This window comes from Legionella nigrisilvae (genome assembly GCF_977063395.2).
This window is the reverse complement of record NZ_CDRUGZ020000020.1, coordinates 346,029-403,699: the sequence shown is the minus strand read 5'-3', so window position 1 is coordinate 403,699 and position 57,671 is coordinate 346,029. Positions and strand designations below refer to the sequence as shown.

Sequence of the window (57,671 nt, the reverse complement as noted above, 5' to 3'; positions counted from 1 at the left end):
AAGAAGAAGACCCCAATGCAGCGCTTAAAGTATTAGAACAAAAATATCAAAGGCTTCCGGAAAAAGAGCAAAAACATTACGCGCCTCAATTGCAAGACTCCACAGCGCTTGCTTTTAAGACGTACCTTGAAAAAATCAATTCAGCCCAAAAGATTACAGAGAAAAGAAGAAACTTTGTATTCTTAAAGCAATTAATTGAAAAATTACCACCCGACCCGTTTCAAGATGAATATAAAATAAAACAAACAGAGGATAGTTTGTATCAATTATATTTTGAGCTAAGGAAAGCAACTTCTGTAGATGCTAAAAAACGTATATTTGACAATCCATCATTTTCCATAATCATAGAAAATTTTGAGCAATTAGATCCTGAATTGACTGCTGAATGTGCCAAAAAAATTCATAAGAAATTAGTACGGACCAAATACATATATGAACAGCTACTTGAGGTCAAAGTTATTTCACCTGAATCTCCAACACAACTGGTAGATCCGCTTCTATACCGGCTTGAACCAATCCTTAATGGCATTAAAGAGCCGCTCCAAATTCAATTAATGAAGGCACTTTTACAAGATAAACTTCTTAAGCAAGTAATTCTAAGGCAAAAATCATATGAAAAATTCACTCCAGTTTTGCTTCAGGATCTATTAACTCTAAAAGAGTTCCGAGATCAAAAAATTGCTCTTAGTAAAGAGAAGAAATATGAAAGCGAATACGAACAATCAATTGATCAATTTTATAGAAAGGCCTTGGATATCCGATTGTCAGACCTTCCCCTAAAAAAGCAAGCTGAGAATATAATTAATGCCGCCCACTCTGAATTTAAACATCGCCACGATGGACGCCGTCTAATAGCTGATATCGCGATGATTGTGAGTGTCACTTTTTTTGGCTTAGGGATTTTTATAGGACTCGGGCGTTTAGCTGCAGGAAAAACCTTATTTTTCAGTAGTTTCCTTAACCAGGTAGAAACGGATAGAGAGGTAGATTTAAAAGATCATTGGCTTACTAAGCAATTACCGGAAGAAGGAAGCGAAGCTCGCTTATTGACCGCTCCTGCTGCGTAAGAAGCGGTCAACGACAGCTTTATAAATAGCAATTAAGTGCAAGAGCACCAGTTACGAATTTAGCTGCATGAGGTCCAGTTACAGAAAACCAAACTCCACCAATAAGACCGAGATTGGAGGTAAAATTATACTCAATAGCAGGAGCGAGTGACACTTGTTCATTCGCTTTTCCTCCAATACCTGCCACAGTCCCCCCCGGCGTGAATCCGGGATTACCTTCAAAATTACTGCTGGGGTTGTGGACAAACAAAACTTCAAAAACCGGAACCCAATTTTGGGTTAGCGTATACTCAAAGGCTAAGTCAGCAGAATAACTATTATCCAGTTTTACCCTCCCTTCGGTGGTAGCGCTACCACCAAAAACATTCACTCCTTGCACTTCGACATCAGAAAATTTTGCTCCGACCAAGCTCAAACGCGTACGTAAATAATGGTCATTTTTCAACTGAAACAATCTTTGAAAATTAAAACCAAGATAGGTTTGATAGGATCCTAAACCGGTTTGATCAGTACCCAATCTTTTAGGGTCTAAATTGTCAAAGCGTCCTGTAGGAAAAACCTCTTGTACTACTATGCGAAGATCGGGAAGCCAAGAACCTTCTTGTTGTCGCAAAGCTTGAAATCCCAGTGCCAAGCTGTAATCTCCAACACCATCTCCATGCTGTCCATTATCCCAACTGTAATCCCATGGTATCGATGTTTGTAAATCTACAAAACTAAAAACTCCCACGCTGAGAATAGGAACAACTTCAAAGTTTCTGAACCCTTGTGGATAGCCGCTATAAAATGCATAGGGTTCAAAATTTAGATGGCCTCTGGGGATTGTTTTTCCAGCCGGAGCAAGTAATGGTCCTGTAAACCATGGACTTGCCATTGCAGCATTAACAAAAAAAATAAATAAAAAAAGGAGTCTTAAGCGCATGGTAAACTTGTTCTTAGTATTAGTAGGCGTTGATAGAATTTAAAACTTTTTTCGTATTAATGGAATCTATTTTTACGTGCTTCTCCAACTTTTTGTGAAAAAGTATGCTCGCCGCGGATTAATCTTCAAATATTTTCCAAAATCTTATTGTGAGTCTAATGCTTAGTGCAGAAAATGACGAGTAAGAGGAAGAAGTAGTACATTTATGAGCCCTACTAAAATCATCACTAAGCCAGCAATCGCTCCCTCGGGAGGCCCTATTTTATGAGCTTGTGCAGCACCTGCTGCGTGTGCTCCAGCACCGAAAAGAGACCCACGAGCTAGGGTTGAATGAAATGAAAAACGTTTGAGAAGGAGCTCACCAATAACCGCTCCCGATATCCCTGTAATAATCACAAATATCGCTGTTAATTCTGGGCTGCCGCCTATGCTATGTGATGCTTCAAGCGCGAAGGGCGTGCTGAGAGAACGAGGCAATAGGCTTAAGCTTATATTTTTATCAAGTCCTACCAACTTAGCTAATCCCCAGCTTGTTAATACTGAGGTAAAACTTCCGACACATACCCCAATTAAAAGTACAAGCCAATGTTGACGTATAAGGGCACGTTTCTCATAAATAGGAATGGCGAAGGCAACAGTCATCGGTCCAATTAATTGGACTATCCATCGGGTGCCCCGAAAATAGTCTTGATAGTTTTGATGGAGCAAAAGAATAATGCCTGCAATAATTGCAGGTGTTAGTATCAGGGGCATTAACCACCAAAATGACCAGCGTATATATAATTTTTTGGCTATAAAATACATGCCAATGGTTATAAAGGACCAGAAGATGGTTTGCGCTATGGGTTCAGAGCGAATGTGACTTAACACGGTTAGTCCTCCAATGATAACAATAATCCACAACAGTCCCAGTAACTAACATGACACATAAAGTACTTAGCAAAATAACAAAGAGAATTTTAAGGCCCAAAAGACCAATAAACTCGTGATGCTCAAGTATCGCAAGTATTGCTGGAATAAAAAAAAGCAGCATATCTGCAAGGATTAATTCCGCTCCATGTTTTATGAGATTGAGGGTTAAACGTTTTGTAGCTAAAAGCAGTAAAACCATCCCCAAACCAAAAATTCCTCCTGAAAAGGGAAGCTTTAAAAAGTGAACTATCAGTTCGCTTGATAACCAGAAAAGACATACTAATCCAACTTGAAGTATTGCATTGTGCTGAATTTTAGATGTTATATATTTTTTCATTTTGATTATTCCAATTTCAATTAAGTTTACACTTTTTTATATTATGAATAAAATGAATTTATAGACTAATAATGATTCTAAAATGGAATAATTATGGAATTAAAACTTCTCCGTGCTTTTATTGAGGTTGTTCGGCAAGGTGGTTTTTCTAAGGCAGCAGAAACTCTTTTTGCGACTCAGTCTACCGTGAGTAAAGCAATAAAACAGCTTGAGGAAGAACTAGGTATTCCTCTGGTTGAGCGATTTAAAAAGCGTAGTGTTCCTACCGCTGCGGGTGAAATTGTTTATCGTCGAGGTATTAAATTGCTTGCAGAGTGCGATGATCTTCTAAAAGAACTTGATGAACTTCGTGGTTTGAAGCAAGGAAAATTACGTCTTGGTATTGCTCCAGTGGGTAGCAGTACTCTATTTGCGCCTCTTTTTGCACGTTATAATCAACGTTATCCTGGTATTGAAGTAGAACTGATCGAACATGGAAGTGTAAAGCTTGCCGAATGTTTACGAGCAGGAGAAATCGATTTTGCAGGAACATTATTAACAACTTCCGATGAGTTCGATAGTCAATTAATCCGTAGTGAGCCCTTAGTTGCTCTTTTGGCGTCGAGCCATCCTTTGGCAAGTCGGCATGCAATTGGTTTATCCGAGCTTAAAGATACGCCGTTTATCTTATTTGGTAGTGGTTTTGCCTTACATCGAATCATACTGAATGCAAGCCATAAGGCGGGTTTCGAGCCTAAAGTAGTTTCCCAAAGCAGTCAGATTGATTTTATGTTGGAGCTGGTTGCTGCAGGTCTTGGTGTGGCGTTTTTACCAAGAATGATCGCTCTTGAAAAGTCAAATCCCCAAGTTTCCTATCCATTACTGAAAGGAGATGAGTTTCAATGGAATATGGCAATGACCTGGAGACGTGGTGCGTATCTTTCTGAGGCAGCAAAAGCATGGTTAGCTCTAGTACGCGAAGTATATGTTGATACGTAATCTTTATCCAATGTGACAACCTAAAGGCAGCTTTCTCCAAATTCCTTTCGAAATAATTCACATTGGTCAGGCTGACCTGAGGTAATGGCATTCTGAGGTTTGTAATATTCGGCAGGTGAGAAGCTATCCATTCAATTTAATACTTTACTAAGTTGTGGGATATTCCCGCCTGCGCGGGAATGACCACTGAGAATGACCAACCTCTTTGGTAGTTTATTACGGAGTATAAGCGTGGGTCAGTTCTGCTAAAGATTGATCGAGTGTTTCAAGTATGAAGTTGACCTGCTCTCGGTTAATTGTTAAAGGGGGTGCAATTCGGAAAACATTACCAAACTGTCCTCCTTTTCCAACTAAGAGTCCTTTATCCTTGCAAAGATCCATTAATTGAAATGCTTCATCAGATGCAGGTACTTTTGTTTGAGGATCTTTAACTAATTCAATTCCCAACATTAATCCCCGACCACGAACATCGCCAATGAGAGGATACTTCTTTTGTAACTGACAAAAACCATCTTTTAATAAATCTCCCATGGCACGTGCATTTTCAATGAGTTGTTCTTCTTTAATAATTTCCAAAGTGAGCTTGGTTTGGATCATTTGTAGTGGGTCACCTCCAAACGTATTAAAATATGTTTTGCCAGTCATTGTTTCCGCGACGTCACTTTTCATAAGCACAGCGCCAACGGGAGCGCCATTACCTAAGCCTTTAGCCATAGTCACCATATCTGCATCGATATCTAAAGTTTTGGTGAGAAAGAGATCACCGCCACCACGACCGGCCCCGGTCTGAACTTCATCACTGATGTATTTGCCACCGTAATTATGCACAATACGGGCAACTTCACTAAAATATTCATCTGGAGGTGTAATAAAGCCACCAACACCCATCACGGGTTCAAGAATAAAAGCTGCGATTTTTCCATGCGTTGAATTCTGAATGGTTGTTTCAACATTTTTTGCGCAGGATAGATCACAACTATCTGGTTTTTGTTTAAAAGGACAGCGGTAACAGTAGGGTTCAACTGCAGAGGTTACGCCTGTAACAGGCTGCGCTTTAAATCGCCATATTGAATGGCCACAAGAGGCAAGTGCAGCAGAGGTTCCACCATGATAAGAATGACGCACATTCACGACCATTGTTTCTCCCGTCGCATGGCGTGCTGCCATGATGGCCAATTCATTGGCTTCTGAACCGGAATTAGTAAAAGATACTCTGTCCATACCATAAGGTGCTTCTTCAAGCAAACGTTCGGCAGCTTCAATAGGTGCCTGATTTAAATAAAGAAGACTTGTGTGTTGAATGGTATCATTTTCAAGTGCTTCAATGAGTGCTTTTTTAATTTTAGGATGATTATGTCCGGCTGAGATACAAACAATTCCACCAATAGCATCTAGATAACGTTTTCCTTCTGAGTCCCATACATACGTGTCTTGTGCTTTGACGAGCTGGATTGGCTCTTTGTGGTAAAATCCTGCGGTAGGCAAAAAATGTTTTTTTCTGAAATTGGTTAATTCTTCGTTTGAGCGTAACTGTACTGAATCATTATTTTCATTCATGAGGGTTGCTTCCTTTTATGTTTATAAAGACTTGAACTTGTAAATAAAGAGCTTTTACAGAGCCTTTTTACCTCAAATTCTTGTGGCATTATTTTGAGATTTACATCTTTTCCCTGGTTTTTTTGAACACTATATTCTTCGAAATTCATATCTTTATCCTTCTCCTGTGTGTATTTCCGCTTTAAAATTTCATATCAATGGACTCGACTTCATCTAAAAATGGAGCAGGGTCCCAAATATTTAATGTGTATAAGACTTCTATTAGTTTGTAGAGTTTAATATTATTTGGCTAGATGCATAGATGCCATATTTTTTGGAGAATTAAAAGGGTTCTTTCAATTTAATTTTGATAATTGAATAAGTAAGTAACTTACTAAAAATATTGGATAACTTTTAAATTTAAGTCCAGAAAAATCATACAACTAGCACTTTATTTACAGTCACAAAATGCTAGATTGACCATTATTCTGCAGCTGCTTTGAGTGTGGCTATATTCAGTTTTTTCATGTTCAATAAAGCCTTCATCACTTTTCCTGATGTAGCTGTATTTTTCATTAATTGATCTAAAACAGTCGGAACGATTTGCCAGGAAATACCGAACTTATCTTTGAGCCAACCGCAAGGTCCTTCCTCTCCACCGCTAGAAAGATGTTCCCAAAAGTAATCAATTTCTTCCTGAGTATCACAATTGATTATAAATGAGATGGCCTCATTGAATTTAAATTGAGGACCACCATTAAGAGCCATATATTGTTGACCATTGATCTTAAAAATTACGGTCATAACACTGCCGATAGGTCTCTGGTGTATTTTAAAACCTTCTTCTCCGTAATAAGAAGTTTGTTCAATACTCCCATTTTTAAAAACAGAAATATAAAAATTAGCCGCTTCTTCAGCTTGACCATCAAACCATAGACAAGGTGTTATTTTTTGCATTAGCTTATATCCTTATGAACTAATAAATAAAATAGTATAGTAATTTACGAAATCATGACAAGGGTACACTCGAATAAAATGATTTAAGAGTTTTTGTATCTTACCTAACTTTTGAATTATTAGCAGGACGTAATACCTCATTGGCAGTGAAAACCTCATTTTTTGTATCAAAAAAAGTATGCTTGAAGAACGAAAGTATCGTGTTTGATGTTGTTTTTGTTGTCGAGAGCCGCTCAGGTGATCTATCTGGATCGAATTGATGATGGGTTCTTGAACTATAAAAGGCTATTGCATCCAGTGCTGTTTGGTTATCGTGATTTTCTGCGATCTCATAAGCGGTTTCTCCCTTCTGGTTCGTGAGCGTGAGATCGGCGCCAGCGTCTAAAAGCAATTTAAATAATGCATGATTTTTTTTGGTATAAGCTGATTTACAGGCCAGCATTAAAGGGGTCATTTCTTTGGAGTTCTTGATATTAACGTTAATGTCGCCATTGCGAAGCAATAATTGCACCACACTTTCATTTCCATACGTACAGGCAACGCAAAGGGCCGAGGCACCATCATTGTCACAAGGACTATTTATATCTATCTTGGGAATACCCATCAGTTGATGCATCATGTGAGGACGATTGCAGGCTGCAGCATAAAAGAATGCATGTTCTAATTCGGATTGGCTGATTACAGGCGATTTATTATGTAATTTCAGTATCTTCCAGACTGTATGGCGATCGTCATTTTGAACCCCGATGGCTAATGGACCATAGCCACGACAATTACTGATTTTGGTGTCCTCAAAATTGACTGGATACAATGCATCGAGAGATTGTATTTGTTGGGTTAAATTTCGTTGGCCGGTTTTTGCAATGAAAGAGCAGTGAAATACTAATTGTTTACTAGTCTCAAAAAGGGACTGATATAGGGTTGGGGAAAGTTCTTCGCTCGTTAAAAGTTGATAAGGATACTCTTCGCTTTGTTCATATAAGTGATTGATATCCATGAATAACCATACATTATTTTTGTACTTTTTAAAACCTACTGTGTGCTCTTCACTGCTACATACCACTACGACATTATTTTTAATAAAAAGGATTTCACTGAGTTTTTGTAAAAATTTATTGAGGTCTGTAGGACATGTAAAACTCATTGTTTTACCAAATAAGTTTTTAACCGTACTTTGAGATCTACACAGATGAAGCTGGATCATTTTGTAGATGGTATCAATATTCGATTGCTGGAGTGCTTGAGAATAGAATTCGTAATAATTATCAGGAGACTGAGCCAGACATATGGCTTCCAGAAAAGGCCTTATTTCAATCCGTTTTTGTTCTTTTTTAGATAAAGTTTGGCTTGATTTTATTTTTTCTGTTATAGCGTATAAGCTATTGGGTAAAGTTTGTTTTTCTCGTTTGATTAGATTAAGACGGCTATAAAATTGATAATCTAGTCCTAATGCTGCTTCTTGAGCCCAGGTTAAAGTAAAACCATGACACACCCCATCATCGTGTTGATAATTAAATTTATCAAACAGAGTTAACAAATCTTCATGCTCTAAAGCATTATCGTTGGAGGCCTCAGAGGATAAAGCGGGGATTATTCGATTAGATGCAATAAAATGCTTTTGCATTACAATTAGTAGAAAGATTAGGAGAAGCACGAAGAGGGCGTATATCATTTTACTAATTAGTTAATTCCTTTACCAAATCAAATCACAATCTGTAAATGAAAGCAACTGTATAAAAAATATAAAATATGGACAAAATGAAACATAGATCTACACTTAATGTATCTAAAGTCTCCTATTTTAAATAGCAGAATAATGATGGGATTAGTTTCTCTCTATATAAGAATAATTCCAAATAAGCATAGAAGTCACGGAGGATATATGAGAATTTGGCAATCACGTGGAGTGGGAATTTTACTGTTGCTTTTCTTGGGTCAGGCCAATGCGCAAACCATCGTCACGCCGCTCACTCCTACTAACAATATCACTAATTATCTGCAATTAGTGGCAGCGGTTGAGAGTGGGAATGATGTCCGAGCAATTATTCATTTTGATAACTGTGAAGTAAAAGGTCCGGAACTTCAGACACAAATAAGAAAACAATTAGAGGGTGCCACGACTCGATTTAATTTTACTCAGTTTTTTCATGGGAAAGAGAATGTTAATGATCATTTAATGGATGCTGTAACTACGTCTATGAAAATTTTTATAGAGAGTTCTTCGGGAGAGTTTTTAACGCTTTCTGGCCGCTTAAGTATTTTTGAGGATAATACTGCAACACTACATGTGGATTTCTTCGATCCCATTCGCCATAAACAAAAATTAGTTGTCGATTGGTTTTGCGCTATAAGTAATGGCGAAGACAATAATGGCTTGGTGTTATTTAATTTTTCTTAGCACACGCAAAGTCTAAGGTCATATTCTGATGTCCTGCGGCTTATCCCTATTTTTTTTAAAAAACTTTTCTATGTTAATCAATCCTTAAGCTTAATTGTTTTACACTGATGAAAAGGCAAGAGGAGATTAACATGTCAAACAAAAAACTCACTGAACGTTTGAACTATGAGCTTGATGAACTAGGTGTTCCAGCCTTAATGACAGAGCGGGTTCAAGTATGTACTAAATTGTTTGAATTACCTAAATATAAAATAGAAGCGCTGTTATATGGAGTTGTTGCTCTAGATACTCCTTCTATGCATAAAATTGCCGATGAGCTTGAGGTAAGTTTTGATTGGCTGTTCGGTCAAGCAAAGGAAAAAACACGACACTGATTAATGAAATCCCGTATACAAACATATACGGGATTTCATTTCACCTTTCTCCAACATCTTGTCAGACAGTTCTGGTTTGACCGCTATGTTTTGTTATACTAATCTGTAATTAACTAAGGTATTCAAGGTATACCATGACATGGAGTCGTTTCTTTAGTAGAGCACTTTACCCGCTCAATGAATCATTCAGAACTAAATTTATTTTGATTATTTTGATTGGGCTTATGTTATCCTATGCTACTACAGTCAGGGCTTTGAATGTAGAACTGAGAGAAACAAGTCCAGTATCACCTGCACTATTACATCAAGACGAAGCGCTGTATATTCTAATTCATTATCAAAGTGAACAGCCGTTACGTTTCCAGGCTATGGGAATATATAACGGACAGGAAATAAAGGCCAATATCCGTATGAATCCGTCACCAGCCTATCCTGCAGGTGAAGATCAAGCTATTGCCTGGGTGTCTTATTACAAAGAAACCCAGATCGATTCCGTAAAGGTCTCGGTTTATGATGCAAATTGGCAGCTGTTAAAAACCCAATCCATACCACTTTCAGCAACCTGGCAAAAGGATAATAATAGTTTATCGAATCCAAAGGCTTCATGGGTAAACGAGCTGAATCGGCAGCAGCAAGCCAGAGTGAAACCTAAACAATCCCTTTCAACTTGGGATATTTTATTCGTACAACTACTCTGTTTTTCGATACCCATATACTGGATTTTGCAGCTCAGATTGTTATGGAAATGGACTGGTAGATGGCGAAGATTTGCTTGCATTCCTTTGTTCATTAGTCTGCCTTTACTTGTTTATACAGTTTTTGCATTATTTTTAGGCTCCAATCTGTGGCCTTTGTTGATGATTTTTATCACACCTTTTACTTTATTAATGCTCTTAATCATTATGGGTTTTAAAGGAATGAGCTCAAATAGATGATCCCGGCTCCTATTTTCTCATTCCAGAAATTGCTCTAAATTATCAGTTTCCGATCAGATAGGTTAATTTAGCGACCCTAACAGCTAGGAAAGCGGTACTGCCCATTTACCTTAACTTCTAGGTAAAACCCACCATTGTATAAAAGTACCTAGATTTTAAAATGAATCATCCTGGGGGCATCTTCTTTTGCATGTGCTTAAAACATAGTTTTCATTAAAATTTTTTCCAACAAAAGACACTGCTTTGAACTCACAGCATTAAGGAATATCACAAGGTCAGAAAAAATAAAGAACTGTAAAATGGTTTAATGAACGCAAGGTCTTGGATTTATTCAATGCGAAGAACAGGAGTATTTTTTACATTTAGCTCCATTCAAGAAACTGTTTTTAAGACACTTCGACGAGACGCGGTAGTCTTTAAACAAGGAGAGGACAGAAGGGGCTTTTAGCGGATGAAGTATAAGTTGTTTAGTTTTATTTGTCCTACCCTATATTCGTTGGCCGCTGTAGAAAAAACGTTGTAAGATTAGATAAGTTAATGAAACCCACATAGAAATTCCGCGGGCCAGAGGTCTGCGGAACTTCTTGTTCAATCCACATTCCTTTTATTTGATGTTATTAAACAGAACAGTGGCTCATATGACCCGTCGGTCTACGCCTCCATTTCTTCGGGCAAATCTGCATCCACTTTTGTTGAAAATTCGTTTTTTATTGCATATTTTTTCAAAAGATAAACCACGATTCCATCAATTTGATTTTCTTTTTCTTCAACCGTTTCTATGTTTTTATTATCCATAATGACTCCATTCTTTAGGTTACTTCGATGCATTAATAGAGATACAGCCAACTAAGCTATTATGAAACATTGTATTATACTGGTATATCAGTAAGTCTGTTTGATTTTCAATAAAAAACGATTTAAAAATCATTCTATCGTTTTTATTTTTTGGAATAAAGTATTATTGAGCTTCTTATCAACAATTGTTGCCATTTTAAGTTCTATCTACTTTTTTTAACATCCTTGATCGTACTGATGAAATTAAGGAAAACACGTATAGTGCAAATTAGAAAAAGAGGACCTAGGTATTAAATTATCAAAATTAAAGATGTTTACAAAGTTCCTCTTCCTAGAGATGCAATTTTTATGATTTAGTAGTTTATTTAAGTTCTTGCAATGGTTGTTTTCATATACATTCCGGCCTCAAAATGACCAGGGATATTACAGGAGAAAACCACTTCATGTTTTGAGTTGGATTGAAACTTCCAAGTCAATTTTTTGGTTTCCCCGGGATTAATTGTAATGGTATTGCCATCTTCATGAACCATTCCTGGCATAGACTGCATCATTTTCTGGTGTTCTTTTTGTTCTGCTTCATCACCTATAGAAAATTCATGAGCTACCTTACCTATATTTGTGACTTCAAATGTGATGATCTCACCCTCATGAAGTTCGGGTTTTTCTGAAAAAGTAAAGCGCATATCATCTGAGGCAGTTACCTTTATTATTTTGGTAGTGTTTGTTGCGGCTACAGGATTACCTATGGAGCTTGTTTCATGATGAGCATGAGCAAAGGAGGTATTTATATAAATTCCCGCGAGAAGACTCGTTAACGTAATGTTTCTTGCCAATGTTGCTCTCATATAAAGGTCCTATTTTAATCAATAAATGTCGAAATAAATCTATTGTGATAATTTAAAGTTGATAGTGTATCATTATTAATCAGCAACAGCATCCCATTACACAAAGAGAATGCTATTTGGGTAACGTAAAAACAAACCAAGCGCCTTTTCCATTATGAGTTTTTAAAGAAAGTTTCCCTTGATGGGCCTCCATGAGGTTTTTGCAAATATTAAGACCTAAGCCGTTCCCTTGATTTTTGGTGGTAAAGAAAGAGTTAAAAATTTTCTCCACATGTTCGGGAATGATACCTTTCCCATTATCACGGAAATGAACTTCAATATGTTTCTCTTCATTTTTTGTATGTATGGTGAGTTCAGGAGTATGGTTTTTGAGTTCTTGCATTGCTTCCATGCTGTTGCGGGTTAAATTTATAATGATTTGCATTATTTGAATTTTATCTATGTGAACTTGAGGGAGATTTTCATCTAATTGTAAATTGATTTTTAATTTTGAATTGCTTAATTCATAATCTAGAAAAATCATTGTGTCCTTAATTAATGAATTCAAATCCGCTAATTCGAGTAAATATACATCTTGATAAATAAAGCTTTTCAAACGTTTCATTACTTCACTAGCATGTTTGGCTTGTGTAATTATTTTATTCATTAAGGCTAATAAATTAGCGTTTAATTTATTCTCTTCGTCTAGTTTTTTAATTTTCAAGAGACACATTTGGCTATACAGAAAAATCGCCGTTAAAGGTTGATTTATTTCATGAGCTAATGCCGATGCCATTCCTTCCATGGTATTTAAGCGAATTGAATCAACTAATTTGGCCTGTTCTTTCATTTTTAATTTTTTTTGTAAAAAAATATCGGTCAAATCTTTAATAAGCAGAATAATTTCGGTTTTTTGAGAAAAGTGGTTATGGATTGGATTAAAATTTAATTCAATACAAAAATTAGTTTCAGGTGTTTCACCCGTATTTTCAATTAAAATACATGTTCCAATCCCTAATAAAGCTTGTTGACAAGCATGAATAAATTGCTGCTTATATTCTGAAAAGGTAGAAATAAGCGTAAAGAAATTCATTCCCCGCTCAATTTCAATTGCAAAAATTTTAGAAAAATATTTAGTAAAACATGGAGTAATTATTTTAAAATAAAATTCATTATCTAAAGTAGCAATTGCATCTGAAACATTTTTCAATAAATTATTAAGTGTCTCTATTGATTGGTTTAATTGAGTTTGTTGTGATTCTAATTGGCGTATATAAGTAATATCTCTCAGGAGCAGTAGGATTAATTTATCCTTGGTAAAGAAACATTCGATATTTATATATTTACGTTTTCCTCCTTTTTGTAATAATTCCAACTCACAAACTTGTTTAACATTGTTTCTAATGAGATCTTTAATGCACTTTTTTAAAGTATCTTCTTGAAGATGATTTACAAAATTTAAAAAATTCTTGTTAATTAATTGGTTACGGTCGTATTCGAGTAAAAGAGCACCTTGAAAATTTACAGCATGAATTAAAAAATTCTCATCGATCGTAAAAAATGCTGAAGAATTAAAATCATAAAATTCAATAATTTGATCTTTTAATTCTTCTATTTCAGAATGGAGAGAACTTATTTCTTGCTCTTTTTCATTTAACTTATTTCTTTTAAATAACAGACGGTCTTGTAAATTTTTAATTTCTTTTTGAATGTGGAATGATGACTCTTCGATAATCTTTGAATCCATTTTATAAGTTCCTTAAACAAATATAGGGTAATCCTTAATTCACCGAATGTATTACTTAATTTTTTTTTTCTTATAAATCCTTTAGTTTTGAATTTGAAAAACAATTTTGCTGCTTATTATATTGTTCTGAATTGTTTTTTCGGATTTAAAGTTTTTTTCCGTTCGTATCCACTCTATAACTAATATAGCGACTTATTTCTCTAAAAGAATGGAACAAGTCGCATATACGATCAAAGTAAATTAAACCTAAGTTTAAAATTCCAATTCATAAATGCTTGATACATTGATCGATCCATTCATCAAAATATTTTAATTTGAATTACAAGATTTTTTTAAGAGCATGAAATAAATCATTAAGTTCAAAAGGTTTGGGTAAAAAAATTTCATACGGCATTTTTTCCATTTTTTCCAAATTGGTTTTAGCGGAAGTTATAATTGTTGGGATATGTCTTATCCGCTGAGATATCTTTTTTTTCTCTCGGAATTCAAAGCCATCGAGAACAGGCATCATCAAATCTAAAAAAATTGCCATGGGCAAAGAACCATTATCCAGTAAATTTAATGCTTCTTGGCCATTTTGCACAGTCACCGTTTCATATCCCGCATATTCCAAAGCCCAAACCAAAGCCTCTCGGACTGCAGTATTATCTTCGACTAATAAAATAAATTGCTCTTTTTTTAGTTGCATAAATTTGATAATTGTAAGTTAAAAAATGCATTGCTGCTCAATCTTTCATACACTGATGTATCTCACAAAAATTATTTATACGTCAATTGATGCAAAGGTTGGGATCGATAATTTTTGCGTGTATCAGATTAATTTTTATAAGCTCTGCTAAAGATTTTACCCCCATTTTTCTCATCACATTTGCACGATGAACTTCTACTGTTGATATGGATATATCAAGTTCATAAGCAATTTGTTTGTTAAGCTTCCCTTCAACAACCAGCTCCATAACTTCTTTTTCACGTTTGGTTAAGCTTTGCATACGCTCATCAATATTAGATTGGGATGGGTTATTGCTTTTAATTTTTTTAAGACATTTTTGGGTGATTTCAAGTAAATGCTGATGATTGACTGGTTTTAGAATGAAGTCTTCTGCCCCTGCTTTCATAGCACGGATCGCCATAGAGATATCCCCATAACCTGTAATGATGATTACTGGTAGCTGAGCATGTGAAGAGTTCAAATGCTCTAGCAATTCTAAACCACTCATTATGGGCATTCGCACATCGATGATTAAACACCCAGGTTGATGGGTATAACTGGAAAGAAAATCTTTAGCATTTTTATAAGTTTGCACGGGAAGGTTGATAGATTCAAATAACCATTGAAATGATTTGCATATCTCAGGATCATCATCTACAACAAAAACTGTCGCATTAGTAGGCATATCCATTTACCCTAATTAACTATTATAAGTTGAAAAACAATACTATCAGCAAATAATTCCGCTGATAAACTGCTCCTTTCCAGATTAAGAAAAGAGCGACAATAAGCAAGGTCACTTTCAAAGTCTTCTTTTCGAATTAAAAAATAACTTTTTATTATGATTTTTGCTGTGTTTTGGTCCTTGATTGTTTGAATTTCTATTTTTGCCTCAGAAATTTTATTTTGTTCTATAGCATAAATACACTTTGTTAATAAACGAAATAAAATCTGTTTAACCTGAAATGGATTAATACGTAAGTTGGGAAAATTTTTTTCGAAATTCAAGATTAAATTTAATTTGTGATGTTCTATTTCATAGGAATAAAGTGAAATAATCTCTAGAATCATGCTCTGCAGATTGACAGGCTCTATTAATTGATCTTGAGCAGATAACTCTTTCATGAATTCAATTTTATTTTTTAATAACTCAGTATGTTCATTAATTTTTTGCAAAACTTCAATCATTTGCTTTGGATGTAAGTCGTTTTTTTGTAGTCTAAGTTCGCAACCGCCGAGATAGGCTTTAATTGCTGTTAGAGGTTGATTTAAATCATGAATTAGGTTTAAAAGCTTTTCCATTTGTGAATTTCTTGAATTGGGGGTTTTCATGTTTTACTCCCAACGAAAAGCAAAATTTTTAGTTTTTTGTTTCGACATGTATTAGGAGAAACCCATCTACCTAATCATTTCTTACACAAAGAAAATTCATATTAATCTATATGGTGGTTGTAGTTTATTCTGGTCAACCATTAGAACATACAGGGTTATCTTAGTTATGAAGTACCATAGATGCAAGCTTGGGATAAAAAAAGGTACGTTTTATTGCTTAGGACTGCATTTGACAAAGCTGGTGGATGTACCACAATTATAGATTATATGGAGGTGTATCATGAGCAAAGTAACCCAATTTAAGAAAGGAACTCCCAGCAAAAGTTCCAGTACCAGTAAAGGATCTTCAATTCAAATTAATCGTTCACAAAATCCATTTTTAAATCTTCAAAATGAAGTGGATCGATTATTTAGCGATTTTAATGAATTTTTTTCTCCATCCCGATTTAATTGGGGGAAATTTGAAAAATTGGATCTTGCCCCTTCAATGGACATTGTGGAAGACAAGGAGCATTTTTGTGTTCAATTAGAAATGCCTGGTATGGATGAAAAAGATATTAAGGTAGCTATTACTGACAACGTGCTTACTATTAGTGGCGAAAAATCCAGTTCGAAAAAAAATGAAGGTAAAAAATATCTTTCCAGAGAAATTAGCTTTGGTCGATATGAACGCTCTATCTCTTTACCTTCAACTGTTGATGTAGCTAAAGCGAAGGCAACTTTTAAAAAGGGAATGCTCTGGGTGGATTTACCTAAAAAAATGGAATCTAGAACAGGTTCCCACGATATAAAAATTGAACAAGCAAAATAGTTTTGTAATTACTATATAGTTAGGCTATTGGGCAACCCCTATTGCTGCGGTTGCTCAGGCTTTTATCCAAAAAATACGAACTAGAACATACAAAATTGTCATGCCGAGAATAGGAATAACAAGAAAGGCAAGAAAGTTGTAAAATCCTATTCTATTTTCAGCTGAGGCATTATAAAACTCTTTGAATTTCTTCCAAACAGACTTCACGCAAAGGCTCCAATTCTTAATTAAGATTATAGATTCTAGTATATACGATTCCTATAGGTCTTATTAGCGACTTGTTATTTCTTCTAGTTCGATAATCTTAAATTTAAAGAAATGAATATTCGATCCTAGCAACTCGTTGAAAAAAGTTTATCTCTCTATTGTTTATAGTTTAATATTCGAATTCAGAAACAAGCATTAGGATGTAAGATGTTACTTTTTAGCACCACGTTATTTAATCATCAATTGAAATTTACTCGATTATCCGAGTGTATGGAGCATTTGTCGTTGGCTGCAGCTTGGGCTGAGGGTGAATGGGGATATATTCGGAATAAAGGTGTTGAATACCGTAAGAATCTTCTTAATGGCTTGAAGGATTATGTGTATGTAGGAACATTGGGCGGTGAGCCTGTCGCGCTTTTTGCTATTTTTCCCAAAGAAATGGCTGCTGAGTTTAGCAATAAAAAATTTAAAGCGCCTGCTGTGAGTGAGTTAATGTATGTTTATGTGGACAAACCCTATCGCGGTCTAGGTTTAGGTAGGCAAATAATTGGGGAAGCGAAGCAAATAGCAAAAGCACAAGAGGCGGAATTCATCATGCTTGATACTTTAAAACCTTCATTAAATCGGTTTTATGGAAATGGTAAGGAACATTCCAAGACTCAAATTATTGCAGAAAATCAATTGTTTTCTCACCCTACCGATGTACTGGTAATTAAATTGTAGTAGCAAAATTTGTTCATTAATCATCCTACATGCTCCATTTCCTGATATACTAATCGCTTTAATTTGAACTATTTACATAGTGAGTATTAATTGATTACCCATCGCATGGAGCTTCGTTCCTATCATACTGAAAGTTGTAGTCATTCTCATGATTTTGCACAATGGATTCTTCCTCTTTCCGGTTCTATGGAGTTAGAAGCTGGTCATTACTCAGGGGTTGTAAAGGAGCATATTGGAGTATTCATCGCACCTAATGAAAGGCATTGTTTTGCTGGGAGTACGGAAAATCTTTTTTTAGTGATTGATGTGCCTACTGAAAATCATCTTTTCGAAGAGGGTAGATCGCATGCCTTTGATTTAACAGCCAATATTAAAAAACTCATCACCTTTACACATCACTACTTGGCAGAGCATGAAGGAGATATTTTTGCTGATTCTTTGATTAATCAATTAATTATTCATTTTGCCACTAAATCGTGTACACCTGAATTGGATCCCGTTGCGATTAAGGCAAAAAACTGGATTGATTTGAATTTTCCCCATGCAGTTAATGTAAGTAAAGTGGCACAATATTGCTATCTCAGCATCAGTCAACTGCAACGGCGATTCAAACTTGCTCTAGGTTGTAGTGTGGCAGAGTACTGGCGCTTTAAAAAATTGCATCATGCTCAGCAATTACTTGCTTCACAAGATCGCTCCATTGAAGCCATCGCTCTTGCAGTAGGTTATGAAAATTTGTCTGCGTTTAGTCGACGCTTCAGTAAAGTATTTGGTGAATCGCCTTCTCAATGGAGAACAAAAGCGTTATCAGCACATAAAATGCGTGAAATGGATAACTCATACTGAGTTCAAACTTGATAAGCTATGAATTCGTTCTCATTTTATTCAATGAAGTAATTTATTATGAACAAATCCAATGCTTCTTTTTTCAAGGGTATGTTTTTCCTTATTTTGGCGCAAATTATGGTGGGTATAAATATTGTTTTTTCCAAGTATGTCCTCTCTTCGATTCCCGTGGTATTTATATTAACACTCCGCTTTACTCTGGCTGCGCTCATTTTATTGCCTTTGCATTGGTTTACAGCCGCTAAAAACAAACCAGTTAGGTTTTATTTTTCTCAGTTGAAGTTAAGAGATTGGTATTTTATTGGGGCTCAGGCAATTTCCGCTGGAATATTGTTTAATTTCCTTATCTTATGGGGATTAAATTATACCGATGCTAATGTGGCAGGTATTATTACCAGTGCCTTGCCAGCCATCATCGCGATCATGTCTTGGCTTATTCTGGGTGAAAAAATTTCAGGGAAAAAAACTATTTGTGTAGGATTTGCCACACTGGGATTAATAATTATTGCTTACAATAAGCTGGCTGGAATTGAAGCGAACCATTCTTTTTTTGGAGATGCACTTGTTTTAATTTCTCTTTTGCCCGAAGCGACCTATTATATTTTAAGCAAAATACATGCTAATTCTCTGCCGGTGTTTCTGATTTCTTCTTTACTCAATGCTATGAATGCCCTTTTATTAATACTTTGTTTAAGTTTTAGTTCTTGGAGTGACTTAACGATCCATCCAATAGATTGGCTTATTCTAATCATTTTAGGTTTAAGCTCTGGCCTTTTTTATGTTTTTTGGAATTTTGGATGTCAGAAAGTAGATGGTGTAATGGCCTCATTATCTACCGCGGTGATGCCCTTGGCTACCGTACTTATTGCCTGGATGTTGCTTGGTGAACGTTTGACTACTGGACAATCTATAGGGATGGGAATGGTAATTCTGTCTATAGCCGTATATGCAAAGCGCTAATGTACATAATAGAGCTCTGCGGTGTTCATTAGACGGTGTTTCCGTAACCGACATGCCTTGCACCAAAATCTGCAGGTTACAGAAGAGTTTCAATGTTGATGCTTTAGGCAAGAAAGTTGATTTACTTTGCAACATCTCCTCAAGCCACGTTATGATTTACTATACCCATTTTAAGTTTAATTATTATGCCTCACTTGATTTTGGAATTAAGCAGTAATATTAAGACTCGGCCTTTAAATCAGTTATTTGATAAGTTACATCATTTGCTTGCAGAAAAACTTCCTACTCAATTATCAAATTGTAGGAGCAGATGTATGGTGCATCCGTTATTTTTTATTGGAGATCAACGAATTGAAAATGCATTTGTACATTTAACTCTGAAAATACTCCCTGGGAGAGAAGATGCTAAGAAAAAAAACCTAGCTAAAGAGATTTTTGATTCATTAAAGGATTTTTTCAGATCGGAAGAAAATCAATTAAATATCATGTTTTCAGTAGAAATATTAGACTTGGATAGCCATTATTTTAAAGGTTAAGGTATTTTTCTCCTGGACTAGGGTTTTACTAATTCAGGTCCTTCTCAAGTTATAAAAACAGGATTCTAATGATTGCGAAAAAAAAATGGGAACATTTTTCTCATGAATCAGATATCGGGGTAAGAGGATATGGTTCTACTTTATCTGCGGCGTTTGCTATGGGAGCTTTAGCTTTGACCAATGTGATTACAAACGCCCAATCGGTCCAACCCAATAAGACATTGCATATAACGTGTGAGGCACCAAGCCAGGAAATTTTATTTGTCGACTGGTTAAATGCCATCATTTATAACATGGCTGTTCATAACATGCTTTTTAGCCAGTTCGATGTCTCCATCAAGGATTTACAGTTAACTGCTATAATTGCAGGAGAATCAGTGGATATCAAGCGACATCAACCCGCAGTAGAAGTCAAGGGTGCTACGTTCACCGAATTAAAAGTGTTTCACGACAATAAGTCTTGGGTCGCACAATGTGTTGTTGATGTATAAGACTTAAATTTATTTCAATAGGCTCTCAATAGGCTCTTAGGAATTAAGGTAGGGAACCAATGGATCTAAATCTGTTAGAAAAAATAAGTGATGTTGAATGGCGAATTCCCAAACATGGGAAGATGCGCGTTCCTGGGATTATTTTTGCTTCAGAAGAGTTGATCCTTAATATGGATATGAAAGTCCATGAACAAGTCAGTAACGTAGCAACTTTGCCAGGCATTGTTCGTGGTTCCTATGCGATGCCTGATGCACATTGGGGGTATGGATTCCCAATTGGAGGTGTTGCTGCATTTGATCCGGATAATGACGGTGTGGTTTCTGCTGGGGGTGTGGGTTTTGATATTTCTTGTGGGGTACGACTTTTATCTACAGGTCTTAAACGGGAAGAATTTGATCCTTATAAGGAACAATTGGCAGATTCACTTTTTGCTCATATCCCGGCAGGCGTAGGAAGTAAAAGCCGGATTAATCTAACGATGAAGCAAATGGATGATATGCTGCGTGGTGGCGCTGTTTGGGCTGTCAAGCAAGGATATGGTGAACGTGAAGATTTGCAACGAATCGAAGATAATGGTCGAGTAGCAGGGGCGTTACCTGAACATGTTTCGGAACAAGCCAAAAAACGACAAAAAAATGAAATGGGTACTTTAGGTTCAGGCAACCATTATTTAGAAATTCAAGAAGTACGAACTGTATATTGTGAAAAAACCGCTGCTGCATTTGGTTTAGCTCAAGGAGACGTAGTAGTGAGTATTCATTGCGGTTCTCGCGGATTAGGTCATCAAATTGGAACCGATTTTCTGCGTTCCATGTTAATTCATGCACAGCAATATGGTATTCAACTTATTGATCGAGAATTAGCCTGCGCGCCTATTCGTTCCCCGATGGGTGAACGTTATTTAGGCGCAATGCGTTCAGCAATTAATTGTGCCCTAGCAAATCGAGAAATTATTACTCATTTTATGCGTGAGGTTTTTCAGAATGAGATACCAGGAACGCAAATCAAACTCATCTATGATGTATCACATAACACCTGTAAGGAGGAAACGCATGAGGTAGATGGTAAGACCATGCGTTTATTTGTCCATCGCAAAGGAGCCACTCGAGCTTTTGGTCCTGGAAATCCTCAATTAACCCAAGCTTTAAGCCATGTAGGCCAACCGGTAATTATTGGGGGCAGCATGGGTACCTCATCGTATGTTCTTGTGGGAACAGCAAGTGCCGAACTTAAATCTTTTGGCTCTGCTTGTCATGGTGCAGGACGTGCCATGAGTCGACATCAAGCCACCAAGCAATGGAGGGGTAGTGAAATCATTGATCGATTAGCACAACAAGGCATTTTAATCCGCAGTAGTTCCTATCGGGGCGTAGCAGAGGAGGCTCCAGAGGCCTACAAGAATGTGGATTTCGTTGTTGATTCGGCCCAAGAATCCGGACTAACCAAAAAGGTCGCCAAGCTTATACCTATTGTTTGTATTAAAGGATAGTCTAACCCTTCATAAGCGTTCACACCCCATCCACTGAAATTATAAAATTTGCTACAAAGTTTTTTGCGCCAGCAAAAGACCAAAGAGACCCTGAATTGGCTTGCCTGATTCATCAAGCTTATGTAGTTTCCCGATGGTTTCTCTATATTCTAAAATGGACCAGCCGCAGTCTTGATAATCATGATAAACTTCTTCGGGTTCGGCCAAGTAAGTAAAGAATGAGGGTAATTCAAATTGCTCTGACCCAATCGGGAAAACCAGAAAATGAAATCCCTGCATTACGGTGGCATCTCGTAATTCATGCAAAAGAGATGGAATGCGTTCCGCATTTAAAAATTGTAGGGATACGGTTGCAATGACTAAATCATAAGCTTCTTTTTCAAGATTTAATGGATGGTGGAGATCATGCAATACAGGATTAAGTGTGGCTATTTTTTCATCATGAGCGATCTGACGAATGTTTTCTATAGCCGCTTCATTATGATCCATTCCAGTTACCGCATGCCCCTTAAGTCCTAAGAAAAGAGGGTTTCTTCCTGAACCACAACCTACATCAAGAATCTTTAATTTGTTTTGGTGCTGGAAGTAGGTGGTATAAACATAATATAAATCAGAATGCACATTACCTAATTTGTATTTTTTATCAAAATAGCGATGGGGTTTACAATAAAAGTCTAAAGAGGCATTAAAAACCGGACTGATGGGTATTATCTTGTGCCAAGAAGCAGGGGGGATTATGATTTGTGCGTTTTTTTCATTTAGGCATTGGCGAGACAATTCGTTTCCATGTCCGTCTAAGAAAACAAAATCAATTTCCCCAGCGTGAACTTGTAGTTTACCCCAGGTTCCTTCTTTGGTACTGTGCTTGTCTAGGAAGAATTTGAGCTTCCCATCATGGGTTATATGGAGTTGTTTATAACAAATAAGATCATCATAAAAAGCAGCCATGCATTCCTCTCTAAAATATGTTGAGTACAGATCCTCTAGTGGAAATTATAGCTTTATTTGCCTAGTGTATTAAAAGAATTAATGAAGATTTTCAACGAAAGAGCAGGTTTGGTCATGAGCATGAGCACCTCTTTGATTTTACATCCTGTTGCGCCATTTAGATTGGATTATACAGTTTTTGCTTTACGCAGAAGAAGTAAAAACAATGTGGATCTCTGGGATGGGCAACATTACACAAGACTATTAGTTATGGACAACATGCCTGTCAAAGTGGTTGTCACACAAGAACTAAATGAGGCGCAACTATTACTCACTATTGAGAGCGAATACCCCGAGTTATTTGTAAACCGCATTGGTAATGAACTGGAGAAGCTTCTGGGGTTAAAATGCAATTTAAATCATTTTTATCAAATCACGCAACAAGATGCTCAATTACAACCTGTTGTTTGCCAATTTAAAGGTCTTAAACCCCCCCGATTTCCCTCCATTTTTGAAGCACTGGTTAATGCGATTTCCTGTCAACAAATATCTCTAGACGCTGGATTGCATATTCAAAATCGATTGACCGAGTTCTTAAGTATAAGACTACAGGAAAAAGAGCGAGTACTTTATGCATTTCCAAGACCGGATGCAGTGGCAAATTGCACCGTTTCTGAACTTAGAAAAATAGGCTATAGCACTCATAAAAGTGAAACTCTAATTCAAATCGCAGCGGCCATTGTGGACGATCAATCAAGTTTTAGTTCTTTGGAAAATAAATCAAATGATGAGGTCCTTAGCTTTTTATGTCGTTTTAAAGGAATAGGACGTTGGACGGCTGAATATGTTTTATTACGCGGTTTGGGACGAACCGATATTTTTCCTGGTGATGATGTGGGTGCACAAAATAATTTATATCAAATGTTACATCTTGATAAGAAGCCAGATTATAAAAAAATAGCGGAAATCACTGCGAAATGGTATCCCTATGCAGGGCTTGTTTATTTTCATTTATTATTAAAAAAACTGGATGAAAAAAGGGTACTAAAATAATCTTCGGTTTAAAAAATCAATCCTATGAAGACTTTGTTTTATGATAAATCTTGTATAAAATTATCAGGTTAGCGGGATAGGCTGTATACTGCTGCTTATTTCGGTTTCTGCGGTGTTCAACTTAGAGGAGCTTCGCTCTTTTAAAACAAAGATGCACTAGAGCAAAACTTTATGGTAGGAAATGAGCTCTATATTCACATAAGGAATGTGTCGAATGGATTATCTATCCTCAAATTCAATCGCTGAGCCCATAAACTCGGATAAAGTCTCAAACGTATTAAAATGGGTTCTTTTAATTACGGCCATTATTTGCTTTATCATATTAATTTGGGGAACCTATAAAACCTATCAACTTGCCCCTCCTTTACCGCAGCAATTTCAATCCCCTTCGGGACAGGTCGTCATGACTGCAGAGGATATAGTCGCGGGTAAAGCAGGTTTTCAACGTGCAGACCTTATGGATTATGGAAGTCTTTATGGAATGGGTTCTTATTTTGGCGAGGATTATACGGCAAAATATTTAGTAAGCCTGGGACGAATTACAGAGGATAAAATAGCACAACAACGTTTTGGCAAACCTTTTATGAATCTGGCTGAAGGGGAACAATACGTCGTTCGCCAAGCAATGCAACGCGATTTACAACAGACAGATTTGAGCAAACCAATCAGTATGTTGTCGCAGCCAGTAGCTGATGCGATAGTGCAATTGCGGAATCAAATTTCACAAACTCTACTTAATCATGATCCAGAAACAGGTTGGACCAAAGCGTACAGCTTGAATGAGCAAACTGCCCTACAGACGGCTGATTTTCTAATTTATTCTTCCCTTACTACAATTGCCCATAGACCAGGACAAAACAGTTCTTATACCAATAATTGGCCCTATGAACCTTCAATGGGTAACACACCCACACCCAATACTTTTTTCTGGACGTGGGTATCATTTTGTTTCGTATTTTTGGGGTTTGGCGCAGTACTTTATATTTATCATCGCTTTTTGAGTGGGCCTGATGACGCATTGAAAACACCTATATTTTGGGGATTTGAGCCCTTAACCCCGAGTCAGCGTAAGGTGGGGCAGTATTTCGTAATTGTGGCACTGGTTTTGCTGATTCAAATCGCTGTAGGTGTAATTATGGCGCACTATTATGCAGAACGTACGGGTTTTTATGGAATAAATATCAATGATTTTTTACCTTTTAATTTCTTGCGTGATGTACACATCCAGACACCGATTGTTTGGATCGCTCTTTCATGGGTGAGCGCGGCAGTTTTTATGGCACCGCTTATCAGTAAGAAAGAGGCGAAAAGACAAGGTCTGCTAGTCGACCTTCTCTTTTGGGTCACTCTTTTTATTGTGGGCGGTGCAATCATCGGTAATTACTTGGGAATTATGGGATATGTGAATGAATCTTGGTTTTGGATAGGTAATCAGGGATTATCCTATCTGCAGCTCGGTCGATTATGGCAAATTGGATTCTGTTTAGGGCTTTTCTTGTGGAGTTTTATCGTGTTCCGAGGTATGTGGCCTACGTGGAATGGCTTAAAAACTGCTACGGTTGAGTTTTGGACCGGTCGTATTCGTTTAGAGCATCTTTTTTGGGCAAGCACGATAAATGTGGCTGTATTGTATTGTTTTGGCATGATTCCTTTAACCGGAATTGAAAAATCGTTCACAATCACGGATTTCTGGCGCTGGTGGGTGGTTCACCTCTGGGTGGAGCAGTCTTTTGAATTTTTTGCAGCATGTGCTACGGCTTATCTTTTAATGGGAACAGGGCTGGTATCGCGTGCTTTAGCGGAACGAACAATGTATTTTGAAACCATTTTAATATTCTTAGGCGGTATTATTGGCACAGGTCATCACTGGTATTGGACTGGCACTCCGGATCTGTGGGTGCCATTAGGAACAATGTTTTCCTTTATTGAAGTATTACCTTTGGTTCTTCTTATCATTGATTCCATTGAACATCGTCAATTAATTAAACGAGAACGTGCGTTTACCTATAATCTGGCTTATGTCTATATCTTGGGGGCCTCTTTTTGGAATTTTGTGGGTGCAGGAGTATTTGGTGGCGGTACGCTGAATGCCCCACTTGTAAATTATTATGAGCATGGAACTTTTCTTACTTTAAACCATGCCCATACCGCATTATTCGGGGCATTTGGTTTGCTGGGTCTTGGTTTAATTTATTTTTGCTTACGTTATGCCGCTGGAGATCGCTACCCATGGAGTGATCGTTTAGGAATCTGGGCTTTTTGGTTATATAACCTGGGGCTTGTTTTATGGATTGTTTTGAATTTCTTTCCTATTGGGTGGGCGCAGTTGATGGATGTGTATGAGCATGGTTTTGCTCATTCACGAAGCCTTGAATTTTATAATACAACCTTATTATGGCAATGGTTACGCTTTCCTGGAGATGTTGTATTTGCTTTAGGCGCATTATTGATGGCCTATGATTTTATCAAAAAGCTGCGTCCATTTTTTCCACGTTGGGTTGGAGCGAAGACTTTAGAACAACAACCTGTTGAGGATATTTGAGAGCAATGTAAATTTAAGGGAGGGATTTATGCCTGAGCTTTTTACGATTGGTCATTCAACACATACTTTGCAGGAGTTTCTTGAAATAATTCAAGCACATCAAATAACTCATGTTGTTGATGTGCGAACAATACCTCGATCGCGCACTGTTCCATGGTTTAATAAAGGAGAATTTGAAAAATCGCTCGCCAAAGAAAAAATTGCGTACACACACATTGCTAAATTAGGTGGTTTGCGTAAGGTTGAAAAAAACTCTATTAATACTGGATGGCGAAATGCGAGTTTTCGTGGATTTGCTGATTATATGCAAACGAAGGATTTTCTTGAAGGAATTGATGCCTTAAATCATTTAATAAAAGACTATAAAGTTGCGATTATGTGTGCCGAAGCAGTCCCTTGGCGGTGTCATCGTTCGCTCATTGGGGATGCTGAAATAATTCGAGATTATACCGTTTGGGATATAATGAACAAAACAACCGCAAAACCCCATCAGTTGACTTCTTTTGCTGTGGTAGATAAAAAGAAGGATCCCGTGCAAATTTATTATCCTCAACAGTAAGTTAATCAAGACGAAGGTTACCACCCTCCCTGATGCGGTCTATGTTTCTTCATTTGGCTTTCATTTTCACCCCGATGATAATGTAACTTCCATACCGATTGATTGGCCTTTTTATCCCAAAACGGATGATAGTCAATGGCAAAACAGCGCTTTAATTTCCCATGTTCCAGTTCCTTATAAATATTAAATCCACCTCCGCCACTTTTCTCATAAAACAAAAAAGCAGCACGGTAATTGCCTTTGCGAAGTAAGGCATACAGTGCTATAGAGGTAGTTAGGATGCCAATGGTGCGGTTCATTATTTTTTGATTTTCAGGGGATATTTTTTCTTCAGTAGGAATTTTTTCGTTTTTATTCATCATTTTCTAGAGTGTCCTTAAATGCGCGTTATAGTGCCGGATTTTATACTATTTTCAAGTCGCTTACGCCAAATTTTAAAGTGCTTATAATCAATAAGTTAGTTTAATATTTCACAAGGCTCATGTTTTGGTATACTTTTGAGTTAACTCTCTTATTCAATTGTGCCGAAATGTACATTCACTCCAATCAATTAGTTTTTTCACCCTCCGATCTCACTCAATTTATGGAGAGTCCTTTTGTATCTTGGATAGAACATCTTGCCGTGGTACATCCTAATTTATTACCGCCGCCTGATGAGAGCGATAAATTAATTGATGTATTGCAACATTTAGGTCATCAGCATGAATTAGAGCTCTTGGCTTTTTTTGAAAAGCAAGGATTATCCGTTGCGAATCTGTTTCAACACCCGAATTCATATGAGGCAACATTAACAGCGATGAAGGATGGAATCGAGGTGATCTATCAGGCTCATTTGCAATTGCTTCCCTTTCAGGGTTATGCAGATTTTCTAATAAAAACTGCAGGAAAAAGTCGATTTGGTGAGTACAATTATGAGGTGTTGGATACCAAACTTGCCCGTTCGGTAAAACCTAGTTTTCTGTTGCAATTATGTTGCTATGCAGAAATGCTTGAAGCCATGCAAGGCTGTAGAACAGAATATCTCACTGTCGTTTTAGGGAATAAGGAACAGAAACGTTTCCGTACGGCAGATTTTTTTTATTATTACCAGAATTTGAAACATCAGTTTTTATTGGCGCAGCAAAATTTTAATCCTACTGCATGTCCTGATCCTGCTGCATCTAAAAGTTGGGGAAGATGGAGCACGTATGCTGAAGAATTATTAATCAATGCTGATCATTTAATTCAAGTTGCCACCATTACGGCAGCACAAATCAAAAAGTTGTATTCGGCGGGTATTAAGACGATGACTGCATTAGCTCATGCAGAGTGCTCCTGGGTCAAAGGAATTAAACCGGATCGTTTTGCACGTTTGCAAGCACAAGCTAAAATCCAAAAGAAAAGTATGGGTAAGGATATTCCTCTATATAAAATACTCCCTCATGTCCCCGGCCACAAACAAGGTTTGGCACTTTTACCTTTTGGATCATCACATGATGTATTTTTTGATATCGAAGGATTTCCTCTCGAAGATGGAGGATTGGAATACCTTTGGGGGGTTGCCTATTTTGATGATCAAGGTCAACGCCAGTACAAGGATTTCTGGGCTCATAATTCGGAACAAGAAAAAGAAAGTTTTCAAGCGTTTATAAAGTGGGTTTTTCAGCGCTGGAAAGAAGATCCGCAAATGCATATTTATCATTATGCCAACTATGAAGTTTCCGCATGTCGTCGTCTCATGGGACGATACGGCGTGTGCGAAGAGGAAGTGGATCAACTTTTACGCAATGAAGTATTTGTTGATTTATATAAAATCGTTAAAGCCTCTCTAATTATCGGTGAGCCGCGTTATTCAATTAAAAATGTAGAGCATTTATACCGAAGCAAACGTGATACGGAAGTGGGATCTGGAGGGGATTCAGTCGTTGTTTACGAACATTGGCGAGAAAATCCCGATGGAGAAAATTGGCAAACTTCAAAAATATTAAATGATATTCGTGATTATAATATTGATGATTGTTATTCCACTTTAGAGTTGGTTGATTGGTTGAGAGCCCGACAACAAGAACAAGGCATAAGTTATTTAGGAAAAACCGAACCTGTTGAACTTGAGGTCAAAAAAGAGTTGGGTGAGCGTATTCAATTACGCGATCGATTACTCGCAAACGCTGAACGCTTAAAGGCAGACGGCAACTTATCCTTAGCCAAAATCCATTTAATTTTAGCCTGGTCAATTGAATTCCATAGACGTGAAGCTAAACCCGTCTTTTGGCGAATGTTTGAACGCCTGGGATTAACTGGAGAAGAACTACTCGATGATATTGATTGTTTGGCCTATTGTCGACGAACCCCTAAACCTCCTTATAAGCCTACACCTAAGTCACGAACTTTAGCTTATGAGTATTTTTTTGATCCAGAACAGGAGTTTAAAGGGGGAGCCCAGCAATATTTTATTTTAGGTAAGGAAACAGAGGAGGGGAAAACCGTCACTGTCAATTATTATGAAAAAGACAGTGATTTGGAGCATGGGATTATTGTCTTGCAAATGAAAAATGAAGTGGATGACCCAATTACTTTGATCCCTAATGAATACGTAGATCCCCATTCGATTCCCGATGCAATTGCCAAACAGGCGGCTTTATTTGAGCAAGGCTTACTTGAACATACTGCGATATTGGATTTTCTGAACAGGTCTTATCCGCGAATTAAAAATCATCCTCAAGGACTTGCTATAGCACCAAGTCATCATCCTGAGGAGCGACTGGAGGAGCTAATTCGGGCCGTTTTAAATTTAAACAATAGTTATTTAACACTTCAAGGTCCTCCAGGAGCTGGAAAAACCTATACCGGAAAACATCTAATCGCCGAGCTTATTCAAAGAGGAAAAAAAGTAGGCATCTCCTCCAATAGCCATAAAGCAATCAATAATTTGTTAGTGAGTACTGCTGATTATTGCCGCAAAAACGGGATAGAAGGGCATTTTGCTTGTACCCGTAATACCGATGGGAACATCAAGGCTTCGGATATTGCAGTCCTGGAGAATAAAGAGGTGGTTCATTTCATTAAACCTGGGTGTGTTGTAGGTACTACAGCGTGGGGGTTTAGCAGAGAAGAGTTAGCTGGTGCTTTTGATTATCTTTTTATTGATGAGGCAGGACAAGTGAGTGTGGCTAATTTGATTGCGATGAGTCGTGCAACCCACAATATTGTATTAATGGGCGACCAAATGCAGTTAGGCCAACCCTCCCAGGGATGTCATCCTGAAGAAAGTGGTTTATCCATATTAGAGTACTTGTTACACACGACCCCAACAATTCCAGATTCTATGGGAGTTTTTCTGGGCACAACTTATAGAATGCATCCTGCAGTAAATCAATTTATCAGCCATGCGATTTATGAAAGCAAACTGGAAACTGCTCCTGGAAATGAGCACCAATTAATAGTAATTCCTCCGGGATATCAGGGCTTGTTAACTAAAGAGGCCGGTATTATTCCGGTACCCGTCATTCATGAAGGAAATACCCAAGCGAGTGATGAAGAAGTCCAACAAATTGTTTTATTAACCAAGGAACTATTAGGCAGAACCTTTCAGGATAAAAATGGCTCACAAAAAGAAATTAGTTGGGAGGATATCCTTTTTGTTGCTCCCTATAATCACCAGGTCAATAAATTGAAGAATGCACTTGGTGAACAGGCTAAAGTAGGAAGCGTTGATAAATTTCAAGGCCAAGAAGCGCCAATCGTTTTTTTAAGTATGTGTGCAAGTAATGCAAATGAATCGCCTCGAGGACTTGGTTTTCTTTTTGATAAAAACAGAATCAACGTTGCCATCTCGCGAGCTCAGTGTTTAGCAATTGTTGTCTATTCGCCTTTCTTGCTTGAAGCGACGCCAACGAATATTGAGCAAATTGCGATGATGAATGTATTTTGTCAATTGGTAAAAAATTAGGAAGCGTTTAGCCTCTATTCCTCAAGATCCAAGCATACTCCTGCACGGATCGAAAAATAGATGGATTTGGAATGAGTGAGCAGTAATGCATCGAGGTCCAATCCTGTTCCCTAATAAACGCGCCGTGGCTTTAATTTATGAGCAATGAGTGCAAGGATACTTACAATAGGTAATATGATTGGGAATATTATGAACTCTATCATTTTCATTAGATATTTTTTTACTCCACTTGCTAAGGCATAGCGCTCGCTAAATTTTTTAACGATAGGCCAATTACTGATTAAAAAGCCCGTTGGCTCTTTAAAACCGAGAAAAAAATATCCTGTAAAATACCCATAAATCTGCAGGATTTTTTTGGGATAAAAAATATAACACGCAGAAGAAGAGGGCTCGAGATATTCAGTATAATGCCAACAATTTCTTGGCATAAATAACATATCGCCTTTTTCAAGAGTAACCCTGTATCCTTCAGCATGTTGTGATCTGGGATATTGCTGATTAATTTCCTCTAAAGGTCGACTAAAATCGATCAAGCTATCGCTCACAAAAGGAAGTTTATAAATCGCTTCACTCTGATCTTGAGTAAAGAGTAAAAATCTCTTTCTCCCACTGAAACATACATGAAGATTGCTGCAATGCTCTCGGTCATAATGCATATAGGTATGAGTATTTTGGCCACCAAAAAAATAGATTACTTTTAAGGTCTTATTAAAGTATCTTGGTCTTAAGGGGATATGTTGCCAAAGGGGTATATGCTTTTCAATCTCGGCCGATTGTTTTTCAGTAAGAATTTGCCCAAAGATTCGATAGGGCATATTTTGTTTGATTTTAGCTATTATTGTTCCAAAATCAGCAGGTTGATGCGCCACACGACGGTTATTTTCAAAAGTAGCATAGGTTGTATCGGCATGAATGTGTTTTTCAAAATAATCTAAATTAAAGTTACCCTTAAAGTTTTTTATTTTTATGAGCAGAGGTTCCCTGGATTTATATAGAATATTCTTGATTTTCTCTTCTTCGCCATAAACATATTCGATGGTCTTAACATTCATGATTTTCATTGATTAACCTTTTGAATCAAGTAATAAAAATAATATTTTTTTCCATAAATAAGCGTTTTTTTTCGTTCTTTTTTTGCAATGTGACGGAGACTTGTTTTTTTAAACAAAAAGAACCACCAAGGAAGAAATGCTAATCCCATGGAACTAACGAAATCTTGAAGTTCTTCATCCTCACTGATCATCGAATTAATATAGGCTAATATTTTTTGTTCATTTACAATCAAGCGATGATAAATAGCCGATTGAACCATCCGCGTTATGTCTACCTTTTGAATTACTCTTAAGGTGGTACTTGTCTCAAGATATTCGTCTAATTTCATTGCTTGTAATTTACCTTTAATATTAAGGTCAGAATAACAAAAAAAACCATTAGGCGACAAAATACGCTCTACTTCTGAAAAAAATAGCTCAATTTGTGGGTAAAGATGTGAGCTTTCAAGATTGGTTATAATATCAAAACTGTTATTTTCAAAAGGCAAATGTTCCGCATCGGATTGAATATAATTAATTGTGTTTTCTTTGTAGAAATTTTGATATGCGTGGTTAACTAATTCTTTCGTTAAATCAACACCTAAAGCATATTTTGTTTTTAGTAATAGAGAACTAACTTTTAAACCAATTCCATTGCCACACCCAATTTCAAGCAGTTTTTTATCAAAAAATTGCATCCTGATTAACGGTCTTATCAGATGATAGAGAAGTAAAGGAGAATAAATATCCTGGATAGTACATATTTTTGAAAAATCAAAGTTTAAGGAAGCGTATTCATTATATATTTTTTTATTCCATAACCCCCAATTCAAAAAGGACTTATCAAAAATAATATGTGCAAAACTTTTATAGCTTTCTTGAATCTGATTTTTAATTAATTTTACTTCTGAGGGATGAGGATTCCCTAGTTTTAATAATGAACGAATTTGCTTTAAAGCCTGGCCATACGTTTTAATGTTATTTTCCGTGATTAAATGTTTCATTAAATAAATAACCTACCATGGAGTGTTGTATTTATCAAATACAACTCCCCGTCAATACTGCGACAAAGAAGATTTTAGCTCTGTTTTTTTGTTCTATTGAATCTTTTGTGCTATTAAATAAGTATGAGTGTCATGATGCTCATTTTCAAGCCACTTTGTGAATAAATTTTGAGCCATGACGTTATGGTTTGCAGATGAAATAAAGGTAGTGGGGATATGTTGTATAAACATATAAAGGAAACTGATATTCAGTAATAAACAAAATCAAGGTGTGTTTATCCTACCACGCAAAAATTCAGTGTCTTGTTATAAGTCCTTATTATTGCTATTTTTTATTTTTATTTTATGTGCTGCCTCTGGTGGTCACCGCCATTAAACTTAATGGCATTGTCTCTGGTGGTATGGGAGTATTTTAAAGTGGTGAAAAAAAACCAGGAACTTGATCTAAAAGACATTCTTAATGAACCTCTTGCCATCATAGGAATGAATTGCCAATTTCCTGGTATTGATTCAGATATAGAAGATGTTGAGACGTTTTATGAGATGTTGCTCAAGGGGCTTTCGCCTATTAAAGAAATGCCAAAAAACCGTTGGGATGTTGATGAATATTATGATCCAGATCGGGAGAAAGCCGATAAAATAATTGGTCGTAAAGGAGGCTTTCTTAATAATCCTCAATTATTTGATGCATCTTTTTTTAAAATATCTGCAGTAGAAGCCAAACAAATGGATCCGCAACATCGTCTTTTTTTAGAGGTGGCAATTCGTGCTTTAAATCATGCCAATATCCCACTAGACTCATTGAATAATTCAAATGCCGGGGTATTTTACGGCGCTTCAACCCAGGATTACAGCCAGCTCAATTATAAAGACAATATCGAATTTAATGCCTATACCCAAATTGGTGCGGCCAGCAGCGCTGCTCCAGGACGATTGTCACATTTTCTCAATTTAAAAGGTCCCAGTATGGCTGTAGATACAGCCTGTTCCTCTTCATTGGCAGCGCTATATGTTGCAGCATCCTCATTGAGAATGAAGCAATGTTCTATGGCTATTGTGGGTGGAGTTCATCTTAGTCTTTGCCCTGAAAGTTTTATCAGTGTAACTAAAGCAAATATGTTATCTGCACAGGATCAATGCAGCAGCTTTGATATCCATGCTGATGGTTATGTGCGAAGCGAAGGGTGTGGGGTAATAATTTTAAAACGCTTAACTGATGCGATTAAAGATCAAGACACCATTCATGCAGTACTCAAAAGTATTGCCATGAATCAGGATGGTGATGATGGGACGATTTTGGTTGCTCCAAATATTAAGTCACAAATTGCCATGCATCATGAAGTGTTGGCGCTGGCTCATTTAACTCCAAGTGACATTGATTATATTGAAGCTCATGGAACAGGTACGGTTGTTGGTGATTCAGTTGAGTTTAATGCAATCCAACAGATCCACAAAGGGTATCATACTCAAGATAAACCTCTAATTATTGGCGCAGTGAAAAGTAATATAGGCCACAGTATTGCCTCATCTGGGGTCGCCTCACTGATTAAAGCAATTGGTGCATTGAAGCATGAAACAATTCCTGCCAATTTACATTATACTCAACCAAATAAAACTATAGATCCAGAAAGCATACCCGCAATTTTACCCGTACAAGCACTTCCTTTTAAGAAACAAAAAAATAAAAAAAGACATGTGCAAATATCTAATTTTGGCTTCAGTGGCACTAATGTAAGTGCCATCATTGAAGAAGCAGACAATGATATCTTAACACCAGAATCATTAGATGATGGACAAGCAACATGTTTTGTTGTTTCAGCAAATAGTGAGTATTCATTAAGGAAGATGTTAGTACGTTTTGCACAATATCTTCGAGGAACGTCGACAAGTTTACATGATATTTGTTGTACCCTTATAAACTGTCGTGATCATTATAAATATCGTTGCGCCATTGTGACTCAGGATAAAGAAACATTGATTCACACGATCGAATCTGAATCTTATGAGATTCAAAAGGTCACTATAAAAAAAGAAATCCAAAAATTATCTCCTGACGCCAAGCTGATACACGAGGCCTATTTTGCGGGATTTAATATAAAAATTGATCCTGAAGATGTGCAATTTAATAAAGCAGATTTACCACTTTATTTTTTTGATAGAAAACCCTATTGGCATGAAACGAGGGAGAAAAATGGGCTAATTACTCTATCTTTGCAACCCAAAGAAGAACAAATAGAATCCATCAAAGAGAAACTGGCTGCTTACATACAATTCCTTTTAAAAATAGAACCCATTGGAGAACATCAGGATTTCGGCTCTTTAGGATTCAACCAGGAGTCATTAACCGCACTGGAGCAGGGTGTTTATGAACTCTTCTCTTATAAGATGTCCATTCCTGCTTTTCTTAGTTTGGACAAGTTGGCCAGACATATACATCAAGTCCAGATGCCAGAACCTGTGTACCGACAACCCACGGTCAATATACTGAGCAATGAACCTATTGCGATCATTGGCATGAGTTGTCGTTTCCCTAAAGCAGAAACCATAGAGGCGTTTTTGTCCTTATTAGAGCGAGGCGAAACCGGTATGGCGGATATTCCTTTGGAGCGATGGGATAATGAGAAATTTTATGATCCGGACGTTAATGCTTTAGGCCGTCTGTATATCAAACAACTTGGCTTAATTGAAAATATAAAAAATTTTGATGCAGATTTTTTTAATATCAGCCCTCGTGAAGCCAAACTCATGTCCCCACAATTACGCGTATTTCTGGAGACGAGCTATCATGCATTGGAAGATGCAAACTTATCTCTTTCTACAATTAAAGACAGTAAAACTGGAGTTTTTGTTGGTTGTGGTACGAATGAATATCCACGTTTATTAGCAGGCCTTGGTGTTGGTTTAGAAGATCTAAACATTTATTTTGCCACAGGAAATGTTTTAAATGCGATACCGGGTCGAGTCGCTTATGCGTTTGATTTCCACGGACCAATACAGGCCATTGATACAGCTTGCTCCTCTTCGATGACCGCCATTCATGATGCATGCTTAAGTTTGCAAAATGGCGATTGTGATATGGCTCTTGCAGGGGGAGTAAATATCCTACTTGCTCCCGATTCAAATATCACGCTCTCAAAAGCCAGGATGTTATCCCCCGAGAGCCGCTGCAAGACATTTAGTGAGGATGCGGATGGTTATGCACGTAGTGAAGGGTGTGGTGTCATCGTTTTAAAACGATTAAGCACGGCGTTAAAAGACAAGGATAACATTCTTGCGGTAATTAAAGGAACTTCCATTAATAGCGATGGTAAGAGTGGCGGATTTACTGTTCCTAATGGTATTGCTCAAGAAGAGGTGATTCGCAGTGCTCTCGCTAAATCACATTTATCACCCAAAGATATTGATTACGTAGAAGCCCATGGTACCGGTACACCATTGGCTGATCCCATTGAAGTGAATGCACTAAGCAAAATTTTTAGTGAATACCATAGTGAGGAAAAACCGCTTTACATCAGCTCGGTAAAAACCAATATAGGCCATTCTGAAAGTGCATCTGGAGTGGCCGGTGTAATTAAGGCTGTTTTAAGTTTACATGCTCGTAAAATATTTAAACACCTTAATTTCAAGAGATTAAATCCTGAAATTGAGTTAAAAAATACAGTTATTCCATTAAAGACTCTGGATTGGGTCAAGGAAGAAGGATTACGATGTGCTGGGGTGAGTTCCTTTGGATTTAGCGGAGCGAATGCACACATCGTACTCCAAGAAGCCCCTGTACGAACCATAGAGAAACGTACACTCCCTCAAGAGTCCTTATTACTTATTTCCGCCAAAAGTAAAAAAGCGCTAGAGTTACTTTTAGCAAGTTATCAAAATTATCTAGAAAATACGCAAGAGGAATTTGCGGATATATGCTATACCGCTGCAACGTGTCGTAGCCATTTCTTATTTCGGGTTGCTATTAAAGCACGTACGGCGAAAGAAGCCGCTGCCGTGATTGAGAACAATGGGTACACCATCACTCAAATCAAAAAGGAAAAAAGGAATCCCGCCTCTTTGCTACAAAGCAAGTCATTGACGGAATTACAGGCAGATTTTCAAGCAGGGTTGATTATAAATTGGGTTGAGTTTTATCAGTCACTCAACACTCAGTTTCTAAAAGTTAAACTTCCTTTATACGAATTTGCTCGCGAAGAACATTGGTTTGAAACAAAAGACAAACTAAAAGATGCCCCTTTACCTCAAGATTGGTGTTTTCAATTGCAATGGCTGCCTCAACTCTGTACTCGCACTAATCGTAAAATGCAAGGAAATAATTGGCTTTTAATTGGCGCACAACAACTTGCTCCCCGCCTTATTGCCCAGGGATTAGATATTCACCTTGAAGAAGAGAGTCCACCCTTAAAGCAATTGGATGGGATTATTTTTGCGGTAGGTTTGGATGCTCCTAAAACTGAAGATATTGGGTCCAGTATCCATTTTCAAAAAAACACCCTTAAAAAGTTACTGGAACTTGTTAAAGAGCTGGATCATAAAGCTATAAAATTGCAACTTATTGTGCTTACATCCAATGCAATAGCAGAACTGGCAGCAGGGGCGCTGAATCTGAATGATAGCCCACTTATTGGGTTTTGCCGCACATTAGTATTAGAGCTGCCGCAATTGAATACTATTTTGATTGATACCGAAAAAACAGAAGACGAAAATTATGCGGGACAAATTGTCGATGAAATTAGGCATAATTTTGAGGAATGTTATGAACACATCGTTGCATATCGAGAAAGCAAACGTTTTATTGCGCGATTGCAAAAAACCAAACTCGTGGATAAGCGAAGATCGCTTTATGGAGAAGGCCGTTATTTAATTACGGGTGGTTGTGGTGGTTTAGGCCTAATCACGGCGCAAGCTTTGCTTTCAGCTGGTGCAAGGGAAGTAATTCTTGGTTCGCGAAATGTGGAGAAACCCGCAGTAAAAGAAGCAATTAAGAAAATTCAATACAGTTATACCGGGCGAATTATTCGTCCTGTAAATTTGGATGTTACTGACAAAGAAAAAGTACATGAGTTACTTCTTGAATTGAATGCAGACGGATTGTTAAAAGGCATTATTCACGCAGCAGGTGTAGCAATTAAAGCCCCATTATTGGAGCATAACAATGAGGATGTCGATTATTTATTTTCTGCCAAGGTGCAAGGCAGTTGGTATTTGCATGAATTAACTAAAAACCTCGACCTGGACTTTTTTGTTATCTATTCTTCGATTTCCTCCGTATTTGGCAGTAATAAAGAGTCAGTTTACAGTGGCACTAATAGTTTCGTAGACGCTTTGATTGCGGAGCGCCGACGTTTGGGATTGGTTGGAACTGCAATTGAATGGGGGCCTTGGGGCGAAGTGGGGATGGCTAAAAAGCGATCTCAAGACCAAGGATTAAAACAGTCTTTGATCAGTAATGAACAAGGTCATACGTTCATTAAAATTCTTATTAATGATCAGTTAAGTCATGCAGTTATTATTTCTCCTGATTATCTCAAATTTATGCTTGATTTTGTTCCGAAACCCGTACCGGGTTTCCATAAATATTTAGCGGATAATCTGCACGTTTCAGAACAATTTGCAAATAAGAATTTATCCTCATGGCTTAATGACTATTTGGAAATTAATCCAGAGAAACGCCTCCAATTTTGTAGGGATTTGGTGTGTTTTATTTGTAAAGAAATTCTTGAGCTTACCCAGGTGGATGAGCTGGATGAAGATGAGGGATTCTTTGAGCTTGGTTTTGATTCATTGATGATTACCGAGTTGGCAACCAAGCTCAAAGAAAAACTAGCACCAACCCTTAAAGTGACTGCGACAATAGGTTTTGATTATCCTTCAATTAATAAATTGACTCAGCATATAGAGTCTGAATTGGGGAAACATTTAGTTATCCAACAAGGTCCCAAACCTGTAGTAGAACAAACCAATGATGCAATTGCAATTATTGGTATGAGTTGCAATTTTCCCAATGCCAGCGATATTGAGGCCTTTGAGATACTACTCGAAGAGGGTAAAAGTGGAATGAAAGATATACCCATTGAGCGCTGGGATAATCGAAAATATTATGATCCCGATATGGATGCGCCAGGGAAATCTTATGTTAATAAACTAGGGTTAATCGAAAAGATTAAATGCTTTGATGCAAACTTCTTTGGGATTAGTCCTCGTGAGGCAAAATTAATGGAGCCTCAACAACGAATCTTTTTAGAATGTTCGTATAAGGCTATTGAAAATGCAAATTATTTACCTGACTCATTACGGGGCAGTTTAACGGGAGTTTTTGCAGGTGTAGGTCCCAATGAATACTACGCACAGCTAGAAAAATCGGGTTTCTCTAACGAAGAACTAAGTGTTTACTCGATAACGGGGAATGTGTCTAATCTGATTCCAGGACGGGTAGCGTATACTTTTGATTTGAAAGGCCCATCAATCAGTGTGGACACAGCCTGTTCCTCATCTTTAGTAGCGATTCATTATGCATGTCAAAGTTTAAAAAACAGAGAAATTGATTATGCGCTTGCGGGTGGGGTCAATGTGCTTTTAATGCCGGAAGCAAATATTACTTTATGCAAAGCTAAAGCGTTAGCTCCTGATGGTCACTGTAAAACTTTTGATGAGCATGCAGATGGATATGCAAGAGGGGAGGGCTGCGGCGTACTGCTATTAAAAAGACTATCCGATGCCTTACGCGACAAGGATACCATTTTAGCCGTTATTAAAGCTTCGGCAGTAAATAATGATGGACGTTCTGCAGGATTGACTGTTCCTAATGGCAAAAGCCAGGAAGAAGTAATGCTAAAAGCTTTAAGTCAAACGGATTTATCCAGTGGTGATATCAGTTATATAGAAGCACATGGAACCGGTACACCCTTAGGCGATCCTATTGAAGTACATGCAATTAATCAGGTTTATGGAAAAGGACACACTCAGAATAATCCTTTATATCTTGGTGCAGTAAAAACTAATATTGGACATCTTGAAAGTGCAGCTGGCGTGGCAAGTGTTATTAAAACAGTGATCAGTCTGCAAAGGAAGAAAATTTATAAATTGCTCCATTTTAAAAAATTAAATCCACACATTCACCTAGGGGATACTCGGCTTCCCTTACAAAACCTAGATTGGGAAACGGATTCAAAATTGAGAAGTGCAGGGGTCAGTGCATTTGGTTTTAGTGGAACGAACGCTCACCTTATTTTACAAGAATTTCCAAACCCTGCGGCCCAGGAACCCGTTAAATCCACTAATGCCCAATTATTAGTCCTGTCTGCGAGCTCACAAACCGCTTTAGAACATTTAGTGCAAAGTTATCAGCAGTATTTAGCAAAAACATCAGAAGCGTTTAGTGATATTTGTTTTACAGCAGCTACCTGCCGCGAACATTATAATTATCGGTTGGCTTTAATTGCCCATACGGCTCAAGAGGCAGGTAGAATCTTGGAGTCAGGTCAGTTTGCTCAATCTAACGGCAAAGGTATCACTCTTGATGTTCAAGATGCTCCTCTCCACTCTATTGTGACAAGTTACATGCAAGGGAAATCGATCGACTGGAATCAATACTATAAAAACAGTAGCCAGGTATTTAACAAAGTTAATTTACCTCATTATGTATTTGATGCGACTGAATTTTGGGTTGAGAAAAAAAGCTCCATAAAGTCACCTACTGATGTAGTGCATCCTCTTTTAGGACAAATGTTGTCGCTGCCTGGCAATGAGTTTTTATTTAGTAACAAGCTGGACTTAGAACATTTAACGTACATTAAGCAGAATTTTATTTTTGACAAAGTTATATTCCCAGCTAGCGCTTTTATTGAGTCGGGTTTGGCAGCCGCTAAATTTGTATTGAAATCCAATACGTTTTCAATTGAAAAATTTCATATTGAGCGTCCATTATATCCAAAGCAGGCCCAAGAGTTTCAGTTGCAAGTCAAACCACAGAGTGTCGAACAATACAAAATCAATATTTTTGCGAAACAAGATGATAATTGGCAATTGTTTTCTGAAATGGAAATCAATTCACGATCGCCGTTGCTTCCTGTGTCAGTCGATATAAATGAATTAAAATCATCTTTTGAGCGCAGCTTGGATGGATCGCAAATATATGAGCATTTTAAAAATCATGCTCTCTTTTATCCAGAGGAACTACAGGTTTTGCAAGAGAGTTATCTTGGAAATGACAGCATTCTTTCCAAAGTAGTACTTACTAAACTCAGCCAAGGGATCAACTATTATTATCCGCCTATTTTGCTTGATGGTGTAATGCAAAGTATTTTATTACTTAAAAAAAATCAGTTTAAGCATTCCACGTATGTACCATATACGTTTGCACGAATGACTACAATTCATGAAGCTCCTCGAAGTGTATGGAGCTGTTTAACCCAGAAAACTTCCGAGCATGATAATGAATTGTGTTTTGATGTCAAATTTTATGATAATGCAGGTTTACTCATTGGTGAAATTGAACAGTTTAAATTAAGAAGGGTAACGCAAAGCCATTTTATTCCTTATGAATCTTATCTTCAAAATTTGTATCAAACTCGATGGAGTCCATTTAAGTACAATGAACTGACACCAATGCAGCTTCCCCAGTTATTTGTGATATCCAAAGAACCGGATCGGGCAAACAAACTATTCGGTGATTTGGATTATCAATTCATATCTAGTCTGGATGAATTGGGACCTATTGAGAATAAAAATATAGTATTCTTATACAATCAAAGCCATTTCAATGACTTATTTCATTGCTGTCAAAAAATGTTTAAGTCACGACCTCAAAGCTTCACATTAGTCACAGAAAATGCATATGCGGTTCATGAAACAGATACGGTAAATCCCTACCATACTATGGCATGTGCTTTTTGGAAAACTTTTAGTAATGAACTTGAGCTTGGTAAAAATTATGCAATTGATTTGGATAGCAAAAGTACGTTGCCAGAGCTATTAAAATATCTATTGACCAACAACAGCGTTGAAAATCAGTTTGCGATCCGAGATACATTTTATATTCCTCGATTAAAGAAAGCACAGGTTTCTGCAAATCTCATACATCAAGAGCTATTTAAAAGTGATGCAACCTATCTGATCACAGGTGGTACTGGAGCCTTGGCAAAAACATTAATTGAGTACCTTATTCATAGGGGCGTGCAACACATTGTCATTACCAGTAGATCTGAAAGTTCAGAAGATACTAAAAGGATCATCGAGCAAGCGCGCAAAAAGCAAGTATTCATCAAACACTATCAGGCAGATGCCAGTAATTATCAGAAAATGGAACAGATCATTAACGATATCGAACAGAATTCCAAACCACTACAAGGCATATTTCATCTCGCAGGTATTGTGCAAGATGGTTTGTTAGTTAATTTAAATGATGATGAGATGCAAAATGTATTAAGTGCAAAAATGGATAGTGCTCTAATTTTGCATCAATTAACCAAAGACATTCCTCTAGATCTATTTGTTTTGTTCTCATCCTTCGCTTCTATCTTAGGTACCAGAGGACAAGCAAATTATGTGGCAGCTAATGGATTTCTCGATGGATTGGCATATTTACGACAGCAACAAGGATTACCAGGACTTTCCATTAATTGGGGACCTTTCCATTCAATGGGGATGACTGCAAATCTAAGCCAGGCTATTCAACAACGTGGGTTTAGTTTGTTAGATAAAGATAGTATTGATGTTCTTGATGTTTTATTAACCCTTCAATTGCCGCAAATTGGTGTATGTCCTATCAATTGGGACATTTATTTTAAATATTCTCCGAAAAATGCATGGTTGGTTGAGCTTATGAAGCACTCTCAGCCCGCCGATCAGCATTTATTAAACTCTCTTCGTCAGCATACCAAAGAAGAATCAATTGCCATCCTGAGTCAGATCTTACGAGAAATTACAGTGGATGTTTTAGGGTTAGACGATCTAGAACAAATTGAAGTGGATGATGGTTTGTTTTCATTAGGGTTAGACTCACTAATGGCCATAGAAATTCGCAATCGTATTCATGACAAATTACAAACTCCTACCCTTAACTTATCAATAGAATACTTTATTAATGAGCCCAGTATTAGCAAGATTGCTAAAAATATTGCGAATGAATTACAGAATTTGTTTCAATTTGAAAATAAAGCAATGCCTAATGCCGCTATAACTCTCGTGGGTGAAGAGGTTCCTTTATGTGATTTTCAATACATTTTTTGGGTGCTTAATAGGCAAGGCTATTCTTATAACGTTGGAACGCAATTACAGATTCAAGGCAAGTTGAATAAGGATTATATCGCTCATGCATTTGATGCCGTAGTAAAAAACAACAGTGCTTTTTGGCTGAGCTTTGATTCCGAAGTGCCCACCCAAGTGTTAAAGAAAAAAGGACAGTTTGAATTAATTTATAAAGACATCTCCCTAGACAATGAAGAGATCGTACTCAATCAAGAATTTCAAAATAATATGTTGCGCGAGATTCCGCTAACAGATCAACCACTAATAAGAGTTTTTCTTTATAAAATAAATAGCGATCTGCATGAATTGCACATGATAATCCCTCACATCATAGTGGATGGTCCTTCCTGTGATCTTGTCTTGAGTCAATTTAAAAAATACTATGAAATGCTGGCACAAGGGAAGCCGTTAAGTGTAGAGCCCGAAAAAGATTTGTTTCTTAATTTTGTCAAAAAAAATAATCATCTTTATGAGACGAATTTAAAACATAAAATTAATTTTTGGCAAAATTATAATAAAGGATTCAAAATGTTGTATCTTGGACATAAACACTTTATGGCTATAGATAGTCAGAAAAAGTATTTATTCCATTATCCTATTGAGTCCAATAAGGCCGAGCAATTTCTAGAATGGCATAAAACTAATAATATGAATGTGAGCACCGGACTAATCGCTGCATGTCATCTTGTCTTTTATAAGCTCAGCAGACAGAAGAAAATACCTTTTATTCAAATTCATAGTGGAAGGGAAGGCAGTCAATACAATGCAGTTGTGGGTTTGTTCTCAGAATATAAACGTTTAAATATTGCAGTAGATGATCAATACACCTTCATCGATTTTGTTAGGTCAATTGATGAACAACAATTAAAAACTGCTTCTTTTCAAAAATGCTCGCATGTAATTAAAAACAGTGAGTTTAAAGATTCGGGATTAACAATGAGCCATTATTTATTTTATAGATGGAATAAGCTCTGGTTAACGAAACAATTTAAGAGAAGTAAGCTTTATTCGGGGATTGTTGATTTTTACCTTAAATATTTGAGTTGGGCTGAAGCAATTCGTTTTAATGCCTTATTTAAACGCAAAATTAATAAATTATTTAATTTAAAAATCCCTTTGAAAAAACCAGAACGATTGAGAATTTTGGTGAATATTACCCCTTCTTTTTTCAGTAAAGCGGTTTCAGAATCGAGTAATACGAATCTTAAATTTCAATATGCAAATCATTTTGGTAGTGAAGATCGTCCTGTAAGCAATCGAACTTTATGGATTTTATTTTCTAGGAATCAGGAAGGTGAATATTTAATTTCGATTAATGGTCCCGTAACAACCCATTGCAAAGAGTTAATTGCTAATGAATTTAATAAGCTGATTGCGAAGGTAGTAGCAAAAGAGGCATATATCGTCGAAGATTTAATTCGATGATATAAAATTATCTTCGTTATGAGTAATTAATTTGCCATCATGTTTGTTAACTTTTGAAAGGCGCTTGGGCAATCATATTCTAATTTATTAAATTTTGGTCTTTGTCATTTCCCTGGGGTTCGATTTCCGTTCCATTGCGATCAGTTTTAGATGGACCAAAAAAAACACTGAAAAAATGAAAAAAGCCTCTTTTGGATTCAAGAACATTATCTAATGATTTGTCCACAAAATCGCTTATTAAATTAATTTGCTCATCTCTTTTATCCGGCTTGGGAATCTTCTTTAAAGTAAGTATCCTTTCTACTAATGTTTCGATATATTGCTCATCTAAGTATTTTTCATAAAACGATTTATCCTGAAGCATTTCCTTTAATGTTATAATTTGTGATTCGGCTATATTGGTAACAGCAGACTTTTGCATTTTGCAATTTGGAGCGGACAGCGAAAAAAGGCATTCGATACCAAATTTAGGGTTAAAATTACGGGATTCTTTATTGGCTAAAAATGAGAGGATAAAAACAGAAGATTTAGCTGGTTTAAACGGGTTGGCACCATGAGCGAGTAGCTCTCGCGCAATTTCAGGACTCTCAAGAACCCTGCGAGTAAAGATAGTTTCGGAACTATATTTGCATGCCTTATTAGGATCAGCACCTGCCCTTAAGATGGCTTGTATTGTTCCGAGATCGCCACATTGTAACGCGTGAAATAGTGGGCTACGACCTGAGGCATCCCATTTATTTGGTGCATTTTTAGCCAAGTTAATTAATTCCTGGTTATGATTATCAAAAACTTTGTTAAAATCCTCCTGTAATTCTTTGAATTTTAATTTTAAAAGTTCACTTTTATAAGTCTTTAAAACTTCATTGAGGGCGTTTAATTGATTGGCTATTTCTACTCGGTATTGTTTTACTATTGACGGATTATTTGTTAAAAAAGCATTCCATTCTTGTATTTTCTTATCGATTTGATCCTCGTCAGGGTCAATCTCGAGCGGCACGGACTCATTAGCAGGATCCGGCGTCGGTAGAATTGAATTAGCTGAACCAGCTGTGACTCCTACATTATGTATCTTAAATAGTTTCTTCAGAAATTTTTCTATAACATCTTCTGGTTTTGCATCATCGACCAAGATTGTGTGAGATAAATATTTTTTCAAATCAATTTTATTTCCTTTCTCTCCCTTTTCTACCGCATATTCCAATAGTTCACCTATCAAAATGCGGCCCAAGCCTAATATCCTAAACCAGCGAAGACCTTGCATAAACAAGCATGCTAGCCGGGCATTATTGGAGCATAGGGCATTGTATTTGGATATGTGTAATGTTAATTCGGGAGTTTCATTATCCGCTGAATTCTTTGGAATTTTACCTAATAACTTCGCGGCTTCTAACCCATTATTAAGACCATGTCCTGCTGGATAATTGGGTGTAAAATAGGCATCCCCAATTAAATAGAATCCATGACCATTTGCTTGAATGGCGGCTTTATTTGCTTGCTTGCTTCCTCCCTGAAAAGTTAAAATTTTCAAATTATCTTTTGCAGCATGCTTCTTACTCGCAGTAATCGTTACATCTAAGTCATTTTCATCAATTTCTAAATAATCTGCGACAGCTTTTTTAACATAGTTTAAAGCTAATTTTTGCCTTTTTTCTTTAAGCTTCGCTATCTCATTTAGGATCTCAAAATTGGAGTTCATTTCTTTGTCCAAATTTTCGGCCTGTATATTTAAAGACTCAATTTCCTGGCTCAATATTTGGGTTTGATTAAAAATATTCTTTGGAACTTCACCAATAAATCCCAATTTTACGGATTTTCTTCCGCTATTTTTATTTTTATAGGAACTCTCATCAAATCTTAAAAAGTAAAGTTGATTTTCAGTCGAATGCCCCTCTTGCTTATTTTCTAAAAAGGATGAGGCAAATTCTTTTTCAGATAATTTTAATTCTTTGCCATTCTTCAATGAGATTTTTACATAGGCTCCTAAATGATAACTTCCTTCCAGATGTTGCATAGCCATTGGCGTTTTGCGCTCGATCTTTTCATTATCAGTCAGTGTTGCATTAACTAATTCCAGAGTAGATGAATTGGAGCCGTCTGCCCCTACCAGATGATTGAAGTGAACTGTTTGTTTTTGGCCGTTAGTCGAGATAGTTGCCTCACCGTTCTTAAGATCAACTGTGCCTTCTTGCAGTGTAGTCTCATATAAAATCTCTACCGGTGCAATTGAGCCAGATTTACTTTGATTTTTTATTCGATTTAAAATGAACCGCTGAACGGAGGATACCTTGATCTCAGCAGAAGTGCTTAAAGAATCTAAAAAAGAAATATCACTTTCATCAAGGTCTTCTCCTTGTCCGATCATAGCAATTAGTTGTGCTTTGCTGCGAGGGTTTAAAGCAATTACTTGTGGCCTGATTGCGGCGGTGCTTTCAGAACGTTTTTCAATGATTAATATTTTTTTTTTATTTTTAGCTGCTTCATATGCGGAAGCGAGGCCGATAGGGCCCATACCTACTATCAATAAATCATTTGGCATAGTATTAGCACTGTATATTTTACAGACCTAGGATAGATGAATATTAATTATTATAGTATTTAATTGAGCGGAAAGAATAAAATATGCCCTTTCTGCTCGGATATGAAGCTGGAACATTCTGAAAAAAAATGCAATATTGAGTGATTGCAAACTAAAAAAATTCTCTAAATGCTCATTGGATCGAAGTGATGCATTGCTCTCATGGGATAGGGACGTGGACTTTTCAAAAAATAGGGATAAGGAAATTATGAAACACGAAGAATGCGAACACGAGCATCAGAAAACAAATTCAAAGCCCTTAAATGTTCCTCATGCATGTCACCAGCATCATCAGATGCATCAACAGCGCACCATGGAGGGAATTGCAACGGGTATCTATACCTGTCCCATGCACCCAGAGATTCGTCAATCTGGACCTGGGAATTGTCCTATTTGTGGCATGGCTTTAGAACCGGAAAGCATCTCTGCAGAAAAAGAAAATCCTGAATACAAGAGCATGAAGTATCGGTTTTGGCTTGCACTTATACTGAGTGTACCAGTATTTGTATTAGAGATGGGTGGACATATATTCCATGATTTAATCTCGGCTTATCGTTCTGCCTGGATTCAGTTTTTATTGGCAACGCCGGTTGTTTTATACTGTGGTTTTCCCTTTTTTCAACGCGGTTTTATTTCCCTGAAAACACGGCAATTGAATATGTTTACCCTCATTGCTATAGGAATAGGTGTAGCTTGGACTTATAGTACAATAGCGCTGTTATTCCCTGATCTTTTTCCTGCTGCCCTACGTCCTCAAGGGATAATCAATGTTTATTTCGAAGCGGCCGCAGTCATCACCACTTTGGTTCTACTGGGACAAGTCCTGGAATTAAAAGCACGAGAACAAACTGGAGGTGCTATTCGCGCCTTATTAAACTTAGCTCCGGAAAGCGCCCGCCGAATTGATCCGCAGGGAAATGAAGAAGAAGTAACCTTAGATCAAGTGCAAGTGGGGGACAAACTTCGTGTTCGGCCTGGCGAAAAAATTCCTGTAGATGGTGAGGTGTTCGAAGGACGCAGTAATGTAGATGAATCTATGGTTACTGGGGAATCGATGCCCATAAGTAAAGAGGTGGGTTCAAAAGTAATTGGAGCTACAATAAACCAAAATGGAAGTTTTATAATGAAAGCCGAGCATGTTGGCAGCGATACCATGTTATCACACATTGTACACATGGTGAGTGAAGCGCAACGTAGCCGTGCTCCTATTCAACGACTTGCCGATACTGTTTCAGGCTGGTTTGTGCCGCTGGTTATTTTAATCGCAATAATTGCTTTTTTCGCATGGTTCTTCCTAGGCCCGCAACCCGCTTTCAGCTATGGATTACTAGCTGCGGTTTCAGTACTGATCATTGCTTGTCCTTGTGCGCTCGGTTTAGCAACCCCTATGTCCATCATGGTGGGTGTGGGTAAAGGGGCGCAGAATGGGGTCTTAGTGAAAAATGCTGTCGCTTTGGAACAAATGGAGCAAGTTAAGGTACTCGTTGTTGATAAAACAGGTACTTTGACGCTTGGCCACCCAAAATTAACCCAAATTCTTACTGATAAAGAGTTTGAAGCCGATGAAATATTGGCTTTAGCGGCTGCACTCGAACACCAAAGTGAGCATCCACTGGCTAATGCAATCATCTCTGAAGCAAAAGAGAAGCAATTATCATTTGCTAAGGTATCAGATTTTGAATCGATTTCGGGAAAAGGGGTTATTGGCAAAGTTGATGGTTTAAAAATTGCACTTGGTAATCTGCAATTGATGCAAGAACATGGGACAAATAACCCATCACTTATTGAAAGTGCGGATGAGTTACGTGCTACGGGAGCAACCGTCATGTTTCTTGCTGTCTCTGGTGAAACAGTTGCGATTCTGGCAGTTGAGGATCCCATCAAGTCGAGCACACCTGATGCCATACTTGAGTTGCAAAAAAATGGAATTGCAGTCTATATGCTCACTGGAGACAGTAAAGCAACTGCAGAGGCCGTGGCAAGTCGGTTAGGTATTAATCACGTGATTGCTGAAATTATGCCTGAAGATAAGCGTCGTATCGTTAGTGAGCTTAAAGAGAAAGGTTTTGTTGTGGCAATGGCAGGGGATGGAGTTAATGATGCCCCTGCGTTGGCAGTTGCGGATATTGGTATTGCGATGGGCACAGGTACTGATGTTGCAATTGAGAGTGCCAGTATTACTTTGCTCCATGGTGATTTAAATGGAATTGTTAAAGCGCACCATCTGTCTCGGGCAACAATGAGCAATATACGTCAGAATTTATTTTTTGCTTTTATTTATAATGGATTAGGAGTTCCCTTGGCAGCGGGAGTCCTATACCCTGTAACAGGATGGCTATTAAATCCCATTATCGCTGCAACGGCAATGGCATTAAGTTCGGTTTCGGTGATTATTAATGCACTGAGATTACGAAAAGTTACCCTGTAATAGCCTTGTTTCACCCAGTGCTATGGACTATAGTTTCGTAATCGATGTGATTTAATTGATACAAAAATAATGCCTAAAATACTCCTAAGCGCTTGTCTTCTTGGCCATAAAGTTCGTTATGATGGGGGTGATTGTTTGCAAAATCATCCACTCTTACAGCAATGGTTTGAGGAGGGGAAAATCATTATCTTTTGTCCGGAAATGGCAGGTGGGTTACCTACACCAAGAGCTCCCGCTGAGATTCAGGATAAAAAATCGGGTGCGGATGTATTAAATAGAAATGCTTTAGTCAAAACAAAAAATGGTCAGGATGTGACTCATTTTTTTCTTCAAGGAGCACAAAAAGCACTTGAGCTTGTAAAAAAGTATGACCTACGTGTTGCTATTTTGAAGTCCCGAAGTCCTTCTTGCGGTGCGCAGGAGATTTATGATGGATCATATACACGTACATTGATGGAAGGTGAGGGCGTTACGGCTGCTCTTTTAAGGGAGCACGGTGTACAGATATTCGATGAACACCATATTGATGAAGCATTGGATGCGGCATTAAGGTAAACCCCAAAAAAGCTGATCTAGATTTACAAGAACATTATATTGTGGCTATAGTTAACCAAGAAAACGAGGCTCGTTGAGAGGTAATGATACACTTTGCTAGATTGTTGGGTTGAAAGAAATTTATTCTGATAAGGAGAAATTGTGATGGAATACAAATGTCATAAATGTGGAATGGGTGTGAAAAACTTAACATGTACCAAATGCAATTCCCCATTGGTTAGCGATGTTGTAAAAACAGACCATGGTAAAGTGCAAGTTTCGAAAATGTCCTCACGGCTGTGGACAAATTAAATCACCAACATGTTGCGGTCATGATATGGTATGTTCTGCTTAATGATTTAATATAATCCACGGGTAGTCCGCTGGATCCAAAGCTAAAGTTATAAATTTATTCTCCGTCCCGCGGCTAGTTCGCGGGATCCAGAGCTTTTCTTTAAAGGGTTCAGCCCCTTAACTGACTCAAGGTAAGCTTGCAAACAAATGGATTTGTAAATTAAGAATAAATCCATATTTCATGCAATATTCTGCTGCATATTCATGATTGCGTTGATTTTTTTCCAGATCTAAAAGACCAGGCTCCCAAAAGCTCACTACTTCATTGATTTCCGAACGTTCTGCCAACGTTAGATCGCGTCCTTTATCACGCATGGCACGAACACGCTGAGGTTCTTTTTGGTACCTATTCATAGGGCTCACAAAAACCTGTTTATTGGTTTTTTCAGCCCATTCAAGTGCCCATGCAGGTATTCTACTATAAGTTTTGTATTGTTCATCTTCCGGGGCTGACATGACAAACTTCAAATAATCTGCTCGTTCCAACATTTTGGTATTTGGTTCTAAATATCGAATTGATTTCCCATTTTTTTCCAAGCACTTGGGACTCACTACTAATATCGTGCTTGTAGGAAGGTCAGATAAAATAGAGATGCCATTGGATTCGATCTGAGTATATTGGAAGTATGGTTTAGCTTCCTCTAAAAATGCTGATAAATTTTGTTGTAGTGAAGGCTCTCCACCGGTGATGACTAAAACTATTTTTTTTGCATGCCCTTGCGCCCAGGAAGGAGTTGGCAGGCTTCGATTCTGAAAAAAAGCATCAATTAGAGTATCTGCTTCTTCTAATAAGGAAGAAAAACTTCTCCATTCTCCCATCTCAAAGTAAGTATCACAAAAAGAACATGCTAAATTACATTTGGCTAAACGAATAAAATAGGCTGGATGACCACGAAAAGGTCCTTCTCCTTGCAAAGTAAAAAAACGACTGGTAACAAAAAGCTCCCCTGGCTTTGCCTCCTTAAAAAAAGATTTTCCTACTTTTTCGTTCAGTCCGAACATTAATTGACCTTGATGTGTATAAATTTTTTACATATTATACTCTATTGCTTTTAAAATGTGAGCCCTTGTCATTTATTTTTTATTTTATAAGCTCCTAGAGAACGCGCAGCAAAAGCATGTATTTCTCATGTGATAATTACTTTTGGTTTGCAGATTGAATCAAAGAGAACCGCTCGATTAAATGGATATTTTCTGAGGCCAATTGATAAATTCTTGCAATAGTCTCCTGACTTATTTGATTGAAAATCACTCTTATCTCATTTTGTTGCTGTGGCAAAATGGGTGAATACCGATGCGAGCACAGAATTTTTTTCATCAAGTGCAAGTCAATAGCATCAAACCCATAGAAATTATTACGAGTATAAATTTTTATCGGAAAGGAGGCCTTTTTTATTTCAGAATTGAAATTCAGCTTAGTAAAAGGCTGTTTATTGTAACATGTGCTATCGAATTCTTTATATCGCTTTATGAAGTTTATTCGATTTAAATAGAAAAAATCCTGCGAAATGCCGCTTAGTTTTCTGTTTACAAAAGAGCAGTTAATTAAGGGAAGCCCTAAACCCACATAATTAATAAAAAGTAATTCAAATATTTTTTCGATGTAGAGTTCTATTTTATGCTCATGGTGATTGAGTAGTGCTTCATGAATAAAGTGAAAGTCTAGTCCTTTCCAGGGCGTTGTATCAAAATGTAAATACCAAAGCAGGTAGTAAACTCCATCCCAAGGTTTGGCGTAGTACTGCTCTGCTATTTTATTTTGCAGTTTACGAATCTCATGTACCAGGGAAGGGGTAATGATATAAGGAATTTTGGGCTTTAAACAAACCGTCATGCCATTGGTTTTATGAGCACGAATAGCGAGTAATTCAATGTTATGCACAGCAATCCTTATTAAAATAAAAAAAATATCCAAATAAGGGAACAACATATAAAAGTGTAGTAAAGAAAATAAAGTATTTCCAAAAAAAGTTAATTTTATTGTTTGTGAGCGTTAGAAACCAATCGTACATCTATTATATTGGGGATGCTTTTCAATTTATCGCATAGGGGGGGTAATGATTCTTTAGGCCCAGATATATCAATCAGGTTTACAGCAATTTTCCCACGGGATTTATTTTCCATTTGCTCAATATTATATTTTAGTTTGGATATATTTTGGGTGATTTTACCCATGGCTCCTGGGGTATTTTTGTTGGTCACTAATATACGGTAGCAATTCGGTACCTGCGTCGCCGAGAGGGATATATTAGGAAAATTAACTGAATATTCGATGATACCATGTTCTAAATAATTGCAAATATTGCGAATGACCATTTCTGCAGCACTCTGTTCCGCCTCTTGAGTACTTGCTCCCAAATGAGGAAAGGACAAAACATTGGGATGACCCGCCAAATTAATTGTTGGAAAATCTGTGATATATCCCATAATTTGCTGATTATTTAACTGTTGCAAAATTGCAACTTCATTAACGATTTGTTCGCGAGAAAAATTGAGTAATAAGGTATGAGGTTTCACCAAGGCAATATTTTCTTCATTAATTAGATTCGTGGTCGCTGCATTTAATGGGATATGCAGGGTAATAATATCTGAGTGAGCAAGTAAGGTATTCATTTCCATAACTTTTTCAACACCCGGCATTAATGCCAAAGCATTAGTCAAAGTCATATTCGTATCAAAACCTAGTACTTTCATCCCTAAAGCCAGACCTGCATTAGCTACTTTAACACCTATATTGCCCAAGCCAATTACACCTAAAGTTTTTCCTGAAATTTCATGCCCAATAAACTTCTTTTTATTCGTTTCAATTTCTCGACTGAATAATTGATCATCCTCTTTAGCCAGTTGACTAATAAAGGAGCGGGTTTCGTCTAAATGTCGATAACCCATGATCATTGCTGCCATTACCAGTTCTTTTACGGCATTAGCATTTGCTCCAGGAGCATAAAATACGGGGATCCCCATATTGGTAAGTATTTCAACAGGGATATTATCAGTACCCGTTCCTGCTCGTGCTACTGCCTTTAAGTTTTTTGAAAATGGATGATCATGTAATTTATGGGAACGTACTAGTATGACATCAGGATCAACAGGATTGAGACCTAATTGATAAATGTCATGATGAAACAAACTCAAGCCTTGTGGTGATATATTATCAAGAATTTGAATGATAAACATGGGTATCTCCCTTGATCAGAACGCTAGAATTGTAAATTTCTGTAAGTCCCTGTTCATAATAAGCATAATATTGGGGAGGCAATTCGTTCAACTCATCCTGAGTTAATCCTAAAGGGATTATTGGGTAAAAGCTAGTAGTGCTGATGTAAAGATCTGAGTGATTTTTTACCCACTCTTTAGGATTTAAGCCAGAAAAACCAATAAATCGGGTGACTATTTGCCGAGCTTCCCAGTCACTTACCCCATCCCCTACCAATAAAGAGCGCTCCTCGGATTTAAGTACTGAGGCAATTTCTACCGTTTTCCCATTACCTTTCGTCATGTTGCTTTGTACATCAAATCCTTCATAATTACCTTGCTCATCAAAATATACTTCCACTGCGAGTACATTGCTTGCTGGAATTCCTAAAGTCTTGGCAAACTGAACTACTGCCAGCTTAATTCCAGCCGAAATGATATAGATTTTTTTATTCAAACGTTGTAATAGTTGAATGAGTTCTTGTGCCCCAGGAGCAATATGTTGTCTGTAGTGCTTTGCCAACTCCTCTATTTGTTTTCGGGTGGGTTGCACGTACTCTAAGCGTTGTCGATAATCACTTGGAGTCATACCGGTTTGACCCATACATCGTGCAGTAATCTGATGAACTTGCTCTCCAACTCCATTGGTTGTTGCTAAGACATTAATGCCCTCAATAAGGGAAAGCGTTCCATCACAATCAAAGAAAAAAGTATCAATGGGAGCCTTTAAAGCCCAAGAATTTTGATTATGCATGAATAATTGCCCTTATATTTGAACTGAGACTCACAGAACGGGAGTTTCTGAGTTGTGGTGGTAGTCTTCTTTGGCCATTAAAAGGTGTAACTGCTCTGAAATTTTATGCCAATAGTTTTTATCAAAAACTACACTTTCCCGAGGTTTCTGTTCATGACGTTCTAACAGATTGTTGAATTCTTCGAATAAATAAGTGGCGAAAGAGTGGTTTTCATAGCGGGTAAAGGGCGCTTCGAAAAATAGCTCTAACTGTTCCATAATTTTATGAGGATCATCGCTTGCCTGTGCTTCTTTATTGATTCGCTCGGCTCTTTTTTGGCCATCCTCAGTATGACGCCACCAACTAAACCAACCATTAGCTTGGCGAGTATTAATACCCAATTTATAGTAATTATTATAGGCAAGCCATGCATCCGATATAGTGGTTTTCAACGCATTCAACCAGTCTACTGGTACCTTTATCTCCCTTACTTCACTGCTTATTTGCTCATTTTGTTTAAAAAAATCCGATGTTGATTCTGAGGTTTTGCGTCGTCGTGAAGGCTTTTTGTGCCCTATTTGAGGTCTAGATTTAGTAAGATGAGAGAGTGGTTTCGGATTAAGATTATTTGGGGCGGTATCAATGGAGGCCATTTCTTTTAATCTAGATTGTTCTCTGGCGGCAATTAATTCCGCTCTTCTTTGAGCAACCAATCCTGTAGGAATATCAAAATTCTTCTTTCTTATAAATGAAGTTGTCTGCTTGTTGTTTTTGCCCATGATAATTCCTTATCCCTAAGTTATTTATTAGAGCATTTTCATAACTTGCCTTTTTATGGCTGGTTATTTTCCTTTCTGAGGGCTCAGTTACTTCATGTATACTCCGCTCCTCGTATAAAGACTGTCGTGTACGAATAATCTATAGTTATGAAATAGCTCATTTATCGCATCAAATTGACATAATTTTAACGCAACTTAATCATATAGGCTCTTTTTTTACTATGCAATAATTCAGCTCTAAATTGCTGTTGCCTAATTTGAAATAAGTTACCGGCTTAGCATCGCATCTCATCTCAAGAATAAGTCTATACTTTGGGATAATATCGGTTCCAGAAAAAGGAATTCCCATGAACGCTTATACGGTAGACATCCAACATCCAGTAACCATTCCCAGTAAAAATGTTTATCTGAACGGGTTTCTATTTATCCCTGAAGAAGCGAAAGGGATGGTGATTTTTGTACACGGAAGTGGGAGTAGTCGATTCAGTAGTCGCAATCAATTTGTGGCAAATATCTTGAACGAAGGAAAATATGCAACTTTGCTCTTTGATCTGCTTACTTCACAAGAAGAGGTCATTGATAACGTAACTCGAGAGTTTCGTTTTGATATTCATTTGTTAGCTTCTCGGCTTCTTGATGTAATTCATTGGTGTACTAAAGAATTTGCTGAATACCATTTTCCTATTGGTTTGTTTGGATCGAGCACCGGAGGGGCTGCGGCACTTGTTGCTGTAGCTCAGGGACCTAATTTGGTCAAAGCCATTGTATCACGTGGTGGCAGACCTGATTTAGCAGGAGCCTATTTACTACAAGTCAAAACGCCTACGTTACTTATTGTGGGAGGCGATGATGAGATGGTAATTGGACTTAATCAGCAAGCGATGGCTCAGATGAGTTGTATCACCCAATTGCAACTAGTTGCTGGCGCAACTCATTTGTTTGAGGAGCCTGGGACTTTACAAGAGGTTTCAAACTTAGCCAAAAAATGGTTTGAGCAATATTGTATTGGGTAATTGAATAATGCATAACTTTAATATTATGCGGAGGAGGCTCTATGAATAGGGATGCGCTGCAAAAGTTAATCGACGAACTGAACGAGGCCGTTGTTGCCCTAGATGCCCAGGATGAAGATTATAATGCGGTGCTTGAGAAAATAGGAGATGCTCGTTTTGTATTGATTGGGGAGGCCTCCCATGGAACTTATGAATTTTATCAGACTCGTATCAATATATCCAAACGTCTGATCAAAGAGCGCGGATTTATGGCGATTGCAATTGAAGGCGATTGGCCTGATGCGTACCCTGTCCATCGTTATTTACAAGGAGAAGGGAGTATAGCGCATAGTGAGCAGTCGTTGGATGCTTTTGAACGATTTCCCACTTGGATGTGGCGTAATACCACGATTCCGCCTTTTCTTAATTGGCTACGTCTTTACAATGATCGCTTGCCTACAGCACAAAAAATTGGATTTTATGGACTTGATTTATATAGTTTAAATTCCTCCATGCAAGCGGTAATTGATTTTTTAGATAAAGTCGATCCTGAAGCAGCACAACGTGCCAAACATCGTTATGCGTGTTTTGATCATCTTAATCAAGATCCTCAAATGTATGGCTATTTAATTAGCGCAGGAATTAAGAAAGCTTGTATTAATGAAGCAGTGGCTCAACTCGTGGAATTGCAGCACCGTGCTTTTGAATATCTGCATCGGGATGGCATTGCTGTGGCGGATGAGTATTTTTTTGCCACTCAAAATGCTCGATTGGTAAAAAATGCAGAAAATTATTATCGTTCTATGTTGGAAGGTCGGATCTCTACATGGAATATCCGAGATACTCATATGGCCGAAACAATTAATGTGTTAGCGGATCATTTAGAATCACGATTCAATAAACCGGCTAAAATTATCATCTGGGCCCATAATTCTCATATCGGAGATGCCCGTGCGACCGAAATGGGGGAACGTGACGAATTGAATTTAGGTCAGTTAATACGTGAGCAATATGGCATACATTCTTATTCTCTTGGTTTTTCAACGTGTGAAGGGACTGTTATGGCTGCATCTGATTGGGGGGGACCTGGAGAGAAAAAGCAAGTAAGACCTGGTTTGCCAGGAAGCTTTGAGGAACTTTTTCACCAATTAAAATACCCGAATTTTTTCTTAAATTTACAAAATAATGAAAAATTGGAACATTATCTCAATATTCCTCGCTTGCAACGGGCAATAGGCGTGATCTATCTCCCAGATACCGAGCGCTTCAGCCATTATTTTTTTACGCGACTCCCTTATCAGTTTGATGGACTAATTCATTTTGATAAAACGAATGCTTTAAAGCCATTAAGTTAGAGGAGTTTATGAAGACTCAATGAAACAAAGCGCGTCCAGACGAAGACAGCCTGGGCAGTTATTACTTGATATGTAAGTTAGCTAAATCTTCTTCAGTTAATGTTTCTTTTTTCAATAACAA

Annotated in this window: 44 protein-coding genes (2 of these 44 cut by a window edge); 21 read left to right on the top strand and 23 right to left on the bottom strand. The window is 37.3% G+C overall.

Annotated features, from left to right (window positions below):
- Positions 1-1,067: the end of a LepB GTPase-activating domain-containing protein gene (locus ACWTE2_RS10465; protein ID WP_454785316.1), read on the top strand. Its footprint begins 2,605 nt before the window's first position; the window shows 1,067 of its 3,672 coding nt (coding positions 2,606-3,672); the start codon falls outside the window, past its left edge; its stop codon occupies positions 1,065-1,067.
- 19 nt (positions 1,068-1,086) lie between these two features.
- Here ACWTE2_RS10465 and ACWTE2_RS10460 read toward each other — a convergent pair whose 3' ends face one another.
- The 3 genes from ACWTE2_RS10460 to ACWTE2_RS10450 all read right to left on the bottom strand — a co-directional run bounded on the left by ACWTE2_RS10460 (position 1,087) and on the right by ACWTE2_RS10450 (position 3,238).
- Positions 1,087-1,989, bottom strand: a complete 903-nt coding sequence (locus tag ACWTE2_RS10460; RefSeq protein ID WP_454785315.1) for a hypothetical protein — start codon at positions 1,987-1,989, stop codon at positions 1,087-1,089.
- 162 nt (positions 1,990-2,151) lie between these two features.
- Positions 2,152-2,859 carry an LrgB family protein gene (locus ACWTE2_RS10455; protein ID WP_454785314.1) on the bottom strand — a complete coding sequence of 236 codons (708 nt, stop codon included), beginning with the start codon at positions 2,857-2,859 and terminating at the stop codon, positions 2,152-2,154.
- On the bottom strand, positions 2,837-3,238 hold the full coding sequence (locus ACWTE2_RS10450; protein WP_182392796.1) for a CidA/LrgA family protein: 402 nt from the start codon (positions 3,236-3,238) through the stop codon (positions 2,837-2,839). The genes ACWTE2_RS10455 and ACWTE2_RS10450 overlap by 23 nt, the downstream gene beginning before the upstream one ends.
- A gap of 93 nt (positions 3,239-3,331) precedes the next feature.
- On the opposite strand from ACWTE2_RS10450, the gene ACWTE2_RS10445 reads away from it, so the two are divergent.
- On the top strand, positions 3,332-4,216 hold the full coding sequence (locus ACWTE2_RS10445; protein WP_454785313.1) for a LysR family transcriptional regulator: 885 nt from the start codon (positions 3,332-3,334) through the stop codon (positions 4,214-4,216).
- Positions 4,217-4,432: 216 nt separating this feature from the next.
- On the opposite strand, the gene ACWTE2_RS10440 is transcribed toward ACWTE2_RS10445, so the two are convergent.
- From ACWTE2_RS10440 to ankG, 3 genes are all read right to left on the bottom strand, one after another.
- The gene (locus tag ACWTE2_RS10440) at positions 4,433-5,773 is read right to left on the bottom strand and encodes an aspartate aminotransferase family protein (RefSeq protein ID WP_454785312.1); all 1,341 of its coding nucleotides are present in this window, start codon (positions 5,771-5,773) and stop codon (positions 4,433-4,435) included.
- A 462-nt stretch (positions 5,774-6,235) separates the two neighbouring features.
- A complete protein-coding gene (locus ACWTE2_RS10435; RefSeq protein ID WP_454785311.1) occupies positions 6,236-6,709 on the bottom strand; it encodes a VOC family protein in 474 nt (157 codons plus the stop codon).
- A gap of 100 nt (positions 6,710-6,809) precedes the next feature.
- Entirely contained in the window at positions 6,810-8,381 is a 1,572-nt protein-coding gene (gene ankG / locus ACWTE2_RS10430) for a Dot/Icm T4SS effector AnkG/AnkZ/LegA7 (RefSeq protein WP_454785310.1), read from the bottom strand.
- Positions 8,382-8,591: 210 nt separating this feature from the next.
- Between ankG and ACWTE2_RS10425 the strand changes: the two genes are divergently transcribed.
- The 3 genes from ACWTE2_RS10425 (at position 8,592) to ACWTE2_RS10415 (ending at position 10,416) form a co-directional block, all read left to right on the top strand.
- Positions 8,592-9,107, top strand: coding sequence for a hypothetical protein (locus ACWTE2_RS10425; protein ID WP_454785309.1), 516 nt, complete (start codon positions 8,592-8,594; stop codon positions 9,105-9,107).
- Between the two features lie 131 nt (positions 9,108-9,238).
- Positions 9,239-9,481, top strand: a complete 243-nt coding sequence (locus ACWTE2_RS10420; RefSeq protein ID WP_454785308.1) for a hypothetical protein — start codon at positions 9,239-9,241, stop codon at positions 9,479-9,481.
- Between the two features lie 134 nt (positions 9,482-9,615).
- Positions 9,616-10,416, top strand: coding sequence for a hypothetical protein (locus tag ACWTE2_RS10415; protein WP_454785307.1), 801 nt, complete (start codon positions 9,616-9,618; stop codon positions 10,414-10,416).
- A gap of 651 nt (positions 10,417-11,067) precedes the next feature.
- Here ACWTE2_RS10415 and ACWTE2_RS10410 read toward each other — a convergent pair.
- From ACWTE2_RS10410 to ACWTE2_RS10385, 6 genes are all read right to left on the bottom strand, one after another.
- Positions 11,068-11,211 carry a hypothetical protein gene (locus ACWTE2_RS10410; protein WP_454785306.1) on the bottom strand — a complete coding sequence of 48 codons (144 nt, stop codon included), beginning with the start codon at positions 11,209-11,211 and terminating at the stop codon, positions 11,068-11,070.
- Positions 11,212-11,576: 365 nt separating this feature from the next.
- Positions 11,577-12,056, bottom strand: coding sequence for a cupredoxin domain-containing protein (locus ACWTE2_RS10405; protein ID WP_454785305.1), 480 nt, complete (start codon positions 12,054-12,056; stop codon positions 11,577-11,579).
- A 112-nt stretch (positions 12,057-12,168) separates the two neighbouring features.
- A complete protein-coding gene (locus ACWTE2_RS10400) occupies positions 12,169-13,782 on the bottom strand; it encodes a PAS domain-containing sensor histidine kinase (protein ID WP_454785304.1) in 1,614 nt (537 codons plus the stop codon).
- Positions 13,783-14,101: 319 nt separating this feature from the next.
- Entirely contained in the window at positions 14,102-14,470 is a 369-nt protein-coding gene (locus ACWTE2_RS10395; protein ID WP_182392806.1) for a response regulator, read from the bottom strand.
- Positions 14,471-14,552: 82 nt separating this feature from the next.
- Positions 14,553-15,176 carry a response regulator transcription factor gene (locus ACWTE2_RS10390; RefSeq protein WP_454785303.1) on the bottom strand — a complete coding sequence of 208 codons (624 nt, stop codon included), beginning with the start codon at positions 15,174-15,176 and terminating at the stop codon, positions 14,553-14,555.
- A gap of 11 nt (positions 15,177-15,187) precedes the next feature.
- Positions 15,188-15,823: a sensor histidine kinase gene (locus ACWTE2_RS10385; RefSeq protein ID WP_454785302.1), complete on the bottom strand. Its 636-nt coding sequence runs from the start codon at positions 15,821-15,823 to the stop codon at positions 15,188-15,190.
- A gap of 280 nt (positions 15,824-16,103) precedes the next feature.
- Here ACWTE2_RS10385 and ACWTE2_RS10380 point away from each other — a divergent pair, with 280 nt between their 5' ends.
- From ACWTE2_RS10380 to ACWTE2_RS10350, 7 genes are all read left to right on the top strand, one after another.
- The gene (locus ACWTE2_RS10380) at positions 16,104-16,634 is read left to right on the top strand and encodes an Hsp20/alpha crystallin family protein (RefSeq protein WP_182392809.1); all 531 of its coding nucleotides are present in this window, start codon (positions 16,104-16,106) and stop codon (positions 16,632-16,634) included.
- A 414-nt stretch (positions 16,635-17,048) separates the two neighbouring features.
- On the top strand, positions 17,049-17,564 hold the full coding sequence (locus tag ACWTE2_RS10375) for a GNAT family N-acetyltransferase (protein WP_454785301.1): 516 nt from the start codon (positions 17,049-17,051) through the stop codon (positions 17,562-17,564).
- 105 nt (positions 17,565-17,669) lie between these two features.
- Positions 17,670-18,410, top strand: coding sequence for a helix-turn-helix domain-containing protein (locus tag ACWTE2_RS10370; protein WP_454785398.1), 741 nt, complete (start codon positions 17,670-17,672; stop codon positions 18,408-18,410).
- A gap of 57 nt (positions 18,411-18,467) precedes the next feature.
- The gene (locus ACWTE2_RS10365; RefSeq protein WP_454785300.1) at positions 18,468-19,370 is read left to right on the top strand and encodes a DMT family transporter; all 903 of its coding nucleotides are present in this window, start codon (positions 18,468-18,470) and stop codon (positions 19,368-19,370) included.
- A 185-nt stretch (positions 19,371-19,555) separates the two neighbouring features.
- Positions 19,556-19,906: a 5-carboxymethyl-2-hydroxymuconate Delta-isomerase gene (locus tag ACWTE2_RS10360; RefSeq protein WP_454785299.1), complete on the top strand. Its 351-nt coding sequence runs from the start codon at positions 19,556-19,558 to the stop codon at positions 19,904-19,906.
- Positions 19,907-19,974: 68 nt separating this feature from the next.
- On the top strand, positions 19,975-20,397 hold the full coding sequence (locus tag ACWTE2_RS10355) for an archease (RefSeq protein WP_454785298.1): 423 nt from the start codon (positions 19,975-19,977) through the stop codon (positions 20,395-20,397).
- A 59-nt stretch (positions 20,398-20,456) separates the two neighbouring features.
- Positions 20,457-21,887: an RtcB family protein gene (locus tag ACWTE2_RS10350; protein ID WP_454785297.1), complete on the top strand. Its 1,431-nt coding sequence runs from the start codon at positions 20,457-20,459 to the stop codon at positions 21,885-21,887.
- Positions 21,888-21,938: 51 nt separating this feature from the next.
- Here the strand turns inward: ACWTE2_RS10350 and tehB are convergent, their stop codons facing one another.
- Positions 21,939-22,835 (bottom strand): SAM-dependent methyltransferase TehB, encoded by an 897-nt coding sequence (gene tehB / locus ACWTE2_RS10345; RefSeq protein ID WP_454785296.1) that lies wholly within the window; start codon positions 22,833-22,835, stop codon positions 21,939-21,941.
- A gap of 114 nt (positions 22,836-22,949) precedes the next feature.
- Here tehB and ACWTE2_RS10340 point away from each other — a divergent pair, with 114 nt between their 5' ends.
- The 3 genes from ACWTE2_RS10340 (at position 22,950) to ACWTE2_RS10330 (ending at position 26,968) form a co-directional block, all read left to right on the top strand.
- A complete protein-coding gene (locus tag ACWTE2_RS10340; protein ID WP_454785295.1) occupies positions 22,950-23,867 on the top strand; it encodes a DNA-3-methyladenine glycosylase family protein in 918 nt (305 codons plus the stop codon).
- 214 nt (positions 23,868-24,081) lie between these two features.
- Positions 24,082-26,409, top strand: a complete 2,328-nt coding sequence (locus ACWTE2_RS10335) for a nitric-oxide reductase large subunit (protein ID WP_454785294.1) — start codon at positions 24,082-24,084, stop codon at positions 26,407-26,409.
- Positions 26,410-26,437: 28 nt separating this feature from the next.
- Complete coding sequence (locus tag ACWTE2_RS10330; protein WP_454785293.1) at positions 26,438-26,968, top strand: DUF488 domain-containing protein; 531 nt, start codon at positions 26,438-26,440, stop codon at positions 26,966-26,968.
- Between the two features lie 17 nt (positions 26,969-26,985).
- Here the strand turns inward: ACWTE2_RS10330 and ACWTE2_RS10325 are convergent, their stop codons facing one another.
- Entirely contained in the window at positions 26,986-27,330 is a 345-nt protein-coding gene (locus ACWTE2_RS10325; RefSeq protein WP_454785292.1) for a hypothetical protein, read from the bottom strand.
- Between the two features lie 167 nt (positions 27,331-27,497).
- Here ACWTE2_RS10325 and ACWTE2_RS10320 point away from each other — a divergent pair, with 167 nt between their 5' ends.
- A complete protein-coding gene (locus ACWTE2_RS10320) occupies positions 27,498-30,896 on the top strand; it encodes a TM0106 family RecB-like putative nuclease (protein ID WP_454785291.1) in 3,399 nt (1,132 codons plus the stop codon).
- A gap of 110 nt (positions 30,897-31,006) precedes the next feature.
- Here ACWTE2_RS10320 and ACWTE2_RS10315 read toward each other — a convergent pair whose 3' ends face one another.
- Both ACWTE2_RS10315 and ACWTE2_RS10310 read right to left on the bottom strand, forming a co-directional pair.
- On the bottom strand, positions 31,007-31,957 hold the full coding sequence (locus ACWTE2_RS10315; RefSeq protein WP_454785290.1) for a cupin-like domain-containing protein: 951 nt from the start codon (positions 31,955-31,957) through the stop codon (positions 31,007-31,009).
- Entirely contained in the window at positions 31,954-32,931 is a 978-nt protein-coding gene (locus ACWTE2_RS10310; RefSeq protein WP_454785289.1) for a class I SAM-dependent methyltransferase, read from the bottom strand. The genes ACWTE2_RS10315 and ACWTE2_RS10310 overlap by 4 nt, the downstream gene beginning before the upstream one ends.
- Positions 32,932-33,348: 417 nt before the next feature.
- On the opposite strand from ACWTE2_RS10310, the gene ACWTE2_RS10305 reads away from it, so the two are divergent.
- Positions 33,349-44,604 carry an SDR family NAD(P)-dependent oxidoreductase gene (locus ACWTE2_RS10305; protein ID WP_454785288.1) on the top strand — a complete coding sequence of 3,752 codons (11,256 nt, stop codon included), beginning with the start codon at positions 33,349-33,351 and terminating at the stop codon, positions 44,602-44,604.
- Positions 44,605-44,683: 79 nt separating this feature from the next.
- Here ACWTE2_RS10305 and ACWTE2_RS10300 read toward each other — a convergent pair whose 3' ends face one another.
- Positions 44,684-47,140 (bottom strand): hypothetical protein, encoded by a 2,457-nt coding sequence (locus tag ACWTE2_RS10300; protein WP_454785287.1) that lies wholly within the window; start codon positions 47,138-47,140, stop codon positions 44,684-44,686.
- Positions 47,141-47,387: 247 nt separating this feature from the next.
- Here ACWTE2_RS10300 and copA point away from each other — a divergent pair, with 247 nt between their 5' ends.
- Both copA and ACWTE2_RS10290 read left to right on the top strand, forming a co-directional pair.
- Complete coding sequence (gene copA / locus ACWTE2_RS10295; protein ID WP_454785286.1) at positions 47,388-49,607, top strand: copper-transporting P-type ATPase; 2,220 nt, start codon at positions 47,388-47,390, stop codon at positions 49,605-49,607.
- A 69-nt stretch (positions 49,608-49,676) separates the two neighbouring features.
- Positions 49,677-50,162: a 2-thiouracil desulfurase family protein gene (locus ACWTE2_RS10290; RefSeq protein WP_182392825.1), complete on the top strand. Its 486-nt coding sequence runs from the start codon at positions 49,677-49,679 to the stop codon at positions 50,160-50,162.
- A 459-nt stretch (positions 50,163-50,621) separates the two neighbouring features.
- Here ACWTE2_RS10290 and ACWTE2_RS10285 read toward each other — a convergent pair whose 3' ends face one another.
- From ACWTE2_RS10285 to ACWTE2_RS10265, 5 genes are all read right to left on the bottom strand, one after another.
- Positions 50,622-51,497 (bottom strand): 7-carboxy-7-deazaguanine synthase QueE, encoded by an 876-nt coding sequence (locus ACWTE2_RS10285; protein WP_454785285.1) that lies wholly within the window; start codon positions 51,495-51,497, stop codon positions 50,622-50,624.
- 136 nt (positions 51,498-51,633) lie between these two features.
- Positions 51,634-52,377 carry a hypothetical protein gene (locus ACWTE2_RS10280; protein WP_454785284.1) on the bottom strand — a complete coding sequence of 248 codons (744 nt, stop codon included), beginning with the start codon at positions 52,375-52,377 and terminating at the stop codon, positions 51,634-51,636.
- 95 nt (positions 52,378-52,472) lie between these two features.
- The gene (locus ACWTE2_RS10275) at positions 52,473-53,672 is read right to left on the bottom strand and encodes a 3-phosphoglycerate dehydrogenase family protein (protein ID WP_454785283.1); all 1,200 of its coding nucleotides are present in this window, start codon (positions 53,670-53,672) and stop codon (positions 52,473-52,475) included.
- Positions 53,650-54,444 (bottom strand): HAD-IB family phosphatase, encoded by a 795-nt coding sequence (locus tag ACWTE2_RS10270; RefSeq protein WP_454785282.1) that lies wholly within the window; start codon positions 54,442-54,444, stop codon positions 53,650-53,652. Before ACWTE2_RS10270 ends, ACWTE2_RS10275 begins: the two co-directional genes overlap by 23 nt.
- Positions 54,445-54,474: 30 nt before the next feature.
- Complete coding sequence (locus tag ACWTE2_RS10265) at positions 54,475-55,203, bottom strand: hypothetical protein (protein WP_454785281.1); 729 nt, start codon at positions 55,201-55,203, stop codon at positions 54,475-54,477.
- 347 nt (positions 55,204-55,550) lie between these two features.
- On the opposite strand from ACWTE2_RS10265, the gene ACWTE2_RS10260 reads away from it, so the two are divergent.
- Complete coding sequence (locus ACWTE2_RS10260; protein ID WP_454785280.1) at positions 55,551-56,216, top strand: dienelactone hydrolase family protein; 666 nt, start codon at positions 55,551-55,553, stop codon at positions 56,214-56,216.
- 41 nt (positions 56,217-56,257) lie between these two features.
- Positions 56,258-57,550 carry an erythromycin esterase family protein gene (locus ACWTE2_RS10255; RefSeq protein WP_454785279.1) on the top strand — a complete coding sequence of 431 codons (1,293 nt, stop codon included), beginning with the start codon at positions 56,258-56,260 and terminating at the stop codon, positions 57,548-57,550.
- Between the two features lie 61 nt (positions 57,551-57,611).
- On the opposite strand, the gene ftsH is transcribed toward ACWTE2_RS10255, so the two are convergent.
- On the bottom strand, positions 57,612-57,671 hold the 3' end of the coding sequence (ftsH, locus tag ACWTE2_RS10250; protein ID WP_454785278.1) for an ATP-dependent zinc metalloprotease FtsH. The gene runs 1,788 nt beyond the window's last position; only the last 60 of its 1,848 coding nucleotides appear in the window; the start codon falls outside the window, past its right edge; it ends in the stop codon at positions 57,612-57,614.

Bases quoted from the DNA above. Each gene is read 5' to 3' on its own strand.
- ACWTE2_RS10460 (WP_454785315.1), bottom strand. From the start codon at position 1,989: ATGCGCTTAAGACTCCTTTTTTTATTTATTTTTTTTGTTAATGCTGCA.
- ACWTE2_RS10450 (WP_182392796.1), bottom strand. From the start codon at position 3,238: ATGAAAAAATATATAACATCTAAAATTCAGCACAATGCAATACTTCAA.
- ACWTE2_RS10445 (WP_454785313.1), top strand. From the start codon at position 3,332: ATGGAATTAAAACTTCTCCGTGCTTTTATTGAGGTTGTTCGGCAAGGT.
- ACWTE2_RS10440 (WP_454785312.1), bottom strand. From the start codon at position 5,773: ATGAATGAAAATAATGATTCAGTACAGTTACGCTCAAACGAAGAATTA.
- ACWTE2_RS10435 (WP_454785311.1), bottom strand. From the start codon at position 6,709: ATGCAAAAAATAACACCTTGTCTATGGTTTGATGGTCAAGCTGAAGAA.
- ankG (WP_454785310.1), bottom strand. From the start codon at position 8,381: ATGATATACGCCCTCTTCGTGCTTCTCCTAATCTTTCTACTAATTGTA.
- ACWTE2_RS10425 (WP_454785309.1), top strand. From the start codon at position 8,592: ATGAGAATTTGGCAATCACGTGGAGTGGGAATTTTACTGTTGCTTTTC.
- ACWTE2_RS10420 (WP_454785308.1), top strand. From the start codon at position 9,239: ATGTCAAACAAAAAACTCACTGAACGTTTGAACTATGAGCTTGATGAA.
- ACWTE2_RS10415 (WP_454785307.1), top strand. From the start codon at position 9,616: ATGACATGGAGTCGTTTCTTTAGTAGAGCACTTTACCCGCTCAATGAA.
- ACWTE2_RS10410 (WP_454785306.1), bottom strand. From the start codon at position 11,211: ATGGATAATAAAAACATAGAAACGGTTGAAGAAAAAGAAAATCAAATT.
- ACWTE2_RS10405 (WP_454785305.1), bottom strand. From the start codon at position 12,056: ATGAGAGCAACATTGGCAAGAAACATTACGTTAACGAGTCTTCTCGCG.
- ACWTE2_RS10400 (WP_454785304.1), bottom strand. From the start codon at position 13,782: ATGGATTCAAAGATTATCGAAGAGTCATCATTCCACATTCAAAAAGAA.
- ACWTE2_RS10395 (WP_182392806.1), bottom strand. From the start codon at position 14,470: ATGCAACTAAAAAAAGAGCAATTTATTTTATTAGTCGAAGATAATACT.
- ACWTE2_RS10390 (WP_454785303.1), bottom strand. From the start codon at position 15,176: ATGCCTACTAATGCGACAGTTTTTGTTGTAGATGATGATCCTGAGATA.
- ACWTE2_RS10385 (WP_454785302.1), bottom strand. From the start codon at position 15,823: ATGAAAACCCCCAATTCAAGAAATTCACAAATGGAAAAGCTTTTAAAC.
- ACWTE2_RS10380 (WP_182392809.1), top strand. From the start codon at position 16,104: ATGAGCAAAGTAACCCAATTTAAGAAAGGAACTCCCAGCAAAAGTTCC.
- ACWTE2_RS10375 (WP_454785301.1), top strand. From the start codon at position 17,049: ATGTTACTTTTTAGCACCACGTTATTTAATCATCAATTGAAATTTACT.
- ACWTE2_RS10370 (WP_454785398.1), top strand. From the start codon at position 17,670: ATGGAGCTTCGTTCCTATCATACTGAAAGTTGTAGTCATTCTCATGAT.
- ACWTE2_RS10365 (WP_454785300.1), top strand. From the start codon at position 18,468: ATGAACAAATCCAATGCTTCTTTTTTCAAGGGTATGTTTTTCCTTATT.
- ACWTE2_RS10360 (WP_454785299.1), top strand. From the start codon at position 19,556: ATGCCTCACTTGATTTTGGAATTAAGCAGTAATATTAAGACTCGGCCT.
- ACWTE2_RS10355 (WP_454785298.1), top strand. From the start codon at position 19,975: ATGATTGCGAAAAAAAAATGGGAACATTTTTCTCATGAATCAGATATC.
- ACWTE2_RS10350 (WP_454785297.1), top strand. From the start codon at position 20,457: ATGGATCTAAATCTGTTAGAAAAAATAAGTGATGTTGAATGGCGAATT.
- tehB (WP_454785296.1), bottom strand. From the start codon at position 22,835: ATGGCTGCTTTTTATGATGATCTTATTTGTTATAAACAACTCCATATA.
- ACWTE2_RS10340 (WP_454785295.1), top strand. From the start codon at position 22,950: ATGAGCATGAGCACCTCTTTGATTTTACATCCTGTTGCGCCATTTAGA.
- ACWTE2_RS10335 (WP_454785294.1), top strand. From the start codon at position 24,082: ATGGATTATCTATCCTCAAATTCAATCGCTGAGCCCATAAACTCGGAT.
- ACWTE2_RS10330 (WP_454785293.1), top strand. From the start codon at position 26,438: ATGCCTGAGCTTTTTACGATTGGTCATTCAACACATACTTTGCAGGAG.
- ACWTE2_RS10325 (WP_454785292.1), bottom strand. From the start codon at position 27,330: ATGATGAATAAAAACGAAAAAATTCCTACTGAAGAAAAAATATCCCCT.
- ACWTE2_RS10320 (WP_454785291.1), top strand. From the start codon at position 27,498: ATGTACATTCACTCCAATCAATTAGTTTTTTCACCCTCCGATCTCACT.
- ACWTE2_RS10315 (WP_454785290.1), bottom strand. From the start codon at position 31,957: ATGAAAATCATGAATGTTAAGACCATCGAATATGTTTATGGCGAAGAA.
- ACWTE2_RS10310 (WP_454785289.1), bottom strand. From the start codon at position 32,931: ATGAAACATTTAATCACGGAAAATAACATTAAAACGTATGGCCAGGCT.
- ACWTE2_RS10300 (WP_454785287.1), bottom strand. From the start codon at position 47,140: ATGCCAAATGATTTATTGATAGTAGGTATGGGCCCTATCGGCCTCGCT.
- copA (WP_454785286.1), top strand. From the start codon at position 47,388: ATGAAACACGAAGAATGCGAACACGAGCATCAGAAAACAAATTCAAAG.
- ACWTE2_RS10290 (WP_182392825.1), top strand. From the start codon at position 49,677: ATGCCTAAAATACTCCTAAGCGCTTGTCTTCTTGGCCATAAAGTTCGT.
- ACWTE2_RS10285 (WP_454785285.1), bottom strand. From the start codon at position 51,497: ATGTTCGGACTGAACGAAAAAGTAGGAAAATCTTTTTTTAAGGAGGCA.
- ACWTE2_RS10275 (WP_454785283.1), bottom strand. From the start codon at position 53,672: ATGTTTATCATTCAAATTCTTGATAATATATCACCACAAGGCTTGAGT.
- ACWTE2_RS10270 (WP_454785282.1), bottom strand. From the start codon at position 54,444: ATGCATAATCAAAATTCTTGGGCTTTAAAGGCTCCCATTGATACTTTT.
- ACWTE2_RS10265 (WP_454785281.1), bottom strand. From the start codon at position 55,203: ATGGGCAAAAACAACAAGCAGACAACTTCATTTATAAGAAAGAAGAAT.
- ACWTE2_RS10260 (WP_454785280.1), top strand. From the start codon at position 55,551: ATGAACGCTTATACGGTAGACATCCAACATCCAGTAACCATTCCCAGT.
- ACWTE2_RS10255 (WP_454785279.1), top strand. From the start codon at position 56,258: ATGAATAGGGATGCGCTGCAAAAGTTAATCGACGAACTGAACGAGGCC.